This window comes from Bradyrhizobium sp. SZCCHNS2022, from assembly GCF_032377575.1.
GTDB classification, from domain to species: Bacteria; Pseudomonadota; Alphaproteobacteria; order Rhizobiales; family Xanthobacteraceae; genus Bradyrhizobium; species Bradyrhizobium aeschynomenes.
The window spans coordinates 1079373-1136018 of record NZ_JAUHHZ010000001.1; the positions used below are offsets into that span (position 1 = coordinate 1079373).

General features: G+C 65.9%; 51 protein-coding genes and 1 tRNA gene (2 of these 52 running past the window's edge). 27 read left to right on the plus strand and 25 right to left on the minus strand.

Annotated features, from left to right (window positions below; genetic code table 11):
* The 7 genes from QXZ94_RS04760 to QXZ94_RS04790 all read right to left on the minus strand — a co-directional run.
* Positions 1-277, minus strand: partial view of an amidase gene (locus QXZ94_RS04760; protein ID WP_315719460.1) — the 5' portion only. It extends 1145 nt beyond the left edge of the window; only the first 277 of its 1422 coding nucleotides appear in the window; its start codon is at positions 275-277; its stop codon lies beyond the left edge, outside the window.
* 66 nt (positions 278-343) lie between these two features.
* Positions 344-1507: a M20 aminoacylase family protein gene (locus QXZ94_RS04765; protein ID WP_315719461.1), complete on the minus strand. Its 1164-nt coding sequence runs from the start codon at positions 1505-1507 to the stop codon at positions 344-346.
* Positions 1508-1743: 236 nt separating this feature from the next.
* Complete coding sequence (locus QXZ94_RS04770; protein WP_315719462.1) at positions 1744-3249, minus strand: M81 family metallopeptidase; 1506 nt, start codon at positions 3247-3249, stop codon at positions 1744-1746.
* 297 nt (positions 3250-3546) lie between these two features.
* Positions 3547-5193, minus strand: coding sequence for an ABC transporter ATP-binding protein (locus tag QXZ94_RS04775; RefSeq protein ID WP_315719463.1), 1647 nt, complete (start codon positions 5191-5193; stop codon positions 3547-3549).
* A 112-nt stretch (positions 5194-5305) separates the two neighbouring features.
* Positions 5306-6196: an ABC transporter permease gene (locus QXZ94_RS04780; protein ID WP_315719464.1), complete on the minus strand. Its 891-nt coding sequence runs from the start codon at positions 6194-6196 to the stop codon at positions 5306-5308.
* A gap of 13 nt (positions 6197-6209) precedes the next feature.
* A complete protein-coding gene (locus QXZ94_RS04785; RefSeq protein WP_172113867.1) occupies positions 6210-7151 on the minus strand; it encodes an ABC transporter permease in 942 nt (313 codons plus the stop codon).
* Positions 7152-7562: 411 nt separating this feature from the next.
* Positions 7563-8693, minus strand: coding sequence for a M20/M25/M40 family metallo-hydrolase (locus tag QXZ94_RS04790; RefSeq protein ID WP_315719465.1), 1131 nt, complete (start codon positions 8691-8693; stop codon positions 7563-7565).
* Between the two features lie 267 nt (positions 8694-8960).
* Between QXZ94_RS04790 and QXZ94_RS04795 the strand changes: the two genes are divergently transcribed.
* Positions 8961-10574 (plus strand): ABC transporter substrate-binding protein, encoded by a 1614-nt coding sequence (locus QXZ94_RS04795; RefSeq protein ID WP_315719466.1) that lies wholly within the window; start codon positions 8961-8963, stop codon positions 10572-10574.
* 411 nt (positions 10575-10985) lie between these two features.
* A complete protein-coding gene (locus QXZ94_RS04800) occupies positions 10986-12599 on the plus strand; it encodes an ABC transporter substrate-binding protein (protein WP_315719467.1) in 1614 nt (537 codons plus the stop codon).
* 127 nt (positions 12600-12726) lie between these two features.
* Here QXZ94_RS04800 and QXZ94_RS04805 read toward each other — a convergent pair whose 3' ends face one another.
* On the minus strand, positions 12727-12867 hold the full coding sequence (locus tag QXZ94_RS04805; protein ID WP_315719468.1) for a hypothetical protein: 141 nt from the start codon (positions 12865-12867) through the stop codon (positions 12727-12729).
* A 251-nt stretch (positions 12868-13118) separates the two neighbouring features.
* Between QXZ94_RS04805 and QXZ94_RS04810 the strand changes: the two genes are divergently transcribed.
* The 3 genes from QXZ94_RS04810 (at position 13119) to QXZ94_RS04820 (ending at position 21073) form a co-directional block, all read left to right on the plus strand.
* Complete coding sequence (locus QXZ94_RS04810; RefSeq protein WP_315719469.1) at positions 13119-14729, plus strand: ABC transporter substrate-binding protein; 1611 nt, start codon at positions 13119-13121, stop codon at positions 14727-14729.
* A gap of 223 nt (positions 14730-14952) precedes the next feature.
* Positions 14953-18087 carry an autotransporter domain-containing protein gene (locus QXZ94_RS04815; protein WP_315719470.1) on the plus strand — a complete coding sequence of 1045 codons (3135 nt, stop codon included), beginning with the start codon at positions 14953-14955 and terminating at the stop codon, positions 18085-18087.
* 379 nt (positions 18088-18466) lie between these two features.
* A complete protein-coding gene (locus QXZ94_RS04820) occupies positions 18467-21073 on the plus strand; it encodes an autotransporter domain-containing protein (protein ID WP_315719471.1) in 2607 nt (868 codons plus the stop codon).
* Positions 21074-21092: 19 nt separating this feature from the next.
* On the opposite strand, the gene QXZ94_RS04825 is transcribed toward QXZ94_RS04820, so the two are convergent.
* Positions 21093-22496, minus strand: coding sequence for a methyl-accepting chemotaxis protein (locus tag QXZ94_RS04825; protein WP_315719472.1), 1404 nt, complete (start codon positions 22494-22496; stop codon positions 21093-21095).
* Between the two features lie 182 nt (positions 22497-22678).
* Between QXZ94_RS04825 and QXZ94_RS04830 the strand changes: the two genes are divergently transcribed.
* From QXZ94_RS04830 to QXZ94_RS04840, 3 genes are read left to right on the plus strand one after another with little or no spacing between them, the layout of a single operon-like run.
* Complete coding sequence (locus QXZ94_RS04830; protein ID WP_315719474.1) at positions 22679-23014, plus strand: metalloregulator ArsR/SmtB family transcription factor; 336 nt, start codon at positions 22679-22681, stop codon at positions 23012-23014.
* Entirely contained in the window at positions 23007-23492 is a 486-nt protein-coding gene (locus QXZ94_RS04835; protein ID WP_315719475.1) for an SRPBCC family protein, read from the plus strand. Before QXZ94_RS04830 ends, QXZ94_RS04835 begins: the two co-directional genes overlap by 8 nt.
* Before the next feature lie 42 nt (positions 23493-23534).
* Entirely contained in the window at positions 23535-24194 is a 660-nt protein-coding gene (locus QXZ94_RS04840; RefSeq protein ID WP_315719476.1) for a glutathione S-transferase family protein, read from the plus strand.
* A 20-nt stretch (positions 24195-24214) separates the two neighbouring features.
* On the opposite strand, the gene QXZ94_RS04845 is transcribed toward QXZ94_RS04840, so the two are convergent.
* Positions 24215-24301: transfer RNA gene (locus QXZ94_RS04845), tRNA-Leu, on the minus strand.
* Positions 24302-24614: 313 nt separating this feature from the next.
* On the opposite strand from QXZ94_RS04845, the gene QXZ94_RS04850 reads away from it, so the two are divergent.
* Positions 24615-25073, plus strand: a complete 459-nt coding sequence (locus QXZ94_RS04850; protein ID WP_315719477.1) for a hypothetical protein — start codon at positions 24615-24617, stop codon at positions 25071-25073.
* A 10-nt stretch (positions 25074-25083) separates the two neighbouring features.
* Here the strand turns inward: QXZ94_RS04850 and QXZ94_RS04855 are convergent, their stop codons facing one another.
* Entirely contained in the window at positions 25084-26283 is a 1200-nt protein-coding gene (locus QXZ94_RS04855) for an FAD-dependent monooxygenase (RefSeq protein ID WP_315719478.1), read from the minus strand.
* Positions 26284-26293: 10 nt separating this feature from the next.
* A complete protein-coding gene (locus tag QXZ94_RS04860) occupies positions 26294-26536 on the minus strand; it encodes a zinc-finger domain-containing protein (protein WP_006611181.1) in 243 nt (80 codons plus the stop codon).
* Positions 26537-26852: 316 nt separating this feature from the next.
* Here QXZ94_RS04860 and QXZ94_RS04865 point away from each other — a divergent pair, with 316 nt between their 5' ends.
* Both QXZ94_RS04865 and QXZ94_RS04870 read left to right on the plus strand, forming a co-directional pair.
* On the plus strand, positions 26853-27995 hold the full coding sequence (locus QXZ94_RS04865; protein ID WP_315726100.1) for a hypothetical protein: 1143 nt from the start codon (positions 26853-26855) through the stop codon (positions 27993-27995).
* A gap of 46 nt (positions 27996-28041) precedes the next feature.
* Positions 28042-28791, plus strand: a complete 750-nt coding sequence (locus QXZ94_RS04870) for an alpha/beta hydrolase (RefSeq protein ID WP_315719479.1) — start codon at positions 28042-28044, stop codon at positions 28789-28791.
* 109 nt (positions 28792-28900) lie between these two features.
* Here the strand turns inward: QXZ94_RS04870 and QXZ94_RS04875 are convergent, their stop codons facing one another.
* Positions 28901-30313 carry a hypothetical protein gene (locus tag QXZ94_RS04875; RefSeq protein WP_315719480.1) on the minus strand — a complete coding sequence of 471 codons (1413 nt, stop codon included), beginning with the start codon at positions 30311-30313 and terminating at the stop codon, positions 28901-28903.
* A 373-nt stretch (positions 30314-30686) separates the two neighbouring features.
* Between QXZ94_RS04875 and cysE the strand changes: the two genes are divergently transcribed.
* Together cysE and QXZ94_RS04885 are read left to right on the plus strand one after the other, a co-directional pair.
* Positions 30687-31514 (plus strand): serine O-acetyltransferase, encoded by an 828-nt coding sequence (gene cysE / locus QXZ94_RS04880; RefSeq protein ID WP_315719481.1) that lies wholly within the window; start codon positions 30687-30689, stop codon positions 31512-31514.
* A 263-nt stretch (positions 31515-31777) separates the two neighbouring features.
* On the plus strand, positions 31778-31990 hold the full coding sequence (locus QXZ94_RS04885; protein ID WP_006611186.1) for a DUF3126 family protein: 213 nt from the start codon (positions 31778-31780) through the stop codon (positions 31988-31990).
* Positions 31991-32405: 415 nt separating this feature from the next.
* On the opposite strand, the gene QXZ94_RS04890 is transcribed toward QXZ94_RS04885, so the two are convergent.
* The gene (locus QXZ94_RS04890; protein ID WP_315719482.1) at positions 32406-33104 is read right to left on the minus strand and encodes a hypothetical protein; all 699 of its coding nucleotides are present in this window, start codon (positions 33102-33104) and stop codon (positions 32406-32408) included.
* Between the two features lie 194 nt (positions 33105-33298).
* Between QXZ94_RS04890 and QXZ94_RS04895 the strand changes: the two genes are divergently transcribed.
* Both QXZ94_RS04895 and QXZ94_RS04900 read left to right on the plus strand, forming a co-directional pair.
* Complete coding sequence (locus tag QXZ94_RS04895; RefSeq protein ID WP_172115419.1) at positions 33299-33628, plus strand: DUF6949 family protein; 330 nt, start codon at positions 33299-33301, stop codon at positions 33626-33628.
* Positions 33629-33714: 86 nt separating this feature from the next.
* Positions 33715-34245 (plus strand): gamma carbonic anhydrase family protein, encoded by a 531-nt coding sequence (locus tag QXZ94_RS04900; RefSeq protein ID WP_315719483.1) that lies wholly within the window; start codon positions 33715-33717, stop codon positions 34243-34245.
* A gap of 50 nt (positions 34246-34295) precedes the next feature.
* Here QXZ94_RS04900 and QXZ94_RS04905 read toward each other — a convergent pair whose 3' ends face one another.
* Both QXZ94_RS04905 and QXZ94_RS04910 read right to left on the minus strand, forming a co-directional pair.
* Positions 34296-34463: a hypothetical protein gene (locus QXZ94_RS04905; protein ID WP_315719484.1), complete on the minus strand. Its 168-nt coding sequence runs from the start codon at positions 34461-34463 to the stop codon at positions 34296-34298.
* Positions 34460-34747: a hypothetical protein gene (locus tag QXZ94_RS04910; RefSeq protein WP_315719485.1), complete on the minus strand. Its 288-nt coding sequence runs from the start codon at positions 34745-34747 to the stop codon at positions 34460-34462. Before QXZ94_RS04910 ends, QXZ94_RS04905 begins: the two co-directional genes overlap by 4 nt.
* A gap of 75 nt (positions 34748-34822) precedes the next feature.
* Between QXZ94_RS04910 and QXZ94_RS04915 the strand changes: the two genes are divergently transcribed.
* From QXZ94_RS04915 to QXZ94_RS04925, 3 genes are all read left to right on the plus strand, one after another.
* Entirely contained in the window at positions 34823-35374 is a 552-nt protein-coding gene (locus QXZ94_RS04915; protein WP_315719486.1) for a hypothetical protein, read from the plus strand.
* 162 nt (positions 35375-35536) lie between these two features.
* The gene (locus QXZ94_RS04920) at positions 35537-35839 is read left to right on the plus strand and encodes a hypothetical protein (protein ID WP_315719487.1); all 303 of its coding nucleotides are present in this window, start codon (positions 35537-35539) and stop codon (positions 35837-35839) included.
* Positions 35840-35973: 134 nt separating this feature from the next.
* Positions 35974-36114, plus strand: a complete 141-nt coding sequence (locus tag QXZ94_RS04925) for a hypothetical protein (RefSeq protein WP_172115385.1) — start codon at positions 35974-35976, stop codon at positions 36112-36114.
* A gap of 162 nt (positions 36115-36276) precedes the next feature.
* Here QXZ94_RS04925 and QXZ94_RS04930 read toward each other — a convergent pair whose 3' ends face one another.
* The 6 genes from QXZ94_RS04930 to QXZ94_RS04955 form a co-directional block, all read right to left on the minus strand.
* Complete coding sequence (locus tag QXZ94_RS04930; protein WP_409998728.1) at positions 36277-37164, minus strand: dienelactone hydrolase family protein; 888 nt, start codon at positions 37162-37164, stop codon at positions 36277-36279.
* A 330-nt stretch (positions 37165-37494) separates the two neighbouring features.
* Entirely contained in the window at positions 37495-38013 is a 519-nt protein-coding gene (locus tag QXZ94_RS04935) for a hypothetical protein (RefSeq protein WP_315719488.1), read from the minus strand.
* 253 nt (positions 38014-38266) lie between these two features.
* A complete protein-coding gene (locus QXZ94_RS04940; protein WP_246739381.1) occupies positions 38267-38689 on the minus strand; it encodes a hypothetical protein in 423 nt (140 codons plus the stop codon).
* Positions 38690-38913: 224 nt separating this feature from the next.
* Entirely contained in the window at positions 38914-39540 is a 627-nt protein-coding gene (locus QXZ94_RS04945) for a transglutaminase-like cysteine peptidase (protein ID WP_315719489.1), read from the minus strand.
* A gap of 331 nt (positions 39541-39871) precedes the next feature.
* The gene (locus QXZ94_RS04950) at positions 39872-40486 is read right to left on the minus strand and encodes a PilZ domain-containing protein (RefSeq protein ID WP_172107890.1); all 615 of its coding nucleotides are present in this window, start codon (positions 40484-40486) and stop codon (positions 39872-39874) included.
* 284 nt (positions 40487-40770) lie between these two features.
* Entirely contained in the window at positions 40771-41328 is a 558-nt protein-coding gene (locus QXZ94_RS04955) for a PAS domain-containing protein (protein WP_172130913.1), read from the minus strand.
* Between the two features lie 529 nt (positions 41329-41857).
* Between QXZ94_RS04955 and QXZ94_RS04960 the strand changes: the two genes are divergently transcribed.
* The gene (locus tag QXZ94_RS04960; protein ID WP_315726104.1) at positions 41858-42652 is read left to right on the plus strand and encodes a rhomboid family intramembrane serine protease; all 795 of its coding nucleotides are present in this window, start codon (positions 41858-41860) and stop codon (positions 42650-42652) included.
* Between the two features lie 273 nt (positions 42653-42925).
* Positions 42926-43354, plus strand: coding sequence for a CBS domain-containing protein (locus QXZ94_RS04965; protein ID WP_172107895.1), 429 nt, complete (start codon positions 42926-42928; stop codon positions 43352-43354).
* Here QXZ94_RS04965 and QXZ94_RS04970 read toward each other — a convergent pair.
* Positions 43341-44357 carry a patatin-like phospholipase family protein gene (locus QXZ94_RS04970; RefSeq protein WP_315719490.1) on the minus strand — a complete coding sequence of 339 codons (1017 nt, stop codon included), beginning with the start codon at positions 44355-44357 and terminating at the stop codon, positions 43341-43343. The two genes, QXZ94_RS04965 and QXZ94_RS04970, sit on opposite strands and share 14 nt — an antisense overlap.
* Positions 44358-44614: 257 nt before the next feature.
* Between QXZ94_RS04970 and QXZ94_RS04975 the strand changes: the two genes are divergently transcribed.
* The 5 genes from QXZ94_RS04975 to QXZ94_RS04995 all read left to right on the plus strand — a co-directional run bounded on the left by QXZ94_RS04975 (position 44615) and on the right by QXZ94_RS04995 (position 51222).
* On the plus strand, positions 44615-45694 hold the full coding sequence (locus QXZ94_RS04975) for a hypothetical protein (protein ID WP_376698579.1): 1080 nt from the start codon (positions 44615-44617) through the stop codon (positions 45692-45694).
* A 64-nt stretch (positions 45695-45758) separates the two neighbouring features.
* On the plus strand, positions 45759-45929 hold the full coding sequence (locus tag QXZ94_RS04980) for an RNA polymerase sigma factor region1.1 domain-containing protein (protein ID WP_315719491.1): 171 nt from the start codon (positions 45759-45761) through the stop codon (positions 45927-45929).
* 241 nt (positions 45930-46170) lie between these two features.
* Positions 46171-46371, plus strand: coding sequence for a hypothetical protein (locus QXZ94_RS04985; RefSeq protein ID WP_315719492.1), 201 nt, complete (start codon positions 46171-46173; stop codon positions 46369-46371).
* A 43-nt stretch (positions 46372-46414) separates the two neighbouring features.
* Positions 46415-48052 (plus strand): IS1182 family transposase, encoded by a 1638-nt coding sequence (locus QXZ94_RS04990; RefSeq protein WP_315719493.1) that lies wholly within the window; start codon positions 46415-46417, stop codon positions 48050-48052.
* Between the two features lie 653 nt (positions 48053-48705).
* A complete protein-coding gene (locus QXZ94_RS04995; RefSeq protein WP_315719494.1) occupies positions 48706-51222 on the plus strand; it encodes a putative bifunctional diguanylate cyclase/phosphodiesterase in 2517 nt (838 codons plus the stop codon).
* 289 nt (positions 51223-51511) lie between these two features.
* Here the strand turns inward: QXZ94_RS04995 and QXZ94_RS05000 are convergent, their stop codons facing one another.
* Positions 51512-52075 carry a nitroreductase gene (locus QXZ94_RS05000; protein WP_315719495.1) on the minus strand — a complete coding sequence of 188 codons (564 nt, stop codon included), beginning with the start codon at positions 52073-52075 and terminating at the stop codon, positions 51512-51514.
* A 284-nt stretch (positions 52076-52359) separates the two neighbouring features.
* On the opposite strand from QXZ94_RS05000, the gene QXZ94_RS05005 reads away from it, so the two are divergent.
* Positions 52360-53262, plus strand: coding sequence for a hypothetical protein (locus tag QXZ94_RS05005; protein ID WP_315719496.1), 903 nt, complete (start codon positions 52360-52362; stop codon positions 53260-53262).
* Between the two features lie 130 nt (positions 53263-53392).
* Here QXZ94_RS05005 and thrS read toward each other — a convergent pair whose 3' ends face one another.
* Positions 53393-55459: a threonine--tRNA ligase gene (thrS, locus tag QXZ94_RS05010; protein ID WP_315719497.1), complete on the minus strand. Its 2067-nt coding sequence runs from the start codon at positions 55457-55459 to the stop codon at positions 53393-53395.
* A gap of 256 nt (positions 55460-55715) precedes the next feature.
* Here thrS and QXZ94_RS05015 point away from each other — a divergent pair, with 256 nt between their 5' ends.
* A protein-coding gene (locus QXZ94_RS05015) for a hypothetical protein (protein ID WP_315719498.1) crosses the window boundary here: on the plus strand, positions 55716-56646 show its 5' portion. The gene runs 437 nt beyond the window's last position; only the first 931 of its 1368 coding nucleotides appear in the window; it begins with the start codon at positions 55716-55718; its stop codon lies beyond the right edge, outside the window.

The following is a 56646-nucleotide window of genomic DNA, read 5'->3' on the forward strand; positions in this document are numbered from 1 at the left end:
TGGCGATGTTGTCCTTCACCGTCGCCGGCACGCCGTCGAGCACGCCGGCCGGCTCGTCATTGGCCCAGCGGTCCGTCGACGCCTTGGCCGCGGCCCGCGCGGCGTCGACATCGAGCAGATACAGCGCCTTGATCTCGGGCTCCCAGGCCGCGACATGCGCCAGCACGTCGTCCATCACCTCGGATGGCGAGAACTGGCGCGCGCGATAGCCGGCGATCAGGTCGACGGCGGAGAGATCGTGCAGCGAGGTGACGTCGTCCGAAACAGGCTTGTGCATGCTGGTCCTCCGTCGCCGAACTTCGTCTCAAACACCGCCCCGCTCATTGACCCAGGTCAGGCGGCGCTAGGCCGCCGCCAGACGGGTCTCGATGATCCGGGCGAACATGCTGGCGCCGATCGGCAGGATCTTGTCGTCGAGCACGTAGCCGGGATTGTGCACCGGCACCGAGCCGTCATGGCCGACCCAGAAATAGGCGCCCGGGATGGTCTGCAGCATGTCGGCAAAGTCCTCGCTGCCCATCTTCGGCGTCGAGCGCGTCAGCACCTTGGACGGCTCCACGACGGTGCGCGCGACCTCCTCGACGACCTTCGACTGTTCCTCCTGGTTCACCAGGACGCTGAACGTGTCGCGGATGTCGACGTCGATCTCGCAGTTGAACGCGGCCGCCATGCCGGCGCAGATCGCGCGCATGCGCTCGCGCACCAGCGCGCGGACATTGTCGGAGAAGGCGCGGACGGTGCCGCACAGCCAGGCATCGCCCGGAATGACGTTGTAGGCCGAGCCGGCATGGATCTGGGTGATCGAGACCACGGCGGCCTGCAGCGGCTCGACGTTGCGGCTCACGATGGTCTGGATCGCCTGGGCGACGCTGGTCGCGATCACCACCGCGTCCTTGGAGCGCTCGGGCATCGCGCCATGGGCGCCATAGCCGGAGATGCGGATATCGAAGAAATCGGCGCCGGCCATCGCCGGGCCGGGGAGGATCGCGATCTCGCCATGCGCGAGGTCCGGCGCGTTGTGCAGGCCGTAGAGCTCGTCGCAGGGGAATTTCTGGAACAGGCCGTCCTTGATCATCGCCCGCGCGCCGCCGAGGCCTTCCTCGGCCGGCTGGAAGATGAAGTGCACGGTGCCGTCGAAATTGCGCGTCTCGGCGAGATAGCGCGCGGTGCCGAGCAGCATCGTGGTGTGGCCGTCATGGCCGCAGCCGTGGAAGCGGCCGGGAATGGTCGAGCGCCAGGGGAGGTTGGTGTTCTCCTCCATCGGCAGCGCGTCCATGTCGGCGCGCAGGCCGATGGTCTTGGTGCCGGCGCCCTTGCCCTTGAGCACGCCGATCACCCCGGTGCCACCGAGGCCGCGATGCACCTCGATGCCCCATTGCGCGAGCTTCTCGGCGACGATGCCGGAGGTGCGGGTCTCCTCGAAGCCGATCTCGGGATGCGCGTGCAGGTCGCGGCGGATGGCGGTGAGTTCGTCGGCGTAACCTTGGATGCGATCGATCGTGGGCATGGGTGTGTTTCCAATTGAACGGAAGAGTGTGGGTTAGGAGATGACCTGAAGAGGCTTGTCGATCACCGCGTTTGCGGCCCATCCTTCGAGACGCCCGCCAAGGGGCGGGCTCCTCAGGATGAGGATGTGGGTGTAGCGAGACGTGTTCATATAGCGAAACTTCCGCTCCTCACGGTGAGGAGCGCCGTCTTCGGCGCGTCTCGAACCATGAGGCCCCGGCAGGTTCGACAAACTACTCATCCCTTCACCTCAAACGCCGGACCGTTGGGCTTGAGGCGGATGCCCGGACGCAGCCGCGCCCAGGGCAGGGTGGAGGGATCGGCGGGCATCGCGCCAGGGGCGGCGCAGATCAGGAGCTGCTCGGCGATCGGCTCGAAATCGGCGCGGAAATGCACCGAGCTCTTGTTGACCAGGATCGCCTGCTCGGTCGGCTCGATGCCGACGAAACGGTACATCTCCTGGTCGGCGAGCTGCGATTTGTGCGAGGCCACGACCACGCGAACGTCGCCGATGCGCAAGCAGGCGGAGGGTCCCATCTCCATCTTGCGGCCGCCATAGAACGGGCCGGGCGCGATGAAGCGGCCGTCGGAGATCTTTTCGACGATGAAGCTCTCCTCGAACGGCGCATCGCCGGGAATGCCGCTCTTGCCGCCCAGCGACAGCGTGATGGTCTTGCCTTCGCCGGCCGCATGCGCGGCGAGCGCCGCCTGCGGATCGTAGATCATGCCGATCGCCGCGCGGCTTGCGCGGTTGCGCACCAGCGCGCGGAGCATGCCGGTGGTATCGGAATCGCCGCCGGCGCCGGGATTGTCCTGGGTATCTGCGATCACGATCGGGCGCGTCGCACTCTTCGCCAGCGTCATCGCGTGCTGCACGCCCTCGTCCGGTGTGTAGATGCGGCCGTCGAAATCATTCTCGTGACCCATGACGATCGCCGCGATCGCATCTGCCGCGGTGTCCGCATCGGCCTGCGTGCGGCCGTACGCGAACACGCTGGGGCCGCAATGCACGAAGTCGGCCGCGGGGAAGCCGGGCGCGAAGGACAGCGTCGGCACGGCGTCGCTCTGCAACGCCGCGAGCTTCTCGTAGATGCCCTTGGTGGGCTGGTCGTTGGTGCACTGCCAGCTGATCGGGATCAGGAACGGCAGCTGCCGGAAGGCTTTCGCCAGAGGTTGTTTCGTGCGCAGCAGCAGCGCGAGATGCTCGGCGCAGGCGCGGCCGGTGTCGGCCATGTCGGTGTGCGGATATTTGCGATAGGCGATCAGCGCGTCGGCATGCGCCATCATCTCCGGCGTGACGTTGGCGTGCAGATCGAGGCTCGCGACCAGCGGCACATCGGGGCCGATCGCCTTGCGCACCCGCGCGAGGATCTCGCCCTCGCCGTCGTCGACATGCTCGGGCACCATCGCGCCGTGCAGGTCGAGATAGACGCCGTCGAGCGGCAGGGCCGCCTTGATCCGGTCGACCATCACGGTCGTGATGCGCTCGAACGCGTCCCTGGTGACGTGCGCCGACGGGCTTGCCGCGCAGGCGATGCTGGGGACGATGTTCCAGCCATTGGCTTCCGCGACCGCGATGAACCCCGACTGGCCGGCATTGATGCCCCGCATCGTCGTCATCACGCTCGCGGCGTCGGCGATGGAGGCGCGACCGCCGCCATGCATGAAGTCGTCGTAATCCGCTTTCGTCGGTGCGAAGGTGTTGGTCTCGTGCAGGAAGCCGCCAATCGCGACGCGCGTCATTACTTCGCCTCAGGTCGTGAGATGGAGTGGCGACGTTAGACTGTGCGTTGCGGCCCGCGCAAGCGAAGGAGCGATGCCGTTTTGCATGCGGGCCACGATGACGGCGGGCCGGTCCGAAGAGCTATCTCCGCGCGTCATTCCGGGGCATCGCGCAGCGATGAGCCCGGAATCCATGACCACGAGCAGGTGTTGCGAAGCACGCGCGTCGACCAGCCGACATTCCCACACCCGCCTGTGGGTATGGATTCCGGGGCTCGTGCTGCGCACGCCCCGGAATGACGGTGGTTGGTGGCGCCGCTACGCCACCGCCTCCGACACCGGGCGGAAGTTGGCAAAGTCCCAGTTCCGCCCGGGGGCGGCCTCGAGCAGGGACTTGGTGTAGGCTTCCTTCGGATGCGTCAGGATCTCGCCGGCCGGACCCTGTTCGACGATGCGGCCCTTCTGCATCACGACGACCTCGTCGCAGATCTGCGCGGCGACGCGCAGATCGTGCGTGATGAACAGGATGGCGATGCCGAGCCGGCGCTGGATCTCGTCGAGCAGCTCCAGCACCTGGGCCTGTACCGAAACGTCCAACGCGGATACGGCTTCGTCGGCCACCAGCACGTCCGGATCGAGCGCGAGCGCACGCGCGATCGCGATGCGCTGACGCTGGCCGCCGGAGAACTGGTGCGGATAGCGCGAGATCGCGTCCGCCGGCAGGCCGACCAGCTCGAGCAGCTCGCGCGCCCGCGCCATCGCCTTGTCGTGCGAGGTGCCGTAGTTGATCGGCCCTTCGGCGATGCTCTCGCCGACGGTGAGGCGCGGATTGAGCGAGCGGTAGGGGTCCTGGAACACGATCTGGATGCGCTTGCGGTGCGGCTGCAGCAGCCGCCGCGTCAGGATCGAGATCTCGTGGCCGGCGAGGCGGACGCCGCCGGAGGTCGGATCGATCAGGCGCACGATGCAGCGCGCCACCGTGGATTTGCCCGAGCCGCTCTCCCCGACGATGCCGAGCGTGCGGCCTTTTCGCAGCGTGATCGTGACGTTCTGCGCGGCGACGACCTCGCGCGCTTTGCCCAGGAAGGAGCGCTCGCGATAGACCTTGCCGAGATCGTTGGTCTCCAGCACCACCGGCTCGGTGCTGTCCGGGCGCGGCGGCCGCGGAATGAGGCTCGGCACCGAGGACAGCAGGTTGCGCGTGTAGTCCATTTCGGGCGCGCGCAGGATCTTGTCGAGCGCGCCGGTCTCGACCAGGCGGCCCTGGCGCATGACCGCGACGCGGTCGGCGATCTCGGCGACGACGCCCATGTCGTGGGTAATGAAGAGCACCGCGGTGCCGTGATCGCGCTGCAGCTCGCGGATCAAGGACAGGATCTGCTTCTGCGTGGTGACGTCGAGCGCGGTGGTCGGCTCGTCGGCGATCAGCAGCTTGGGCTCGAGCACCAGCGCCATCGCGATCATGATGCGCTGGCGCTGGCCGCCGGAGAGGCGGTGCGGGTAGGAGCCGAAAATGCGCTCGACGTCGGGCAGGTGGACCTGCTCCATCATGTCGAGAATGCGCTTGCGCCGCGCCCGCGCATCGAGCGACGTATGTGCGCGCAACACCTCGTCGATCTGGCGGCCGACCGGCACGACCGGATTGAGCGCGGTCATCGGCTCCTGAAAGATCATCGCCATCTTGGTGGCGCGCAGTTCGCGCAGACGGCGATCGGTCGCGCTGAGCAGCTCTTCGCCGACCAGCTTGACGCTGCCGCCGACCGGGTGGAGCGCGTTCTTCGGCAAGAGGCCCATGGTGGTCAGCGAGGTCACCGATTTGCCGGAGCCGCTCTCGCCGACGACGCAGAGCGTCTCGCCTTTTTCGACCTTGATCGAAACGCCGTCGATGATGCGCGGGCCCTTCGGGTTCTTCGTCTTGCCGACGGTGACGACGAGGTTGTCGATGTCGAGGATGGTGTCGGTCATGCGTTCATTTCTCCACCGTCATGGCGAGGAGCGTCAGCGACGAAGCAATCCAGAGCTCCGGGTGCGGCCCCTGGATCGCGTCGCTTCGCTCGCGATGACGAAAAAACCATTTTCACTTGCCGGCCTCGCGCTGCTTCATGCGCGGGTCGAGCGCGTCGCGGGCGGCGTCGCCGATCAGGTTGATCGAGAGGATGGCGATCGACAGCAGCAGGCCCGGCCAGAAGATCAGCGAGGGCTTGATCTGGAAGTAGGAGCGGCCCTCGGCCATGATGTTGCCCCAGGTCGGCGTCTCCGGGCTGATGCCGGCGCCGAGGAACGACAGGATCGCCTCGGTGAGAATCGCGGCAGCGCAGATGTAGGTGCCCTGGACGATCAGTGGCGCGATCGTGTTCGGCATCAGATGCCGCCACATGATCTTGGGCATCGATGTGCCCAAGGAAATGGCGGCCTCGACATAGGGCTCCTCGCGTGCGGTGAGCACGACCGAGCGGACGAGGCGCGCGACGCGCGGGATCTCGACGATGGTGATCGCGATCATGACGGTGCCGACGCTGGCGCCGGAGAGCGAGACCACGGCGATGGCGAGCAGGATGCTCGGGATCGCCATCAGGCCGTCCATCACCCGCATCAGGATGGCGTCGACCCAGCGGAAGAAGCCGGAGACGAGGCCGATCACGAGCCCGATCGCGATCGAGATGATCGCTGCGCCGACGCCGACCAGGAGCGAGATGCGGCCGCCATAGATGGTGCGCGACAACAGGTCGCGGCCGTAGGCGTCGGTGCCGAGCAGGAACTGCGCGCTCGACGGCTTGAGCCGCTGAGCCGGCGCCAGCAGCACCGGATCATGGGGCGCCAGCAGCGGCGCCAGGATCGAGACGATCACGATCAGCGACAGGCACACCGTGGCGACGGCGATGATCGGGGTCGATGTCAGGAAGCCGAACCGAGGGCCCAGTCGCGTGGTGACCGGGATCGACGGCTCAGGAGTGGTGACGATTGCCATCGGAGCTAAGGCCTCAGTAGCGGATGCGGGGATCGAGAAGCGTGTAGGCGAGGTCGATCAGCAGATTGACCGCGAGATAGATGAAGGAGGTCAGCAGGATCATGCCCTGGATGACCGGATAGTCGCGCGCCAGCACGGCATCGACCGTGAGACGCCCGATGCCGGGCAGGTTGAACACGCTCTCGGTGACGACGACTCCGGAGATCAGCAGCGCGAAGCCCGAGCCGATGACGGTGATCACCGGGACCGCGGCGTTGCGCAGCGCGTGGCGAAGCAGCACCGCGATCTCGCTGACGCCCTTGGCGCGGGCGGTGCGCACGAAGTCCTCGCCGAGCACGTCGAGCATGGCGGCACGAGTCATGCGCGCGATCAGCGCGACATAGATGAAGGACAGCGCGCAAGTCGGCAGGATGATGCGTTCGAAGAACGGTCCGAAGCCGACGCTGAGACTCTTGAAGCCCTGCACCGGGACCCAGCGCAGGTTGATGGCAAACACCTGGATCAGGATGTAGCCGATCACGAACACCGGCACCGAGAAGCCGAGCACCGAGAGTGCCATCACGAAGCGGTCGATCCAGGTGCCGTGCTTCCACGCGGCGATGACGCCGAGCGGCACGGCCACGAGGATCGACAGGATGATGGTCGACAGCGCCACCGAGATCGACGGCTCGATGCGCTGCCCGATCATCTGCAGCACCGGCACCTTCGAGATCAATGACACGCCGAGATCGCCGTGCAGCAGCTGATTGATCCATGTGAAGAACTGGATGTAGAGCGGCTCGTTCAAGCCGAGCGTGGTGCGGATGCGCTCGAGCTGCTCGGGCGTGGCGTTGTCGCCGGCGAGAATCGCGGCGGGATCGCCTGGCGTCAGCCGCAGCAGCAGGAAGACGAACAGCGCCACCACGCCCATCACCGGGATGGCAGCGAGAATGCGGCGGAGCAGATAACCGATCATCTTGAAAGAACCGTTGTCATGGTGCGGGAGTGTCGTGCCTGATGTCGCGAGTGATTGTGCATGTCACCGATGGTCATCGCTTTCAAGATCTCCGGTGTTCGCTCGTCTGCTCGTGTGCGCGGATGACACGATCGTCGTCGGCCGCGCGAACCATCGCATTTGCGAACAATGTCGCGACCCTTTGCGGCGAACTTTCGCGCGAAAACTTTGCAAGCCGCATGCCATCATGCGCGCGCTGCGGAGCGATTGTCCACTTGCTCTGTTGGTCCCGGAAAATGAAACCGTGCTGCTGCGCAGCAGGCGACGCGTAGCCCGGGAGAGCGAAGCGACCTCGGGGGCTCTCGCACAGCGGCGAGGACCCGGCATGTCGCTGCGCTCATGCAGGTTACGAGATCCTGCCCCGAGGCGATCCTATGCCAGCGTCGCGAGCAGGCCGGCCATCAGGCGGCCGCGCTCGGCGAGGCTGTCGATCTCGATGTATTCGTTCAAGGTGTGCATGTCGGCTCCGCGGACGCCCAATCCATCGAGGGTCGGAATGCCCAGCGCGCCGGTGAAATTGCCGTCGGAGCCGCCGCCTGCCGATCCGTGGGGCAGGGACATGCCCAGCTGCTCGGCGATGCCGCGCGCCTTGTCGTAGAGCGCCATGGTTCCGGAATCCGGCTCCCAGACCGGTCGCGTCACGCCGCGCGTCACCTTGAAGGCGACGTCGTCGGTGGTGCCGGACAGCGCCAGCATGCGCTCGACGCCGCGGTCGAGATCGGCCTGCCGCTTCGCCATGCTGAGCGCCTCGCCGGTGCAGGTCGTCGCCACGCAATTGACCCATTGGCCGCCATGCACGATCCCGACCGAGAAGGTGCAATCCTCCGTCGTCATGGCGTCGATGGCCACGATCTGCCGCGCCATTTCCCGGATCGCGGAACGGCCGGCGCCGAGCCGCGCGCCGGCATGGCTGGGACGCCCGGTGGCTTCGAGATTGAAGCGCGCGATCGCATAGCGGCCGGTGACCACGCCATTGTCGGGGCGGCCCGGCTCGGGCACCAGCACGTATGTGTTGCGCTTCGCCTCGGCTTCGATGATGTCGCGGGTCGAGGGCGTGCCGACCTCCTCGTCCGGCGTGAACAGCACGGTGACGGGCAGCGGCGTCGTGACACTCGCCTTGATCAGCTGCCGGATGGCCTCCAGCGAGAGATAGTTGCCGCCCTTCATGTCGCAGATGCCGGGTCCATGACATCGGTTGCCGTCACGCCGCCACGGCAGCTTGGCCAGCGTCCCGACCGGATGAACGGTATCCATGTGGCCGGCGATGAGGATGCCCGGCTCGCCTTGCCGGGGATGCGGAAAGCGCGCGCGCACGCACCCGGCGAAGCCGTGCTGCCCGGAGATGCGCTCGATCGTCGCACCCAGGATCGCCATGTCCCGTGCGGCGAGATCGAGCATCCGCTCGACGGCGGCCGTGTCCCAGGTCGGACTCTCGCATTCCACCCAGCCGCGCAAGCCCTGCAGCATGGCTTCGGTATCAAAGGGAAGATGGGCTGGATTCATCTGAGTTCTCTTCACGGCGTTGTCGCAATCTCATCACACGAGACGGAGTCGGGCGACTTGTAAAGCGAAAGCTGTACGAGCGTTAACGGCATTGTCAGCTGCAGCGGGCATGCGCTGAATGCGGATTGACGCGACAGACGACCTCTGCAAGTGTCGAAAGCTCACGACTTACAGCGTGTTAGTTCGCACAAGGAATGATCTTCACGCACAACGAATGATCTGAATCTGATCAGTTTCAGGTCAAATCATCCTCCAGGAGACTTCGTAATGTTCCACATCCCGCGCTGGAAACGTCTGACGCTCGCTGCGAGCCTCGCCGTTTCCATGCTTTCGCTCTCGACGGCGCTGAGCACCCAGGCCATCGCTGCCGGCAAGAAGACGATCACGGCGGTGATGCATTCTGATCTGCGCGTGATCGACCCCGGCTTCACCACCGCCTACATCACCCGTGATCATGGCTACATGGTTTACGACACGCTGCTTGCGACCGATTCGAATTTCAAGGTCCAGCCGCAGATGGCGGACTGGAAGGTGTCGGACGACAAGCTGACCTACACCTTCACCCTGCGCGACGGCCTGAAGTGGCACGACGGCGCGCCGGTGACGGCCGAGGACTGCGTGGCCTCGCTGAAGCGCTGGGGCCGCAATGACGGCATGGGCCAGAAGCTGATGGACTTCACGGCGAGCCTCGAGGCGCCGGACGCCAAGACCATCGTTCTCAAGTTGAAGGAGCCCTATGGGCTCGTCCTGGAGTCGATTGCCAAGCCGTCGTCGCTGGTGCCCTTCATGATGCCGAAGCGTCTCGCCGAGACGCCGCAGGGCCAGCAGATCGCCGAGCAGATCGGCTCGGGTCCGTTCAAATTCGTCAAGGCGGAATTCCAGCCGGGCGTGAAGGCGGTGTATGAGAAGAACACCGACTACGTGCCGCGCAAGGAGCCGGCGAGCTGGACCTCCGGCGGCAAGGTGGTGAAGGTCGACCGCGTCGAGTGGATCACGATGCCGGATGCCCAGACCGCGGTGAACGCGCTGCAGTCCGGCGACATCGACTTCATGGAGAACCTGCCCTACGACATGTTGCCGGTGGTGGAGGCGAACCCCGAGCTCAAGATCGACGTGCTCAACAAGTTCGGCTACCAGACCCTGGGCCGCATGAACTTCCTGAACCCGCCCTTCGACAACGTGAAGGTGCGCCGCGCGGCGTTCCTCGCGCTGAACCAGAAGGACGTGCTCGACGCGCTCGTCGGCAATCCGAAGTACCAGAAGGTCTGCGGCGCGGTGTTCGTGTGCGGCACGCCGCTGGAGACCGACGTCGGGGCCGAGACCCTGATCAAGGGCAACGGCATGGCCGAAGCGAAGAAGGCGCTCGCCGAATCCGGCTATGACGGCACGCCGATCGCAATCATGGCCCCGGGCGACGTAACCACCCTGAAGGCCCAGCCCGTCGTGGCGGCGCAACTGCTGCGCGAGGCCGGCTTCAAGGTCGACCTGCAGGCAACGGATTGGCAGACGGTGGTCACCCGCCGCGCCAGCCAGAAGCCTGTGAAGGAGGGCGGCTGGAACATGTTCTTCACCAACTGGGTCGGCGCCGACGTCGCCAATCCCGTCGCGAACGTGTCGGTCGGCGGCCGTGGCACCAAGGGCGGCTGGTTCGGCTGGGCCGAAGACGCCGAGATCGAGAAGCTGCGCGATGCATATGCGCGCTCGTCCTCTCCGGAGGAGCAGAAGAAGATTGCCGCCGAGATCCAGAAGCAGAACTACGAGAAGGTGATCTACATTCCGCTCGGCCAGTACCTCAACGCCAGCGGTTGGCGCAAATCGCTGAGCGGCGTGCTCGACGGCCCGGCCACCCCGGTCTTCTGGAATGTCGACAAGAGCGAGTAGGTCGCTCACTCTCCTGCAAACGACCATGCGGCGGAGGCAACTCCGCCGCATTTTCTATGCGATCGTTCGGGTGGACGAAGTAACCGCGCCGCGGGGCGGCAGCGTGCCCGCCGTCGATCGGCATATTCCGCGCGGCAGGACGGCGGGTGCTGCGTCCTTCTGATCTCGCCCGTAGAAATAGCAACTCTGCGCCTTCGCTCACCTTGCGGGAGCGAAGCTGGTAACCGGATGCACGGCTGCTGCGCGGGCGGCAGCAAAGCCGATTGACGGGCGCGAGAACTGTTGCAACTCTTCGCGCGCGGAATGAACGCTGGGCGCAGACCCGTGGAAATGATGGTGCGACGCCCAGCGGTCGCCGTGTCTCGATCACGTCGAGGCCGTCGTTCACCCCGTCACGTCAAGAGAGATCGCATGTCACCTCATTCGCGTCGGGCCCGTTCCGCGCTCGCGTCATGGCTTGTTGCGTCCGCCGTCTTGTTAGCGCCGGGGCTCGCGCCCGAAGGACTTGCCGCCGGCAAGAAGACCATCGCCGCAGTGATGCATTCGGATCTGCGTGTCATCGATCCCGGCTTCACCACGGCCTACATCACCCGCGACCACGGCTACATGGTCTACGACACGCTGGTCGCCACCGATTCCAATTTCAAGATCCAGCCGCAGATGGCGGACTGGAAGGTGTCGGACGACAGACTGACCTACACCTTCACCCTGCGCGACGGCCTGAAGTGGCATGACGGCGCACCGGTGACGGCCGAGGACTGCGTCGCCTCGCTGAAGCGCTGGGGCCGCAATGACGGCATGGGCCAGAAGTTGATGGACTTCACGGCGAGCCTCGAGGCGCCGGACGCCAAGACCATCGTTCTCAAGTTGAAGGAGCCCTATGGGCTCGTGCTGGAATCAATCGGCAAGCCGTCCTCCTACGTGCCGTTCATGATACCCAAGCGCCTTGCCGAGACGCCGCAGGGCCAGCAGATCGCGGAGCAGATCGGCTCGGGTCCGTTCAAATTCGTCAAGGCGGAGTTCCAGCCGGGCGTGAAGGCGGTCTACGAGAAGAACACCGACTACGTCCCCCGCAAGGAGCCGGCGAGCTGGACGGCGGGCGGCAAGGTGGTGAAGGTCGATCGCGTCGAGTGGATCACGATGCCAGACGCCCAGACCGCAGCGAACGCGTTGCAGTCCGGCGACATCGACTTCATGGAGGCGCCGCCCTACGAGCTGCTCTCGGTGCTGGAAGCCAACCCCGAGCTCAAGACCGAGGTGCTCAACAAGTTCGGCTATCAGACGCTCGGCCGCATGAATTTCCTGAACCCGCCGTTCGACAACGTGAAGGTGCGCCGCGCGGCGTTCCTCGCGCTGAACCAGAAGGACGTGCTCGACGCGCTCGTCGGCAATCCGAAGTACCAGAAGGTCTGCGGCGCGGTGTTCGTGTGCGGCACGCCGCTGGAGACCGACGTCGGGGCCGAGACCCTGATCAAGGGCAACGGCATGGCCGAAGCGAAGAAGGCGCTCGCCGAATCCGGCTATGACGGCACGCCGATCGCGATCATGGCGCCCGGCGACGTGATCGCGCTCAAGGCGCAGCCCGTCGTGGCCGCCCAGCTCTTGCGTGAGGCCGGCTTCAAGGTCGACCTGCAGGCGACCGACTGGCAGACCGTGGTGACGCGGCGCGCCAGCCAGAAGCCTGTCAAGGAGGGCGGCTGGAACATGTTCTTCACCAACTGGGTCGGCGCCGACGTCGCCAATCCCGTGGCGAACGTGTCGGTCGGCGGCCGTGGCACCAAGGGCGGCTGGTTCGGCTGGGCCGAGGACGCCGATATCGAGAAGCTGCGTGACGCCTATGCACGCGCATCGTCGCCCGAGGAGCAGAAGAAGATCGCGACCGAGATCCAGAAGCTGAACTATGAGCGCGTGATCTATGTGCCGCTCGGCCAGTATCTGCAGCCGAGCGTGTGGCGCAAGACGTTGACCGGCGTGCTCGACGGCCCGGCCACGCCGATCTTCTGGAACATCGAGAAGAAGGACTAAGTCGCCGGCCGGTGGCGATCACGACCGGCAGTCGAATGCACAGCGCGGCGAGGGGGACCCGCCGCGCTGTTTTTGCGAGCTGTTTGCGTCCGAGCTCTTCGCCGTCAATGGCTGGAGCAAACGGCGCTCAGCAGTGCGTGTCACGAACGGCTTCCAACCCATCCACCATCAGCGGCGGCGTGAGTTGATCCCGCGACGGCTTGTTGCTGGTGGGCATCGGTGCGGCAGGGCGGCGATTGCCCTGAGGCTCGGTGGTTTCGATCGGCATCGTCATGCTCCTGGTCGCGCTCTCAACGGAGCAGCCGGTGCAGAGTTCCAGCTGGCGGGACACTATCGGCTCACTGCCAGCCCGTGCCGGCTTTGCTGCGCGCCCATGCGGCCAAGACAATTGACGAGCGGTGGAACTGCTGCAAGTCTCTGCGGGCGTTGCCTAAGCGTCTGCGGACGCGATGCAAGCGCTCGCCGCGCCTTGGTCGGTGTCAGGGCCGCCTGATGAAAGCTCACGTCAAGAGAGATCGCATGCCACATCCTTCGCGCCGGACGTCATCCGCGCTCGTGTCCTGTCTCGTCGCTGCGGCCCTTGCCGTCTCGGCGGGAATGACGACCAAAGCCTTCGCTGCCGGCAAGAAGACGATCACGGCGGTGATGCACTCTGATCTCCGCGTGATCGATCCGGTGTTCACGCCGGCCTACATCACCCGCGACCATGGCTACATGGTGTACGACACCCTGCTCGGAACCGACGCCAACTTCCAGGTCCAGCCGCAGATGGCGGATTGGAAGGTGTCGGACGACAAGCTGACCTACACCTTTACCCTGCGCGACGGCCTGAAATGGCACGACGGTGCTGATGTCACCGCCGAGGACTGCGTGGCCTCGCTGAAGCGCTGGAGCCGCAACGACAGCATGGGCCAGAAGCTGATGGAGGCGACAGCTTCGCTCGAGGCGACGGATGCCAAGACCATCACGCTCAAGCTGAAGGAGGCGTACGGCCTCGTGCTCGACTCGATCGGCAAGCCGTCGTCCTACGTGCCGTTCATGATGCCGAAGCGTCTGGCCGAGACGCCGGCGAACCAGCAGATCTCCGAGCAGATCGGCTCCGGCCCGTTCAAGTTCGTCAAGGCCGAGTTTCAGCCCGGCGTGAAGGCGGTCTACGAGAAGAACACCGACTACGTGCCGCGCAAGGAGCCGCCGAGCTGGACCGCCGGCGGCAAGGTCGTGAAGGTCGATCGCGTCGAATGGATCGCGATGCCGGACGCCCAGACAGCGGTGAATGCGCTGCAGTCCGGCGATGTCGATTTCATGGAGTTTCCGCCGCTCGATCTTGAGCCGCTGCTCGCCGCCAATCCCGATATCAAGATGAACGTACTGAACAAGTTCGGCTATCAGACGCTCGGCCGGATGAACTTCCTGTTTCCGCCGTTCGACAATGTGAAGATTCGCCGGGCGGCGTTCCTGGCGTTGAACCAGAAGGACGTGCTCGACGCGCTGGTCGGCAATTCGAAGTACTACAAGATCTGCGGCGCCGTGTTCGGCTGCGGCACCCCGCTGGAAGCCGACGTCGGCTCGGAGACGCTGGTCAAGGGCAACGGCATGGAGCAGGCCAAGAAGCTGCTCGCCGAGGCGGGCTATGACGGCACGCCGGTGGTGATTCTCGCCCCCGGCGACGCCATCACCTTGAAGGCGCAGCCGGTGATCGCCGCGCAGCTGCTGCGCGCGGCCGGATTCAAGGTCGATCTGCAGACGACGGACTGGCAGACCGTGGTGACCCGGCGCGCCAGCCAGAAGCCGCCGAAGGAGGGCGGCTGGAACATGTTCTTCACCAACTCGGTGATCGCCGATTCCGGCAACCCGATCGGCAGCACCTTCGTCGGCGCGCGCGGCCAGAAGAGCCCGTTCGGCTGGCCCGACGATCCGAAGATGGAGGAGCTCCGCGATGCCTTCGCCAAGGCCACCACGCCCGAGGATCGAAAGCGGATCGCCGCCGAGATTCAGCAGGAGGTCTATGAGCAGGTGATCTACGTGCCGCTCGGCCAATGGTTCATGCCGAGCGCTTGGCGCAAGTCGATCAGCGGCGTGCTGGAGGGGCAGGCGGTGCCGGTGTTCTGGAACGTCGACAAGAGCGAGTGACGTCTGCCGTAGCCTCGTAGCCGCAGTAGCATGTAGCCCGGATGTCGCTGTCGCCTTCGCGCTCGCGCGCGCCGGCTGTCGCTCATCCGGCTACGACCACGGGCTACGCGCGACGCGACGATTTCTCCGGAGAACTACGCGCTAAAGTTGTAACGTATAGTTAACACTTGATTAGATCGAGTTGTCCTAGATTCGCGCTCCATCAGCGGAGCGCATGGACCAGATGGCGCGTTTCTTCAGATCGCATTGCGGTCACGGCCTGACGGCAACATCCATCATTCTCGGAACGGTCCTGGCGCAGACGACGCCTGTCCGTGCCGTCGACTGGACCGGCCTGCTGTCGACCGACTGGTTCAACGCCGGCAACTGGACGGGCACCGTTCCAGACAACACGACCAGCACGAGGATCGACACCATCACGCCCAACCCGACATTGGTCGGGGCGCCCGGCGCGCAGGCGACCGATCTGAGGGTCGGCGTATCAGCAACCGGCGCGTTGATGGTCCAGAGCGGCGGCACCATCAACAATACCCTCGGCGTCATCGGCGACAATGTGGGCTCGATTGGCAGCGCGACGGTGGATGGCGCCGGTTCAAGCTGGATCAATAGCGCCGATCTGCTTGTCGGGAACGCCGGCAATGGCACACTGATCATTCGCAATGGCGGCGCCGTGAGCAATGACTACGGTTATGTCGGCCTTGATAACGGTGCGACCGGCGTCGTGACCGTGGATGGCGTCCATTCGACCTGGACCAACACCTCCGATTTGCTCGTCGGCTCCACCGGGAACGGTACGCTGGCTATCCGCAATGGCGGCGCAGTGACGAATGAGTACGGCTTTGTCGGCAATGATAGCGGCGCGACCGGCGTCGTCACCGTGGATGGCGTCGGCTCGACCTGGACCAACCGATCGGAGCTGTATGTCGGCTCAGCCGGCAACGGATCCCTGAAGATCCAAAACGGCGGCACAGTCACCAGCGGCATGAGCGTTTTCGCCATCAATCCCGGCTCCACCGGCGCCGTGACGGTGAACGGCGCCGGCTCGGGCTGGACGACTGCCGGCGATTTGTATGTCGGCAGCGGCGGGAGTGCGACGCTGGCTATCCTGAATGGCGGCGGCGTCAGCATTGGCGGCAACAGCTATCTCGGGGTCGCATCGGGCTCAGTCGGCACCGCAACCGTGGACGGCGCCGGCTCGCACTGGATCAGCAGCGGCAATCTCGGCATCGGCAGCCAAGGCAGCGGCACGGTGACCATCCGCAACGGCGCTGCTGTGAGCAACGTCTTCGGCTCCCTCGCCATCCAGCCCGGCTCGACCGGTACCGTGACGGTGGATGGGACCGGCTCGACCTGGACCAACAGCGCGGATCTCCATGTCGGCTATGGCGGCATCGGAGCGTTGACTGTCAGCAATGGCGCCAGCGTCTCGGCCTCGACCATGTTCCTCGCCTACCAGCCCGGCTCGGTCGGCAAGCTGAGTATCGGCGCAGCCGTCGGCCAGGCGGCCACAGCGCCTGGAACGCTCAGCGCAGCCTCGGTCGATCTGGGGAGCGGCAATGGCGAGATCGTGTTCAACCACACGGGCACGAACTACACTTTCGCCCCCGTCATCACCGGCAGCGGCGCAGGGCCGCGAACGGTGCGCGTCGAGGCCGGCAAGACGATCCTGACCGCGGCCAGCACCTACACGGGACCGACCATCATCAATGGCGGCACGCTGTCGGTGAACGGTTCGATCGCCGCTTCTGCCGTCACGGTGAACGCCGGCGGCACGCTCGGCGGCAACGGCACCGTCGGCAACACCATGATCAATGGCGGCACACTGGCGCCCGGCAATTCGATCGGCGTGCTGACCGTGAACGGCAGTCTATCGTTCACCGCGGCGTCGTCCTACATGCTCGAGATATCGCCTGCCAGCGCCGACCGCGTCAACGTGTCGGGAACGGCGACGTTGTCCGGCGCCAAGGTGAATGCGTCGTTTGCGGCCGGAAGCTATGTGGCCAAGCGGTACACCATCGTCAATGCCAGTGGCGGAATCAGCGGCACATTCGGGCCGGTGGTGAACAGCAATCTGCCGTCGGGGTTCAAGTCGAGCTTGAGCTACGACGCCAACAACGCCTATCTCGATCTGGCGCTGGCCTTCATCGCTCCGCCCAGCGCCGGCCTCAACATCAATCAAGCCAACGTCGGCAACGCGCTGGTCAACTCCTTCAACCGCAACGGCGGCATTCCGCTGGTCTATGGCGGGCTGACCGCGCCGGGGCTGACGCAGGCCTCCGGCGAGATAGCCACCGCGGTGCAGCCGACCATGGTGCGCGCGATCACGCAATTCACGACCGCGATGACCGATGCTGCGGCCGTCGATCGCCGCCGCGATGAGACCAGTGCGCTTGGTCCAGCCGATGACGCCGATCTCGCGAACGCTTATGCCAGCGTCCCGCTCCGCGGCACGGTCGGTGACACATTCAGCTCGAATGCGAGGGCCGCGCTGCGTGAGCCGCCATTCAAATCGCGCTGGCGCATGTGGGCCTCGGGCTTCGGCGGTGGCCAAGCCCGCGACGGCAACGCGGTCGTTGGATCCAGCACCGCCACCAGCCGCATGTTTGGCGCGGCGGCGGGGGCCGACTACTCGCTGTCGCCGGCAACGGTCGCCGGCTTTGCGCTGGCGGGCGGCGGCACCAATTTCAACGTGGCCGCCGGTGGCGGGGGACGTACCGATATGTTTCAGGCCGGCGCCTACATCAGGCACGTTACAGGCCCGGCCTATGTCAGCGCAGCCGCAGCCTATGGCTGGCATGACGTCACGACGGATCGAACGGTCACCATCTCGGGCGTCGATCAGTTGCGCGCGCGGTTCTGGGCGAGCAGTCTTGCGGCGCGTCTCGAAGGCGGCAGCCGCTTTGCTCCGTCCTGGCTAGGCGGCCTTGGTCTGACGCCCTATGCCGCCGCGCAGGTGACGGCCACGCGTCTCCCCGGCTATGCCGAAACCGTCACCACCGGCGCCAACAGTTTCGCACTGTCCTACCTTGCGAAGTCCGTGACCGCGCCGCGCACCGAACTCGGCGTGCGCAGCGACACGTCCTTCGCCGTAAATGATGCGCTGCTGACATTGCGCGGCCGCACCGCCTGGGCGCACGACTTCAATCCCTTCAGTTCGGCCTCGGCCAGCTTCGAGTCCTTGCCCGGCGCAAGCTTCGTGGTGAACGGCGCGACCGCGGCGCGTGATGTGGCATTGACGACGGTCTCGGCCGAAGTGAACTGGCGAAATGGTGTCGCGCTCGCCGCGACGTTCGAAGGCGAGTTTTCCGCCGTCACCCGAGCCTACAATGGCAGGAGCGTCGCGCGTTACAGGTGGTGAGCCGAACCGTGCCGGCGTTCGACAGGCATTGTTGATCCTCCGGGCAAGTGGGGGGTCGCAAGCTCAACTCTGACCACTCGCCACCTATGGGATCTACGGGCGACTACGATCTGTTCGCGTCGTTGCGAGCAAGTGCCGTGTCGCTGTAACACGAACATCTCGACGAGACCGGGTGCGCGCGGTGCCCATCATCGAACGCTTTGCTACTCATCCGTGCAACTACGCGGAAAAGTTGTAACTTATAGTTCATACTTGATTAGATCAGTTATCTTAGATTCGCGCTCCATCAGTGGAGCGTATGGACCATATGGCGCGTTTCTCCCGATTGCCTGTCGCACAAGGCCTGGCGGCAACATCCATCGCGTTGGGAACGGTCCTGGTGCAGGCCACGCCAGCCCTTGCCGTCGACTGGACCGGTCTCACGTCGACCGACTGGTTCAACGCCGGCAACTGGTCCGGTGGTGTTCCAACCAGCGCGACCAGCGCGACGATCGACACGGCCGGCCACGCGGCGGTGATCGGGACGGCCGGCGCGCAGGCCACGGCCGTGAAGGTCGGCGATGCCAACGCCGGCGCGTTGACCATCCAGGATGGCGGCACCTTGAGCGCTACGCAAGGCACGATCGGCGGCCAGGCCGGCGCAACCGGGGCGGTGACCGTCGATGGCGCCGGGTCGACCTGGAGCACCAGCGGATCACTGGACATCGGAAGCCATGGTACGGGCACGCTGAGCATCCGCAACGGCGCCGCGGTGACCGTCGGCGATACTGTCTGGATCGGCAACTGGCCCGGGGGAATCGGCGGAGTGACGATCGACGGCGCCGGCTCCACCTTCATCATCAAGAATCTGTATGTCGGCTGGGACGGCCAGGCCACCCTGACCATCAGCAACGGCGCAAAACTGATCAGCGCCACGGTTGGATCGAGCCTTGCTTCCACCGGGGTCAGCGCCATCACGGTGGATGGCATCGGATCGAGTTGGACCGATGGCGCCAACATCTTCATTGGTGACAGGGGTGTCGGCACGCTCACCATTCGCAACGGCGCCACGGTGTCGGGGCCGAACCTGATCCTCGGCCACTACGCCAGCGGTAACAGCACGCTCAATATCGGCGCCGGCCTCGGCGAGGCGGCCACAGCGCCCGGGACGCTCAGCGTGGCCTCGGTCCAGCTCGGTGTCGGCACCAGCCAGATCGTGTTCAACCATACCGGCACGAACTACACTTTCGCCCCAATCATCATCGGCAGCGGGGCAGGGACGCGATCGGTGCGCGTCGAGGCCGGCACCACGATCCTGACCGCCGCCAGCTCCTATACCGGACCAACACTGATCGATGGCGGCACGCTGTCGGTGAACGGTTCGATCGCCAATTCGGCGGTTACCGTGAATGCCGGCGGCACGCTCGGCGGCAACGGCACCGTCGGCAGCACCATGATCAACGGCGGCGCACTCGCCCCCGGCAATTCAGTCGGCCTGTTGACCGTGAACGGCAGTCTGACGTTCACTGCGGCCGCGTCCTACATGGTCGAGATATCCCCGGCCGGTGCTGACCGCGTCAACGTTTCGGGAACGGCGACGCTGGCGGGCGCCACGGTCAGTGTGTCGTCTGCGGCCGGGGGCTACGTCGCCAAGCAATACACCATCGTCAATGCCGGCGGGGGCATCACCGGCACCTTCGGCTCGGTGGTGAACAGCGGTCTGCCATCGGGATTCAAGTCGAGCCTGAGCTACGACGCCAACAACGTCTATCTCGATCTCGCGCTGGCCTATACGGCTCCGTCCAACGCCGGCTTCACCATCAATCAGACCAACGTCGCCAACGCGCTGGTCAACGCCTTCAATAGCCATGGCGGCATTCCGCTGGTCTATGGCGGGCTGACCGCGCCGGCGCTGACGCAGGCCTCCGGCGAGATTGCCACCGCGGTGCGGCCGACCATGGTGCGCGCGCTCACGCAGTTCACGACCGCGATGACTGATGTTGCCGCCGCCGACCGCAGCCGCAACCAGACGACCGCAAGGGACCTGGCCGATGCCACCGGTCTCGCGAGCGCCTATGCCAGCGTCCCGCTCCGTGGCACGGTCGGTGAAACATTCGGCCTGAAAGCCCAAGCTGCGCCGCATGCACCGCCATTCGAGGCGCGTTGGCGAACCTGGGCCGCAGGCTTCGGCGGTGGCCAGACCACCGACGGCAATGGGCCGGTTGGATCCAGCACCGCCACCAGCCGCATGTTTGGCGCCGCGGCGGGGGCCGACCACTGGCTGTCGCCATCGACCGTCGCCGGCTTTGCGCTGGCGGGCGGCGCCACCAGTTTCAACGTGGCCGCCGGCGGCACCGGGCGCAGCGACATGTTCCAGGCCGGCGCATACATCAAGCACATGGCGGGCCCGGCCTATGTCGGCGTGGCCGCCGCCTATGGCTGGCATGACGTCACGACCGATCGCACGCTCACCATCTCGGGCATTGACCAGCTGCGCGCGCGCTTCCGCGCCAGCAGTTTCGCCAGCCGTCTCGAAGGCGGCAGCCGCTTCGATACGCCCTGGTTCGGCGGCCTCGACCTGACGCCCTATGCGGCCGCACAGGTGACGATCACGCGCCTTCCCGGCTACGCGGAGGCCGTCACCGCCGGCGCCAACAGTTTCGCGCTGTCCTATCTGGCAAGCACCATCACGTCGCCGCGGACCGAACTCGGCGTGCGCAGTGGCAAATCCTTTGCCGTGAACGATGCTTTGCTCACCTTGCGTGGTCGCGCCGCATGGGCGCGTGACTTCAACCCTGATACTGCCGCGTGGGCCAGCTTCCTGGCGTTGCCCGGAGCAAGCTTCGTGGTGAACGGCGCGGCCGGAGCGCGTGATATGGCACTGACGACGGTCTCTGCCGAGATGAACTGGCGGAAGGGCATCGCGCTCGCCGCGACGTTCGAAGGCGAGTTTTCCGCCGTGACCCGCTCCTATGCCGGCAAGAGCGTTGCGAGCTACCGGTGGTGAACGGAGCGGCGTTGCGCGGTTAATCCTTGATCTGATCGAGTGCCGCCAGCACCTCGCTCGAGGCCACCTCGACCTTGCTGATCTCGCCCAGCGCTTCGTCGATGCGCCCCGCGCTGAACAAGCGGGCGGCCTCCTTGCCGTGGCGGTGCACCGCCTCGTGGGGGCGTTCGAGGTGGCGGAACGCGGCATCGCCGGCGAGGCGCTGACCGCCTTCGCCATAGTACCATTTGCCGAGCCGGCAATTGTGATGGTCTGATAGCTCGTCGGCACGGAGTTGCAGCCGCCCCACCGACATGTCGACCAGCCGCTTCTTCCAGATCACGTGGTCGGCCTTGGCGAGCCGCACCACCTGATTGTCAAGCGTGAGCTTGGCGATCTCGCCCAGCATTTTGCCGACCTTGGCGTCGGTCTTGCCCATGGTGTCCGCGAGCGACATCACCTCGTTGGCGTTGGCGGTCGCAAGATCTGCGATGATGGTGATGCCCTGCGCGACCTCGTCGGTCGCCGCGCTCTGCTCAGCGAGAATGCCCGAGATCTCGTCCATCTTGGCGCTGACCGTGGCGGTGCGCGCGCCGGCCTGGTCGATGGTCTGCGCCAGGTTGGTCATCTCGGTCATGCCGATCTCGACCGCCTTGGCGCCGCCCGCCATGGCCTCGACGATGCCGCTCATCTCCGCCTGCAGCCGCTCGATGCGGCCCTTGATGTCCTCGGTCGCCTTGGTCGTCTGCTGCGACAGGTTCTTCACCTCCGCGGCGACGACGGCGAAGCCCTTGCCGAACTCGCCGGCGCGTGCCGCCTCGATGGTGGCGTTCAGCGCCAGCAGGTTGGTCTGGTTGGCGATCGCGTCGATGGTGCCGACGATGGAGCCGATCTCCGCCGAGGCCGCGCTGAGGTCGGCGATCTTGGCCGAGGTGTCGCGCACGGAGCTCGCGATGCCGTTCATGGTCTGCAGCGTGCCGCGTACCGCGGTGACGCTGTCCTCGACGGCGCGTCGCGTCGCCGCTGCCTCGCCCGCCGCAGCGGTCGACGTTGCGCTGATGGTCTGCACCGACGCCTGCATCTCGACCGAGGCCGAGGCGAGACCCTGGCAGCGCTCCGATTGACTGTTCGACGCGCCGATCAGGCGCGCCGCGCTGATCGAGGCTTCGTTGCTGTTGATGCAGAGGTCGACGATGGAATCGAGATCCTGCGACGCACGCGTTGCGAGCGCGTTGCCGAGGCGGTGAATCGCCTCGATCAGCTGCGGCTTGAGCTTCGCGCGTAGCGCGGCGGCGTCGACATCGGCCATGTCGCGGTTGAGCCGGCCGGCGGCCCAATCGTCGAGGCATCGTGCCAGTGCATCCTGGAACGTCTCGTTTGCGGCGTCGTCGAACGCAGGCGAGGCGTCCAGGTGATCAGTCTTCCGGCTGCGGAATCCCAGCATCGTGTCTCTCGATTCGTAGCGGGCTGCCCCGCGCGTCCGGCGTCACCACGGCGGTGTGGCGGCGGCCCGCGATCAACTTGCTCGCGGTTTGGTTAATGGCGGGTTTCCTGCTGCAACTGGCGGTCGCAGACACTGCCCCGAAACCTCTTGACGACTCCGTCAATGCCAACTTACGGTAAGTCATGGCTTACGAAACGGCACTCGCGGTCCTGGGGGATCCGACGCGGCGGCAGGTGTTCGAGCGCCTGCGCGGCGGGCCATGTCCCGTGCATGCGATTGCCGAGGGGATGACGGTGTCGCGGCCGGCGGTGTCGCAGCACCTCAAGGTGCTGAAGGACGCAGGCCTGGTCGAAGAGCGCCGCGAGGGCGTGCGGCGCATCTACTCGCTGCGCCGGGAGGGCTTGGCCGAGCTGCGCGGCTGGCTCGACAGTTTCTGGGATGACGCGCTGCTTGCTTTCAAGGTCGAAGCCGAGCGCACGCATCGGCAGACCAAGGGGACGAGGGACGGGAATGAGTGAGCGCGGCGTGATTGCCCCGGTCGACAAGCGGGTCCAGGTCAGGGCGCCCCTCGATCATGCCTTTGCGGTGTTCACCGGCGGGCTGACGCGGTGGTGGCCGCACACGCATGGGGTCGGCCGCAAGCCGATTGCGAAGGTGCTGCTGGAGCCCAAGCTGGGCGGCCGGTGGCTCGAGATTGCCGAGGACGGGACGCAGACGGTGGTCGCGACCGTTACCCTCTGGGAGCCGCCGCATCGTTTCGTGATGCTTTGGCAGATCAATGCGCAGTGGAAGCCGGATGCGGCGATGCGCTCGGAGGTCGACGTGCGATTCTTCGCCGAAGGTGCCGAGACGACGCGCATCGAGCTGTTGCACCACAAGTTCGAGACCATGGGTGAAGAAGCCGGCGCATCCATGCGCCGCGACGTCGACGGCGGCTGGCCGGGCCTGCTGCAGCGCTACGTCGCCGAGGCTGAGCTCCACTCATCATCGTCGTGAACGATCATCGTGAACGAGTCATCGTCAGCGGGGGAGAAACGCATGTCCGAGTTCGTCGTCCATTCGGTGCCGGGGAGCCCGTTCGGCCGCAGCGTGCTGGCCACGCTGGAGGAGAAGGGCGCGCCGTATCAGCTGGCCGCGCTGGCGCCGGGCGACTCGAGATCTTCCACCCATCTCGAACGGCATCCGTTCGGCCGCGTGCCGGCGCTGTCGCATGATGGATTCGTGCTCTACGAGACCCAGGCGATCCTGCGTTACCTCGACCGCGTGTTGCCGGAGCCGCCGCTGACGCCGGATGACGTGCGGCAGGCGGCGCGGATGGACCAGGTGATGAACATCAGCGACTGGTACCTGTTTCAGGGCGTCTGCAACGTCATCATATTCCAGCGCATCGTCGGGCCGCGGTTCTTTGGCACGTCGACCGACGAAGCCGCGATCGCCCGGGCGATGCCGCAGGCGAGAACGGTCATTGCGGAGCTGTCCCGGCTGCTCGGGGAGCAGCCGTTCATGGCAGGCGGCCAGCTGTCGCTTGCCGACCTCCAGGCCGGTCCGCAGGCGAGTTTCCTGTCGCTCACGCCGGAATGGGCGGAGCTGACATCTGGCCTGCCGAACCTCGTCGCCTGGATCGAGCGCCTGGAGGCACGGCCAAGCTTCACATCGACCACGATGGCAGAGCTGATGGTGCGCGCGCAGGCGGCGTAGGCGCGCCCGCGTGCTGACGCTGGTGCGGACGGTGGGGCTCGAACCCACACGACGTTGCCATCGAGGGATTTTAAGTCCCTTGCGTCTACCGATTCCGCCACGTCCGCTTTTGGAGTCAAAGACCTAGCGCATGATCCTTCGATACGGAACGAGCTTGTGCGAGGTTCTTCGGTTGACCCTCTGCTTAGGCCAGCAAGGTTGCCTTGGTAAAGCCTCAATCCGGCCGTCACCAGCTGCTTTGAGAGTGCGTCCGAGCTGAAGTGACCCGACAGATCGACTCCGACAGATGCAAGGACTGGACGAGGCGGCCGTTGTAAGGCACGGACTGGCCACGCGAAAACGATTCATGGACGGCGCGCGCGCTCAGCCCGCGCCTGCGATCGAGACGATGTTTTAAGACGGCTGACCTATCGAGGCTGCATGACCACGCTTTGCCATCGCCCGACCTTCCGACGCCTCGCGCTCGCCGCAGGGCTCTGCGCCCTCGGCCCGCTGCTCGCGGGCTGCGCGGGCATGAGCGACAGCATGTCGACCGCATTCGCCGATCCAGCCAAATACGAGCTCTACGACTGCAAGCAGCTCGAAGCCGAGCGCAAGGCGCTCGCCGCACGCACCGCCGAGCTGCAGGGGCTGATGACCAAGGCCGAGACCGGGACCGGCGGCGCGCTGGTGGCCGAGGTCGCCTATCGCAACGACTATGTCGCCGTCCGCGGCCAGTCGCAGTTCGCCGAGGAGGCCTGGCGGCGCAACAAATGCGTGGAGACGCCGCCGGCGCCCGTCGCTGCCAAGGGCGGCAAGCCGGTCAAGCCCGGGCGCAACGCACGGCCGATGGCCTCCGGCGGGCCGTCGACCTTGCCGCGGGACGGTTCGGTCTACTGACCCTCGCGCCTCACAATCGCCAGTCGTAGATCCAGTCCTGCCGGGCCGACAGGCGCTGCGGGCCAAGCGCCTTGATGCCGATGTCGCGGGCCAGCGCCAGCGGCCCGCTCAAGTGGTAGATGCGGCCCTGGCTGCGCGCGGTGCGTTGCACCCGGCGGACGCGGGGCCGGCGCAGCCTGGCATACTGCTTCAGCGCGCCTTCGACGGCGGCGAGCCCGTCGGGCCGGGCCTCGCTCAGGCATTTCGCCAGCACCGCCGCGTCCTCGATCGCCATGCCCGCGCCCTGCGCTGCGAACGGCAGCATCGCGTGCGCGGCATCACCCAGCAGGGCGACGTTGCCTTGCGTCCATTCGATGCCCTCGGGCACCGCGAACAGGGCCCATTTGCGCCAGCCATCGACGGCGTTCAGCAACAGCCGCGCCGCTGCCGGCCAGCGCGGCGGGCCGAAGGCGGCCTTCAGCTCGTTGGCATCGCCCTCGGTGCTCCAGCCCGGCCGGTTCCAGGTCCCCGGCACCACGGCGACGACATTGACCTGACGGCCGGCGGAGATCGGATAGGCGACGAGATGCGCATCAGGTCCCATCCACAACTGCACCCGCGCGCTGGTGTAGTCGCGCGGCAATTGCCGGGCGTCGAGCGTGCCGCGCCAGGCGATCAGTCCGGAGAACTCGGCGCGCGCTTGCGGGAAGAGATGATGGCGCACCGCCGACCACACGCCGTCGGCGCCGATCAGCGCCAGCGCCACATCCTGGCGGCGCTCATTGCCGCGGCGATGCACCACGGTGAGGCCCTTGGCGTGAGCGGCGACGTCCTCGAACTGGCAGCCGAGCTGCAGCTCGATGTCCGGATGCGCCATCGCCTCGGCCGCCAATGCCGCCTGCAGATCGGCGCGGTGGATCACCCAATAGGGCGCGCCGGCCGCCTCGCTCGCAGCCGCCCCCAATGGCAGCCGCGCGATCTCGCCGCCAGCGCGCGCGCTCATGATGGAGACCGCCTCCGGCACCACCGCGCGCGCGGTAAGCCGCGGCTTGAGCCCGAGATCGATCAGGACGCGGCTGGCATTGGGCGACAGCTGCAAGCCGGCGCCGACCTCTTCCAGTCGCTCGGCCTTCTCCAGCACGACGACGCGAAAGCCCTTCGTCGCCAGCGCGAGCGCCGCGGTCAGGCCGCCGATCCCGGCTCCCGCAACATGGACGGTCCGCAGTGCCACGACAGGCCGATCAGGCGACGTCCTTCAGCACGCATTCCGGCGGCCGTGCCTCGCCCGCGGCAAGGTCCGGCGCGTAGCGGTACAGCGTCGAGCAGTACGGGCAGATGATCTCTTTGTCGTTGCCGAGATCGAGGAAGACGTGCGGATGGTCGAACGGCGGATTGGCGCCCACGCACATGAACTCATGCGAGCCGATCTCGATCACCGGAACACCGGCGTCGTTGTGGAAATGCGGGACGATGTTATCGGCCATCGGTATCACCTCGAGTGGCAAGAAGAGCAGATCGGATCAGAGCGACATTCAGCACGGGAAGCGGCCGACGTGACAGCAACGAGGCACCTTGCCGTCACGAGAACGGCGGCGCACCATGCTGAGCCATAAGGCCAATTCCTCGGGTTGGGAACCTCGTCGGGCGCGACGCACGCCGATATTTTTACGCGTGTGGATTCGACACAAAGCCGCCCGCGCCGAGAAGCCCTTCTTTCGTCGGGGCCGTTGTGTCCCGGGCGGGATATCCTATGTCTTGGGACGGCTCGATGCGCGAAAACGTGAAGGCGGCGTGATCTCGATGCGAATCAAATGGAGGCTCAGCCTGGCCGCGGCCGGCCTTGCCGTCAGCGCCGCAATCGGCGCTGCGCTGTGGCCCCATGCCTGGCACGCCGGCACCGTGATCGCGGCCGCCGATGATCCGGCCCGGCTGTCGGAGCTGCAGGTCGCCGCCGTGCTGCGGACCGATCCGGCGCGGATCGCCCGTGACATCGACGAGGCGCTCGCCGCCGGTGATCCGGAGCTCGCCGAGAGCTTCATTGCGCTGGCGCGCGAGCACCAGGTCGCGCTGGATGCCACGCAGGTGCAGCGGGTGAGCGATGCCGCGGCCGCCGAGAAGGCGCCGGCGAGCGTGGCGAAGCGCTTTGCCACCGGTCTCGTCACCGGCCAGGCCGACGACGTCGCGAGCCTGTCCGGCACCGTCGCTGGCGACCTGTTCGTGTTCGGCGACATTCGCGACGCCGTGCGTGAAGGCAAGCATCTGGTGATGGGCGAGGAGACCGATCGTCTCGTGCTCGGCCTCGCCGCCGCCGGGCTCGCCGTCACCGCGGCAACTTATGTGTCGGCGGGCGGCGCCGCGCCGGTGCGGGCTGGGCTGACCCTGGTCAAGGATGCCCGCAAGGTCGGCCGGCTCGGCGAGGGGCTTGCGGCCTGGGCCGGACGCTCGGCGCGCGAGGTCGTCGATGCGCCGATGCTGCAGCAGGCGGTCGCAACCGGCTCGGTGTTGCGGCCGGGCGAAACCGCGACCGCGATCCGCGCCGCGTTCCGGGCCGAGAAGGCCGGCGCATTGGTGCGCCTGGGCAAGGACGTCGGCCGCATCACCGAGAAGGCCGGCACGCGCGGCGCGCTCGATTCGCTCAAGCTCGCCGAGGGGCCGAAGGACATTGCCCGCGCCGCACGGCTCGCTGAAGCCAAAGGCGGCCAGACCCGCGCGATTCTCAAGCTGCTCGGCCGCGGCGCGCTGCTGCTCACCGCCGGCGCGTTCAATCTGGCGCTCTGGCTGTTCAGCGCCCTGATGAGCCTGCTCGGGTTCGTCGCATCGCTCAAATCCATGACAGAGCGTGCGACGCAGGGCGTGATCGATCGCGGCAAGCGGCGCCGTCTGCGACGCATGCAGGCCGCGGCCGCCAGCACCGATCTGGCCGCGGCGACGCCCTGCGGCTAGACTTCGTCGCATCGTCGTCACTCCAGAATTTCCGGGACTCCTGCTCATGCCGAGCTTTTCCAACGGCGCCGTCGACATTGCCTTCATCGACGAAGGCGAGGGCGATCCGATCGTGCTCGTCCACGGCTTCGCCTCGACCAAGAATGTCAACTGGATCTACCCGGGCTGGGTGACCGAGCTGCGCAAGGCCGGCCGCCGGGTCATCGCGCTCGACAATCGCGGCCATGGCGAGTCGGCCAAGCCGTACGATCCGGCGCAATATGCGCTTCCCGAGATGGCGAGCGACGTCACCGCGCTGATGGACCATCTGGGCCTCGCGAGCGCCGATGTGATGGGCTACTCGCTCGGTGGCCGCATCGCGGCTCATATCGCGCTGACCACGCCGGAGCGCTTGCGCTCGGCGATCTTCGGCGGCATCGGCATGGCGATGATCGAGGGCGGCGGTCCCGGCGAGAACGTCGCGGCTGCGCTCGAGGCGCCGTCGATCGATGACGTCACCGATCCCGTCGGCAAGACGTTTCGCGCCTTCGCGGACCAGACCCGCTCGGATCGTCTCGCGCTCGCGGCCTGCATGCGGGGCTCGCGTGGCCTGCTGTCGCGCGAGGAGGTCGGCCGCATCGCGGTGCCGGTGCTGGTCGCGGTCGGTACGACGGACGAGGTGTCGGGCTCCGGCCCCGCACTCGGTGCGCTGATTCCTGGCGCCGAGGTGCTCGACATTCCCAACCGCGACCACATGCGTGCCGTTGGCGACAAGGTCTACAAGGCAGGCGTAATCGATTTCCTCGCCAGGCGGTGACCGCGTAGCCCGGGCGAGCGAAGCGACCCCGGGGTCTCCGACGCAGCTCGTGTGACCCCGCATGTCGCTTTCGCCGACGCCTCGCGGCGCCGGCTGTCGCTCATGCGGGCTACGGGAGAGCCTCCGCCGTTCCGTCGGTTCGCTCGCCACTCAGCCAGCGGGCGACGGCGATCAGCACCGCAAACGTCGCGATCCACACCAGCCGCGCGCCGTAGCGGTCGTGCGGGCCGGAGATGACGCCGCAAATGACGGCGTTGCCGAGCAGAGCGAGCGTCACCGTCGTTGCGAGCAGAGCGACGTCGTCGCGCCGTCGGCGCCAGATCGCATGCGCGGCGATCGCCGCAGCCGCGAGCATCGAGCCGAGCGCGACCGGCACGTGCAGCCAGTTCACGACCGCGAAATTGATCTCCCAATGCTGCTGATGCGCCGCGCGCATCTGACGGACCTGCGCCGGGATGTAGCGCTCGATGATGCCGTAGGTGTGCGGCACCCAGCCGCTGGTGCCTTCACCGGTCGCCACATGCATGAGCTGCTCGGCGGTGGCGACCGCCGCCGCCTTGGCCTGCCACAGCGGATAGGCGGCCAGCGATCGCTTGACGATGAAGCCCATCTCCTCGTTCATGCCCTCGAAGCGGCCGAGCTTGTTGAACATGCTGTTGCCCCACAGGAAGTCGTCGGCCGTGGGCGGCAGCTCGTTGCGATAGGGGCAGAGCTTGAGCTTTTCGCGCCCGCAATGATCCTTCAGATATTGCGCGACGATGCCGTCCTGCAGCATGCGGCCGAAGGCGACGCCGGTGCCGCCCGGTGTCCACGCCAGCTGGCCGGACAGGGCGAAGTTCGCGGCGAGCAGCATCGCGGCGCCTGCGACGATGGTCAGGCTGGCCTGGACCAGGCCCGAGAGTGCGATCTGCCGACGCAGCCATGGATAGGCCATCCAGCCCGCGCAGCACAGGCCGAACAGGACGCCGAGCGTGGCGCTGTGGGTGGCCGAGGCGAAGGCGACGAAGCCGAACAGCGCGATTGTCTCCATTGCGGAGATCCGGCGCGCCTGCGTCACCAGGATGAACAGCGCCAGCACCGACAGGCCGGCGAAGATGTCGGTCAGCAGCATGCTGGCGAGCCAGGGCAGGGCAGTGGTCAGGATCAGCAGCAGGCCCATCCACAGCAGGCGCAGCGGCTGGTTGAGCCCGAGCACGCGCAAGGTCAGTTGCAGGATCCACAGGGTTGCCAGCGCCTGCAGGCCGAGATTGAGCCAGAAGCTGGAGCCCTCGCCCCAATGCAGATAGAGGCCGAACACCGTGGAGCGGCTCGGCACCAGATAGCCTTCGTACCAGCGCGCGAGATAGCCGCCAGTGTCCCACTGCAGCAGCGGATAGCCGTTCCACAGCGCCGGCGCGACCAGGAAGAGCGGGATGACGATGACGGGGAGCCAGGCCGATCCGGCCTCGGCTGCGCGTTCGTCCAGGATCTGAGTGTTACTGATGCCTGCGTCCCCCGGTTCGGAGCACCATGGCCAAAACATGGTCAGGGCCATATTTACCAATAGACGCAGGCTGATGGATGGTAAAGCGGCCCCGTGATCGCGCGGGGGACGGTCCGGTTTCTGTTCCCGGGTGGTTCCTTTTTGCCTCAGAGCGGGTTTTCCGAGGGGGGTGCAGGTTTGTTTCCCCATGGGTGCAGCCTTGATTTCCGGTTCCCGCTGACCACCTTGAGCCGACGCCGCGCCCGAGCGGGAACGCGGCTTAGACCTGCGCGTAACGGAAATGTCTCAATCCCGTGCTCTCTGGGAGAGAGGCTGGCTGGAACAGAACGATGACCGAGCGCGGGCGCGCGGAGGACATCAATCCACGCGCCGTGCTATATTGCCTGCCCACTGAACTCCGCGAGACGCAGCCATGGCCATGCATCAGACCCATCCCCAGAGCGGAAAGCTGGCGACGCTCGACCCGATCTGGGACCGGATCCGTCACGAAGCCGAAGAGATCGTCCGGCGCGAGCCCGAGCTTGCCACGTTCATCTATTCGACGGTGCTGCATCACAGCCGGCTGGAAGATTCGGTCGTGCATCGCGTCGCCGACCGTCTCGATCATTCCGCGCTGTCCGGCGACCTGATCCGCCAGACCTTCGATGATGCGCTGCGCGACGAGCCGGATCTCGGCCACGCCTTCCGCGCCGATCTCGTCGCCGTCTACGACCGCGATCCCGCGACCTCGCGCTTCATCGATCCCTTGCTGTACTTCAAGGGTTTCCACGCGCTGCAGACCCATCGACTCGCGAACTGGCTGTATCGCAAGAGCCGCAAGGACTTTGCCTTCTACCTGCAGAGCCGCTCCTCCGCCGTGTTCCAGACCGACATCAATCCGGCGGCGCGCATCGGCCGCGGCATCTTCCTCGATCACGCCACCGGCTTCGTCTGCGGCGAGACGGCGATCATCGAGGACAACGTCTCGATCCTGCACGGCGTGACGCTCGGCGGCACCGGCAAGGAGAACGAGGACCGTCATCCGAAGATTCGCCACGGCGTGCTGATCGGCGCCGGCGCCAAGGTGCTCGGCAATATCGAGGTCGGTCACTGCGCGCGCATCGCGGCGGGATCGGTGGTCGTCAAGCCGGTACCTAACAACGTTACCGTCGCCGGCGTGCCGGCGAAGATCGTCGGCGAGGCGGGTTGCGCCGAGCCGTCGCGCACCATGGACCAGATGATCAACGCAATCGGCATCTGAGCCGCGACGCGCGCAATCTCCGAGTCAAGAGCTTTTCAATCACTGGATTTCGTGCGAACACATCGGCGGTCTGTGGATCTGACGATCCGCCATTGCCGCGGCGGACTGAATGTGAGATCCACGTCGTCCCTTTCAGGTCCGTTCGATGACGCCGGCGTCCGTGCCGGGATCGACGGGATGAACTAACAAGCTTCGAGGTCACGGGCGTGCGCTGCGTCACGTCCCTGGACAACAAGCAAACCCGCTTTGATTGGAGATCACCCGTGGACGTTCAGGAAGTCAGGAAGCTCGACGCGTATCTGAAGCGCGTGTTCGGCAATCCCAAGATCCGCGTCGTGCCGCGGCCGAAGAAGGAGGACTCCGCCGAGGTCTATATCGGCGAGGAGTTCATCGGCGTTCTGTTCGTCGACGACGAGGACGACGATCGCTCGTTCCAGTTCCAGATGGCGATCCTGGAAGACGACCTGGTCGAGTAGGTAAGTAGCCCAGCATTTGCGCAATCGGCATTGGGCGCCGCGCAAGTACAACTGGAGGCGCGGTGCCAGTGAATGCGCCTTCTCCCCTTGTTGTGGGAGAGGGCCATGCCGGGCGATCAGCATGCTCGCTTGGGGGAGGGGTCTCTCTCCGCGAGTGATGTTCGTCGAGAGATACCCCTCACCCAAGCGCGTTTGCGGCTCTGTCCTCCATGCCTTCCTCTCGCAAGGGGAGAGGGCGCATTCACGAGCACTGCGCCAACGTGTCGGCGTCATCTGCCGACGCTCACGTGCCGTGCTCATGAGCTGAATGGTGAGTAACAAGCGTCGCCCGCATGAGCGAAGCGACATGCGGGTTCACACGCGCCGTGTCGGAGGACCCGGATGTCGCTGCGCTCATCCGGGCCACCATCAACGACTACTTCACCGCATGCATCTGCGCCGTCAGCCGCTCCATCGCGGCCGCGACGTCCTGCCATTGCGACAGCCAGCTGCGCGGGAAGCGAAACACGAGGTCCGCGCCGTCGATGCGGCGCTCGCTGAGGCACATGCCGGGCGTGGACGCATCGCGGGTGCAGCGCGCCACCAATGCGGGCTGCTCGGCTGCGAACAGGTCCTCGACATCGTAGGGCGTGCCGGCGCGGAAGCCGCGCATCGTCAATCCGTCCTGCACCGAGACCGGCGCAGGGTTCAGATAGCGCGGATAGATCGTCTTCAGCCGCGCCTCCGGCGAAAGCGCATCGTGATGCGCCGAGATCGAGACGAAGATGCGGTCGATCGGATGCGGTGCCTGATCGATCTGATCGGCGCTGACATGGTGTGGCGCCTCGGGCGGGGTCAGCGAGGGATAGTCAAAGCCGAGATCGACCCGTTCCTGCGGGCCAGTATGGCGCTGGATCTTCACCCTGATGGCCGCCGCCGGTACGTTGAAGATGGTGCCGCCGATGCTCACCGGCAGGCGCTCCGGTCCCTTGAAGGTGCCGGCTCGCCACGTCGGCCATAGCAGGTAGGCTACGACCGCCACGGCAGCGGCCGCCAGCATGCAGCCGATCATGATCGGCACGGCATGGCCATGTCCGTTCGAAGGGCGGGCACTGCGGACCGAAAACATCGTCATGGCGGGCAGGGGATCTCTGGGCCGAATCACTGCGACTATGCCACGTCGATACGCTTTTCTGCAGGATCTTACCGGCACAGCGCTGCGCTTTTGCCGCAGGCTCGATTAACCCTTTCTTAAGGATAATGTGGCGGGCGCCTCGGGATTTTGCCAAACCAGCATCGGGCAGTTCTGCAAGTGTGTGGGTGCGTACGATGTCGGCAGAGGCGTTCAATTCGCTGTTCTCGCTCCTGATCGGTTTCGCCTTGGCCGGCGCTCTGGCCAGCGGCTATCAGGCCTACGCCGAGCGTCCGCCCGGGTTCGAGCTGTTGCAGGAGGGCGTGACGCCGCGCCGTTTTGCGGCCGTGCCGTTCCTGGTGTTCGCCGCCCCCTTCATCATCATGCGCAACACGCTGCGCGGCGCCCGGATCGAGCGCCGCCGCTTCGAGTTCGTGATGCTGGCCACCGTGATCGCCGGCTTCTGGAGCATGATGTCCGGCACGTTCGTCGTGATGACGCTGCGCGCCGCCGGCGTGCTGACCTGAGTTCCACATCCGGGCCGTGCTGCTGCCCGGTTGCTTGAAATTATTCGGCGGGCTGTGCCAAGGTCACCTGCGAACGGGAGACCTCGATGGCCATCTACGAACTCGACGGGCGGGGGCCCGAGCTGCCTGCGGACGGCAACTACTATATCGCCGACAATGCGACCGTGATCGGCCGTGTGAAGCTCGCCAGGGAGGTCACCGTCTGGTTCGGCGCGGTCATTCGCGGCGACAATGACTGGATCGAGATTGGCGAAGGCTCCAACGTCCAGGACAATGCCACCTGTCACGTCGATCCCGGCTTCCCGCTGCGTGTCGGTCGCAACGTCACGGTCGGCCACAACGTGATCCTGCACGGCTGCACCGTCGAGGACGACGCGCTGATCGGCATGGGCTCGATCGTCATGAACGGCGCGCACATCCGCCGCGGCAGCGTCGTCGGCGCCGGCGCCATCGTCACCGAAGGCAAGGACTTTCCGGAGTATTCGCTGATCGTCGGCGCGCCCGCCCGTGTCGTGCGCACGCTCGAGCCGGCGCAGGTCGAGCGCATGGGCATCGCGGCCAAGGCCTACGTCGCCAAGGGACCGCGCTATACCAAGGGGCTGAAGAAAATCGGCTGAGGCGCCCGAGCGCGCGAGCGGCTGGTCACGCCGATGTCACGTGCCCGATGTCACGTGCCCTCGGACTCGCCGGCCTCGCGCGCACTGGCGATCCGCTCGTGGCCGCTCGCCCACAACGCATGCTGTTCGCTGCCGTCCTGATAGGGATTGGCCTCGGCCGGAATGTTGTCGCGCGCCGCGCGCTCGCCCTGCTCGAACGGATCGGGGTCGGTGCTCATGCTGACGTCTTGCTCCTCTTTCTCGGCCTGGTCTTGACCCTGGTCCTCGGCTTGGCGCCATCGCTTGGCGTGCCCGGGCCATCGCCGTTCTCAACTGCACTCCTGCGCAGTGCGTCCTTCAAGTCGGCCGGCACACCGTGCTTTTCGAGCAGGTCCATGAACGCCTCGTCGGCGAGATCCTGCAGGCTCAGCATCTGATCGCGGCCGAGCTGCTTGAGCTTGTCGAACGTGTCCTGGTCGAAGGCGATCAGTTTGCGCACGAACCCTTGGTCTCCTCGGCTCATCAATCCTCTCCGCTCCCCATTCGTTCCGGAACACGCTCTCGCCGGTCGGGTTGAGATGTAAAGGGAGAGCATTCGATGGCCAGATTTTCAGTCGGCACATTGATCGTGATTGCCGGGCTCGGCACCGCGACCGCCGTGTTCGCGCAAGGCGGCGGAGGCGGTGCTGGCGGAGCAGGCGGCGGCGCTGCAGGTGGTGGCGCCGCGACCAGCGGCACCGGGAGCGGAGCGACCGGCGGCAGCGTCGGCGCTTCCAATGCAGGCAGCGCTGCGGGAGCAGCGGGCACCGGCGCGGGCAGCACGAGCGGTCTTTCCACGGGAAATGCCGCCGGCCTGGGCAACGCGCAGGTCGATCCGAACGGCGTCGGCAATGGCGCGCGCCTGTCGCAACCGGGCACGCCGGGTGCCAACGGCACCAATAGTCTCGGGACGGCGCAATCGACCGGCTCGGGCGTCGGCGGCTCCGGGTCCGGCAATGCGGGCACGACCACCGGCACCGGGCGCGGCGCCGCCGGCGGCACTGCTGCGACCGGACCGAACCGGGCCGGCGATGCGACGGAGGACGCCGAGATTCAGCGGGAGAACCGGACCGTCGATCGGAAGGTCAAGAGCATCTGCAGAGGTTGCTGAGTATTGCCGTGGTCCGGCGATGTGATGCGCAGACATCAGATCGCGCAGAAGTGAGCGCATCTGCCCGCGAGCTGTTCCAAATCAGGCTTTAAGAGTTGGCGTTGCAATGACGGACATCATTGCAGCGGCTCAACCTGGCCTGCGGAATTTGGAGACGGATCGATGCGCGAGAAGATCATGGGATTGCTGGTGGGCGGCGCTGTCGCGCTGATGGTGCTTCCCGGCTCGGCTTCGGCGCGCGGGCCGGGCGGCTTTCATGGCGGCGGATTCCATCATGGCGGATTCCATCATGGCTTCGGTCCGGGCTTCGCGCTCGGTTTTGGCTTCGGCTATCCCGCCTACTACGGCGGCTATCCGTACTACTACCCCTACACTTATGAGGATCTCGGCGGCTGCTATGTCGTCAAGAAACGCGTGCGGACAGCGCACGGCTGGCGCCTTCGTCCGATCGAAGTCTGCGAATGAACGGGTGAACCCGCGGGCGGGGTGCTGCGTTGCCAGTCACTTCGCCTTAACGATATCTCGTCACGATTTCTTGCCGGTGCGATGAACGCCGGCAATGGAGAAAGAGCTGGCGCAACGCTTGCAGGGATCCAGGCATGATGAATTCACTCACATCCCCTGAACTCACCTTCCTCTTCATGGGCATCGTCGTCAGTCTCGGTGCCGCGCTGGTCTGGATGGCCTGGGAGCTCGAGCAGGGCGCCCGCCAACCGGCAAGAGTGCGCCGGCGGCGCTGATCCCCGGCGCATCCTCGTCGTCCGGGACGCTGCCGATACCCCGGATGAGCGAAGCGATATCCGGGCTCGCATGACGTGCGACGATGAACCCGGATGCCGCTTCGCGCATCCGGGCTTCGCTCGATGCTTCGTGCCTTCCACGCGGTGGGAAAATGTGCGTCGTCAGCTCAGTACGCCATACCCCCTGAACCATGCCTGCATCTGCGCCCAGGCGTCCTCGGCGGCGTCCTTGCGATAGCTCGGGCGGTAGTCGGCATGAAAGCCGTGCGGCGCGCCGGGATAGATCTTGAACTCGGCGGTCTTCTTGTTCTCCGCGAGCGCGGTCTTCATCGCCTCGACGCTGGTGACGGGAATGCCGGTGTCGGCCTCGCCGTAGAGTCCGAGCACCGGGGCCTTCATCTCCGGCGCAAGCTGCGTCGGGCTCTTCGGCCAGACCGGATTGGGCGGATCGGTCAGCGGGCCGTAGAATGCCACGCCGGCCTTCAGCCCGCCATTGTGTGCCGCGTATTCCCACACATTGCGGCCGCCGCGGCAGAAGCCGACGATGCCGAGACGCGAGGTGTCGCCGCCCTGCGACTTGGCCCAGGCCACCGTTGCATCGAGATCCGACAGCAGCTCCGCGTCGGGCTTGGCGTTGACGATCGGCAGCAGATCCTTGATCTCGGCCATTTTGGTGAGGTCCGCCCCCTTGCGGAAGTAGTAGTCGGGGGCGACGGCGAACGCGCCGAGCTTGGCGAGGCGCCGCGTCACGTCCTTGATGTATTGATGCAGGCCGAATATCTCCATCGCCACCAGCACGACGGGCGGATTGCTGGCGCTGGCGGGCCTGGCGAAATAGGCCGGCATCTCGCCGTCGGCGACCTTCACCTTGGCATCGCCGGCATTGAGGCCGCTCGTGTCGGTGGTGATGACCTCGGCCCGGACGGGGCCGGCGGCGAGCGTGTAGCCGGCCGTCACGGCGGCGGACGCGGTCATGAAGCCGCGGCGTGAGAACGGGGCGACTTTGGTCAATCCGATGACATCGGATGTCGGTTCAGCTTCGACGGACATGCGGGCTCCTCCCGAACGGTGAGGCGCGCATTGAGCAGAGAAGTGGCGCTCAAAAGCAAGTCACCAGCCGGAGAGCGCTAAGGTCCGGCAACGCGGGTCCGTGAAGATGCTGCGATCGGGGACAACTACAAAGAACAAGGCCGTCGGCGCAGTATGGCGCCAACGACCTTGCCAGCCCCGGATATTGAAATTGGCCCTGCGCCATCCTGAAATTGGCTCGCCATCCGGTGACCTCAAGATGGCCCGATTCCGCAGCCTGCTGTGTGAAGCACTTCACAAGGCCCCGGGAAAATTCGGCAGGATTCGTACAGGCAGGATAGGTGGGTCGAATTAGCTGCGGTTGCGGCGATGTCGATGACCGTTGCGGCTCGCATGGGCGCGCGAACGGATGCTGCGATTGCGCGGCGGCGGCGCGGCCTGCTCGGAGGATTGCGTGCTGGCGAAGGACTGGCGCAGGCCATCGATGGAGTCCTTCAGGGTCGAGACCTGATCGGACAGCCGTTTGGTGTCGGCCTGCTGGGCGGCGAGCAGGCGGCGCATGCTCTGCAACTGCTCCTGCATCATCTGCAGCTGATCGATCGATTCCTGCTGGGTGGCTTCCAGGCCCTTGGTCTTTTCCACCAACTGCTCGGAGGCCTGCACCGTCCTGGCCTGCAACTGCCGCGTCACCGCCCCGCGCTCGGCCTCGCCCGGTGATCCACCATAGGCGCGCCACAGCATGATGCCGCCGATGCCGGCGACCAGCACCAGGAGAGTTGCCGCTGCCAGCGCGATCGGCTGTGAGCTCTTGACGGCGCCGACGTTGGACTTTTCGACATAGCGTCTGGTGTCGCGCGTCACCGGGTTCATCACGAAACCACCTTGAATCGGAAAAAAGCTTCGGAAGCCGCTCGAAAATGCAGCGGCGGAAAAGTCATATCGTCGGGACGGGGCCCCGCGCAGACAACGCAAGACCTCCGCGCCCGGGTCCCGGCCGCAAGACTCTATTAGCAAATCGGACAAAAGAGAGGCGTGCAAGGCCGAAAACTGCGGTTCGGCAGGCGACGGTGTGACGGTATTATCGGACCTTGAGCGGCGGCCCTGAGCCAGAGGCGTCAGGGACTTATTGGGTCGCGTTGCAGTTCCGGCAGATGTTGAGCTTCTGCTTGAGGCGCGCCTCGTCGGCGAGGTCGGCTGCCTGTTCCTCCTCCCAGCTCATCCGGCCGCGAGCGCCGGAGCTGGACTGCGAGGACATCACGTCCACACGTTGGTCGCCGCGGCGCTTGCCGCCCTTGCGCGCGGGGCCGCCGATATCGGGCTCCATCACCATCTCGGTGTCGGACTCGGAGGTGGCGACGCGTCCGTCCCAATCGGCCGCCGCAGCCGTCTGCGGTCCCGCCATGGCGGGGGCGGCAGCCATCGCCGGGGTCGCCGCCGGCGGATTGGCCGAGGCCATCGGACCCGAGCAGCCGGTGCCCGACATGCAGCAATTCGCCAGGGTCAGGGCCGCGGCCAGAAGCGTCGCGCTTCGCAGGATCATCATCATGCCGACAACCTAAACCCGACGGTCGAGGGAAAACAAGGTTGGCCGGCAACCGCCGCGCCTTGCCTGCGGGGTATCGTCAAAGCAAGGCCAAAAAAAGTTGCGGCCAGCCCTTGGGGGAGAGCTGGCCGCGCGCGAACCGGTCTGGGACGGGGAGGGGTGGGGATGTGACCGGGTCGCGTAACTCGAATGTCTCTGGCTCTAGGTTCAGCGCTCTCGGGCGCTCCTTAGCGCTCTCGGGCGCTGGCGGTGGCCACTGCCGGGCGGGCGTCGCCGAGCGAGACCCAGACGTTCGGGTCGCTCTGCGACTGCCGCTTGACGAAGCGGTAGCCGGTGTCGGTCCAGGCGACGACGCTCTCGTTCTGATTGTCGAGCACGTATTCGCCCTTGTCGGTCTTCACGGTGAGGACGGCATGTCCTTCACCCTTCTTGTCGCGCACCACCGTGATCAGCAGCGCCTCGCGGGGCCAGCCGGCATCGATCAGCAGCTTGCGCTTCAACAGCACGTAATCCTCGCAGTCGCCATAGCCGTCCGACGGCAGCGACCATTTCTCGACCACGCCCCAATGGTCCATGTCGGTGATCGGCTTGACGTTCTCATTGACCCAGCGATTGACCTTTATCAGGTCCCGCCACGCCGTCTGGGACAGCACGATGTCGCGGGGCTGCGACGCGCCGCCGCGGCATTCCACAGGGGTCTCGGTGCAGAACTCGATCCAGCCGATCGGGGCCCGCGTGGTGTCGCCGAGGCTCGCATAGAGCACCCGGTCATCACCGGCATGCGCCATCGTCCCCATCGCCATCAGGAAGGCGACCACCGCCAACCCTTTTGCCTGTCCCGTCCGCTTGACCATTTTGGCCCCCGTTTTGTTGGGACCATGTGTCTCACAAAGATTTTTCGCTGCCGCTAAATCGCCACGATGGATTTGACGAAAACCCAATTCAAACAAGACGATAATTCGAAGATCTGTTGAATCGAATTTGCCTAAAATTTGAATCGATCGCGCTTGATTCAAATGCCGTGCATTAAGACGCAAAACGCTGCCGTTGCAGCTTGGCCGGCGCTTTTCGGACGGCGAATTAACTGCGCTGAGCACCGCGTGCGATGGCCGAACGCCACACGGCGCCCGCGGTGGCGGACGCCGTGCACTCCGTGAAGTTGCGGGATTTGCAGGACTTGCGGCTTTACCGCGCGGTAACGCTCTCTTCGAGCGTTTCGGCGAGCTGCGCGTGCATGAACTCGATGGCGAAGCCGCCTTCGAGATTTCGCACCACGCGCGCCTGCACGCGGCCGAGCATGACCAGGGATTTCAGTGGCGGCTTGCTTTCCGCCGCGATGGCCGCGCCCGACAGCGACATGTCGATGATGCGGCACGTCATCTTGGTGCCGTCCTCGAGCGTGAGCACCGCGATCGGGTTGCGCGGAATGATACGGTCGTGGCGGCGATCCTCCGGCAAATTGAGGATGTCGCGGTTGGCGAGCCAGGTCAGCTGTGCGGCGAGCTTGTCGCGCTTGCGCGCGGTGGCGCCGATCGTCATCGCGAAGCCGTTGTCGATGATGCGGGTGATCTTGCCCTCGACGCGGCCGATATGGTCGAGATAGGCGATCACGCGGTCGCCGACATTGCCGATGCCCGGTGCCAGCAGCGCAAGGCCGCCGGGCGACATGTTGATCACCTGGCACGGAAACTCACGCCGGTCGGGCAGCATGTAGCGGCCGAGCAGGTGGACCTTGACCCGCTGGAAACGGCGGCGCTCCTCGGCGGCCGGAAGGGATTGTTTTTTGTTCGGCAACGCCATGTTTCGCCACTCAAAGCCGGTTCTTAGCTGACCGGCGGATCCAGCAACGAAACTAAATGCTGCACGGTTAATTCAGCGTTATCGCAGCACCGCGGGCGTTCATGTTGTTCGCGGCTTTGTGGGCAGTTCCGGCCGATACGACCGCAATGGCGTTGCCCGCATCAGCGCGGCGACATGCCGGTTCAAGAGAGCTCGTCGTGAGAGTCCGGACGATCTTGTGGCCATCGTGAAGCGCCGTTTCGGCGAACCGGCATGTCGCTGCGCTGATACGGGCTAGAGGAGCTTCAGCGGAGGCCCTCATACACCATCAGGCCGCGGGCCAGCGCCAGCTTGCGCAGCGTGCGCGGCACGATCGGCTCGACGGGAGGATGGATGTAGCGCCAGGAGACCATCTCGAGCGGCCCGAGCGCACCTTGCGGCGCCTCGAACGGGGCGAGCAGGCCGGTGAGGCTGATCGGCTCGTGCGCGCGTGGGGCGAACGGCAGCAGCAGCAGTTCGAAATGGGCCGTGGTGCGATCCGGCGCCAGCGCCGTCACGCCGGCGATCGCCGGCAGCGTCTCCTCGCAGACCACCGTCGCGATCTCCTCGATCTCGCGGCGGCTCTGGTGCGTGAACTGCGCCGGAAAGCTCTTGTCCTTGACGTCGCCGCCGAGCAGGGCGCACAGCCGCGTGCCGGCCATGCGGAACGGAAAGCCGCTGTCGGCATCGCAGGACAGGACGAAGATGTCGCCGAGCAGCTCGCGCACGGCCGACGGCTCGAAGTCGCAGCGCTCCGGCGCCTTGGCGTGGCCGCGCCTGTCGTTCCAATAGGCGAAGAGCTCGCGATTGGACGGATGTTTCATCTGGATGACCCCTCGCGCCCTCGACGTTGTCAGGACATCGCTGTCCCGCTTTCGTCCAGGCGCCTCCCTGGTTGTTTGTGCAGGAGGGGCTGTGCAGCGTCCATGCCGATGGTGCGATCGTGCCGGCTTTCTCCTCGGCTTCCGCGCGTTAAGGTTAAATTAACGATGTGCTTGGCTTCGGCCGCGGGATCGTTAAGAAAGCGTTCATCCGATCGCGGCCGGAAGGTGGAAGGTCCGCCGCGAAACGGTGAGGTACACGAGGCGTCGAACACAACAAGTCCGGTCGCCGCGACGGGGAGGGGTGGGGACAGCACCCCGGGCTCTCCGGACGCGCAAAAAGACCGGCGGATCTTGCGAGGGAGGGCTTTCTCAGGGCTCTCCCTCTTTTCTTTTCAGATCCCGCTCGTTCGAGGCCCGGGCAGGCCGGGCCTCCAGGCCGCACATCAACTCTGCATGTGTGCGCTTGCGCAATTCCGCCAAAGCCGCCTATCTGACGGATCTGTTCCTCTCGTCGAAGGCGTGCGTTCCCTTGGATTCCCCGTCAGACCTCACGCAAGATCCGCCGCTTCGGGACACGCGGGAGCCGATGCTGAACCTGCCGGGCGCGCTGACCGCCTATATCGTGCTGATCGCCGTGATCCATCTGCGCGTGCTGCTGCCCGAGGAATGGGACGCGGCGATCATCAACCTGTTCGCCTTTGTGCCGAAACGATACGACCAGACCCTGCTGGATGGCCCGTTCCCGGGCGGCACACCCGCCAAGATCTGGACCTTCGTCAGCTACTCGCTGCTGCACGCCAATCTGACGCATATCGGCTTCAACGTGCTGTGGCTGCTGCCGTTCGGCAGCGCGCTGGCGCGCCGCTTCGGCGCGCTCAGGTTCTATCTGTTCATGGCAGCCACGGCCGCAGCCGGTGCGCTCGCGCATCTGCTCACCCATGAGCATGCGCTGGCGCCGATGATCGGTGCCTCGGCCTCGGTGTCGGGCGCGATGGCCGCGGCGATGCGCTTTGCCTTCGTTCGCGGCGGCTTCCTGTCGTTCAGCCGCGGCGATGCCGAGGCGGCGGCAAGAGTGCCGGCCCTGTCGCTGTCGCGTGCGCTGCGCAATCCGCGGGTGCTCGGCTTCCTTGCGGTGTGGTTCGGCGTCAACATCCTGTTCGGCGCCTTCGACCTCACACCCGGCGCCGAGGGGGCCGATGTCGCCTGGCAGGCGCATATCGGCGGTTTCGTCGCCGGCCTCATCCTGTTTGCGCTGTTCGATCCGGTCCCGCATGTGCGCGACGATGCTGCACCTGCGTTGCCGTCGGAGCCGATCGACGGTTAGTTGCCGCATTCCTGCGCTTGCGAGCGCGGGCGAATTCATTCATCATTTGCGTCCGATGCAACCGGGGCACGACTCCGGGCAAATAGGGCAGGCCTTTTTCCTGGCCATCCGCCGGTCTGCCGAGCGCAGTGCAACCCAAGCGTGACGGGCGCATTGCCAGACTGCGATCGAGTCTCGTGACTCGACGATCAGCGTGACTGAAGACGACTGCATGCATCGGCCGCAAGGACGCCTCGCTCAAGAAGGCGCATCGGCCTCTCAAGGAGATGAGCAATGACAGTACGTGCGATCCTCGACACCAAGGGCCACAAGGTCGAGAGCGTCGAAGCCCAGACCACACTCGCCGAAGCCGCCAAGCTGCTGGCCGATCGCAAGATCGGCGCGGTGCTGGTGATGTCGGGCACGCGGATGGAGGGCATTCTCTCCGAACGCGACATCGTCCGCTCGCTCGGCGAGCGGGGCGCCACGGCGCTCACCGAGCCGGTGTCCAGCGTCATGACCCGCCGCGTCGTCAGCTGCAAGCCGGCCGACACTGTGGCCTCGATCATGGAGATGATGACCAACGGCAAGTTCCGCCATCTGCCGGTGATCGAAGGCGGCGTGGTGGTCGGCCTGATCTCGATCGGCGACGTCGTGAAGTGGCGCGTCCAGGAATACGAGACCGAGCAGGAAGCGCTGCGTCAGTACATCAAGACGGCGTAGCCCCGCCGCCGGCCGGCGCCGCCGCGCCGATTGCGTCCTGGATCGAATCCAGCGCACGTTCGGCGGCCCTGGCGCCGAACGCGATGAGATCGGCTGCACGGTGAAAATCGAACCAGCCGATCTGGCCGACGCGCGGCGAGATCAGAAGATCGGGCGGATCGCCGGCGAGCCGGGCGCGGGTGATGCGGTCCTGCATGATGTTGAAGGCGTCGACCATGACCGAGGAGATCCCGGGCCGGCCGCCGCCGCCGAAGAACTGCCGTTTCACCGCGCGCTCCGGCGAGAACAGCTTGCCGAAGCGACGCTTGGCCGGCGCGCTCTCCATCACCGTTTCCGGCACCTCGACCGGCTGGCCATGCGAGTAGATCGTCGTCGAATGCGTGAACACGTCGCTCGACAGGTTGGCGGCGATCACGATCTCGGCGCCGAGCGCGCGTGCGGCCGACACCGGCACCGGATTGACCATGGCGCCGTCGACCAGCCAGCGGTCGCCGATCAGCACCGGCGCGAAGATGCCGGGCAGGGCGTAGGAGGCGCGCATGGCATCGACCAGGCTGCCATGGGTCAGCCAGATCTCGTGTCCGGTTCGGATCTCGGTCGCGACGGTCGCGACCTTCATCGGCAGCTCCTCGATCGCGACGCGGCCGAGCGAGGCCTCCAGCTGGGCCGCAAGCTTCTCGCCGCCGATCAGGCCGGAGCCGTTGAGACGGATGTCGAGATAGCCGAGCACGTTGCGCATCTGCAGGCTGCGCGCCCATTCCTCCAACGTGTCGAGCTGGCCTGCCGCATAGGCGCCGCCCACCACCGCGCCGATCGAGGTGCCGACCACGACGTCCGGCACGATGCCGTGCGCCATCAGGGTCCGGATCACGCCGATATGGGCAAAGCCGCGCGCCGCACCGCCGCCGAGTGCAAGCCCGATGACCGGCTTGCGGATCGTGCCGAGACCGACATTGGCGTTTTCGCCTCCGCCCTGGCGGCGTCCCTTCAAGATATCCAGCACTTGTCGTCTCCACGCTTACGCAACTTTGTGCAACGAGTCGGCAACGGACTCATGACGCCGTCGAGCGTACCAGAAGCATCCTTCATGCCGGTTCACGGGAGCACCCGATGCCGTCGATTTGAAGGGGCAGAGCGGTTCGCTCGAGGCTGCGCCCGTGCCACCGCGCAGGCCTGCGGCCAAGCCGCGCGGCCGCGTCCGGTTCCCCTGGCACAGCGCAGTACAGGCTTGAATTCGCCGCGTTTTCGGTCAAAAGCAGGATGATGACGAGAGGTCGCGGATCCCAGGGTTTCCGGCGCAGCGGGCAGCTATGGCTTGTGCTCGCTTTGTCGTGCCCGTTCGCCGGACTCCTCGCACCGCCCGCCGCAGCCCAGCTGTTCAGCGATCGTCCGCCGCCGGTTCCGCCCGCTTCGGTGCCGGATCCCGGCGCCGCCGTCAGCCTGGCGCCGCCCTCCGGCCCTGCGGCAGGTCCCATCCTGCCCCCTGCGCCGCAGGCCTTGCCTGGACCGCCGGTGGCCGCGATTCCCCCCGGAGCACCCGCCGCCATCCCGCCGGTCGCCGCTCCTCCTGCGGCGGCGCCCAATCAGGGCGTGCTGTCGCTGTCGGCGCGCTACGGCAAGGATCTGCCGGGTATCAATGGCGGGCTGGTCTGGCGCGTCTTCTCCGACCGGCCCGACGAGACCGGCGCCTTCAAGATGCTGCGTGAGGATCGCGGCGCCACGCCGAACATCGTGCTGCCGCCCGGCAACTACGTCGTTCACGTCGCGCTTGGACTCGTCAGCGCGGTCAGGACCGTGAGCCTGAAGACGGAGACCGATCGCGAATCCTTCCTGCTGCCGGCTGGCGGCCTGCGCCTCGAGGGCAGGGTCGGCACCAGCAAGATCCCGCAGAACCAGATCTCGTTCGCGATCTACAAGGGCAGCCAGTTCGACGGCCGCGAGCGTGCGCCGCTGGTGCCGAACGTCGCCGCCGGCGACATGCTGATGCTGCCGGAGGGGACCTACTACATCGTCTCCAACTATGGCGACGCCAATTCGGTGGTGCGCTCCGACATCCGTGTCCAGGCCAGCAAGCTCACCGACGTCACCGTCACCCACCGCGCCGCGGTCATCACCTTGAAGCTCGTCTCCGACAAGGGCGGCGAGGCACTGGCCAACACCGCCTGGTCCGTCATCAACCCCGGCGGCGACGTGATCAAGGAATCGGTCGGCGCCTTCCCCAAGGTCGTGCTCTCCGAAGGCGACTACCGCGCCATCGCCAAGAACGAAGGCAAGGTGTTCGAACGCTCCTTCAGCGTGGTCAACGGCGTCGACGGCGAGGTCGAGGTGCTGGCGCGGTAAGACGTGCGCACGCGACACCGACTCTTCCCGCTATCTATGAGAGCCAATCTCCGGGGAGAGCTGTATGCAGATGTCCGACATCATCCGCCATGCCATCGAGATCGGTGAACGCAAGGGCTGGATCACGTTCGATGAGCTCAACGCGCTTTGCCCGGGAAGCACGGTCGAACCCGAGGACATTGAGCGGCTCATGGAGGCGCTCAGCGACGCGGGCATTCGTCTGGAGGAGGAGTGATGCGAGCGCAGAGTTTTTGTAGGATCGCGTCCCACCACCGCTGTCGTCCCGGCGAACGCCGGGACCCATACCGCGGATGCTGTCGGGGGACGTAGCTGTCAGCGGCCCGCATCACCGCAGCCGGTGGCTGGGTCCCGGCTCGAGGCAGGGCTATCGCATATGGTCAATCTGAGTGTGTCGCGAAACCGTCTCCACATCGTCATGCCCGGGCTCCGTCCCGGGCATCCACGTCGTTCTCAGCATGCTGGACGACGTGGATGGCCGGGACAAGCCCGGCCATGACGACGCGGAGGGAGAGGGGCGCAAAACATTGACGCCATATGCGATAGCCCTGCGGCTCGAGGCCGGCACGACAGAAGTGATTGTCGAAGCAGTGGTGCGCGACACGACTGCCCAACTCGTGACGCCTTTGCCCGTCGGGTTACTTTGTCGCAGTTATTAGTCCTTGCGTCGTCGAGGCTGGGCAAGAATCTCGGGCGTTTTGCGTGGCGGGATGTACGATTCGGCCTATGACGAATCGCCCGTTCAAGAGCGGTGAGAGCCGCGAGCAAGCCAGCCTGTTTCCACCGCGGATCGAGGATTACGTATCTGCGGACAATCCGGTTCGTGCGATCGATAGCTATGTCGACGCGCTCGACCTTGCCAAGCTCGGGTTTCGGCACGCCAACCAGCGTGCGGCGGGAGCGGGGCAACCGCCCTACGATCCGTCCGACCTGCTGAAGCTGTACCTGTATGGCTACATCAACCAGATCCGGTCATCGCGACGGCTGGAGCGTGAAGCCTGCCGCAATCTGGAGCTGATCTGGCTGCTGAAGTCTCTCAAGCCGGGCTACCGGACGATCGCCAATTTCCGCAAGGAGAACTGGGCGGCCCTGAAGGCCGCGAACCGCAGTTTCGTGCTGCTGCTTCGCGAGCTCGATCTGATCGGCGGGACGCTGGTCGCGGTCGACGGCGCGCTGTTCCACGGCAATGCCAGCAAGGACAGCATCTTCACGCGCGGGAAGCTCGCCAAGCAGATCGCCAAGCTCGATGAGGAGATCGAGGCGTACGGCAAGTCCCTCGACACCAACGATGCAGCGGAAGCCAAGCGGCCTGACGACGGCAAGGATGGCCATGGCGGCGGCGATGTCGGGGACAGGATCAAGGAACTGATGGCGCGGCGTGAGCGCGCCCAGTCCGATCTGGAGAACCTGGACAAGAACGACAAGGGACAGGTGTCGAAGACCGACCCCGATGCGCGGCTGCTGAGCAAGGGCGATCAGACGATTGCAGGCTACAACGTCCAGAGCGTCGTCGACGACAAGAACAAGCTGATCGTCGCCAGCGAGGTCGTCAATCGCAGCGATGTCCGACACCTGCATATGATGGCGATAGCGGCCAAGGAGAACCTCGAGGTCTCTTCGCTGCAGATATTGGCCGATGTCGGCTATTACAACAGCGAGGATATCAAGGCTTGCGAGGATGATGCCATCACCGCCTATGTCCCGCTGCATCACGGCAACGGCAAGAAGCACACCCGCTTCACCCGAAGTGACTTCAGCTACGATTCCTCGACCGATACCTACCGATGTCCCGCAGGCCAGGCGCTGCATCCCACGAAGAAGCTCTGGAAGAATACGAGCGGCAGAATGGAACGCCGTTACCTGGGCTCAGTGCCGACCTGCAGCGTCTGCCCCCTCAAGACGTCTTGCCTCTCCGCGAAGGCCAAAAGCCGCAACGTCTCTCGGTGGGAGCACGAAGAGGTGCTGGATCGTCACCGCCAGAGGATGGCAAGCGAACAGGCCCGCAAACTGATGCGCCGCCGCTCAGCTCTCGTCGAACATCCGTTCGGCACACTCAAGTGCCGCGCCGGCTATCAGCATTTCCTCGTCCGCAGCTTCGACAAGGTTCGCGGGGAATGGAGCCTCATGGCGCTCTCCTACAACTTTAGCCGCGTCCTCAACATTCTCGGCTTGAACGACTTCCTCGCCCGCATCACCGCGTGGGCTATTGCAGCTCAACACGCCACCTCTGCCGAGGCCAACGGCGCATGGGAGGCGATTCCGCTTCCCTTGATCCGAAACTGGACGATGATACGGCTATGGCTCGAAGTCGCACCGCGCCGAGCCCTCCTAGCCTCTTAATTTGGATTCTTGCCCAGCCTCGTCGGGCAAATCAGAACGATCTTTCCGCGCATCCCGTCCCGGGATGAGGGGCGTATCGCGGTCGTCACGGCACGCGGGGCGGGGAGCGGTGGGCGTGGTGGATTGCAGCGCGGGGTTGCTCGCGCCGACGAACAATTCGCTGCGCACGGTCAAGTCGCGCGGTCCTGATATCCCGACGCTGATATCAACTCACGTTGAGGCTTTGCCTTGCGTTGAGGATGGTGGCCAGAAAGCCCGGCGCACCAGGGAGAACGCGAAGCAGCCGTTAAAGCCATCGCGCAGGGAGGGCCGGATTTCCGGCTGAACCTGTGGTACCTGCCGCCTGCATTTTTTTGAGCAGGCGGGCCACGGGCCTCAGTCGAGGTCCGGCCTTCCCTGCGCCCTCACGCTGATCGAGGGTCTCGCAAGGTGCATCACCCGGGCGGATCTCCGCCGCGGGATCGCCTCTTCGCATCCCATCATCGCGGCTGATCGTATGGGCGCAGGATGTCACGCGCCGGCGACCGCAAGATGCGAGGCGACTGTCATAGTCTCTAATGCGCAATAACCATGGAACGACTTTGAACTGTCATATTCGCTGCCTGCCGCTGCACGGCCAATCTGGATTTACAGCCCATTAAAGACAGATCTGCATGGAGTACCGCTACAAGCAGCTGGCGATTGAGTACGATGCGATGAGTGCCGCGAAGAAGAAGACGTCCGGGGCGGTCAGCAATGATCTGTTCGAGGACATTCCGGTGCTCAAGCGCAAATGGCACGCGGCATTGAAGCCCGGCCAGAGCCTGCCTCAGTATGAAGACGTGATGCTGGGAAGCCTCGGCCGCCTTGCCGACCATGTCGCGCTGTTGCGCGAGGAGGACGACCGTCTCGAAATCACCCGCAGCGGCCGCTATGTCCAGCAATGGCTTCAGAATGACGGCTGGGATATTCCGGTCGAATCCGTCTCGCCGGACTGCGCGACGGTGCTGACGGAAGCGGCGATCTGCGCGGTGACGAATTGCAAGCCGCATCTGTCGACCGCGTACTGCGTGCGCGACGGCATGGTGCGCACCTACGACGTGCTGGCGCTCCCGACCAGCTCGCGCTGGGGCAGGACGCTGGTCGGCACCTACATTAACGAGCGCGCCGGGCAGTACAATCTGCTCGATTCGATTTTCTCCACCACCGAGGACGGCGTCGTCTCGCTCGCCACCATCCGCGACAGTGCCGGCGTGCCCTGCGACTTCCAGGTCGTCCATCACAATCAGTCCGCGGCGAGCCTCCTCAAGCTCTCGGCGGCCGAGCTGCAATGGCGGCGGCTGAGGCAGGGCGGGACGATGCTCGGCACGGCCGACGTGCTGGCGCGATTGTTCGCCATCGTCGCGCACAGCGGCCGCGATCAGTTCGAGCTCGATTGCGACGATCGCAATCTGCGCCTCGGCGTGCATGCGTTCGGCGACATCGTGTCTCTCACTGTCTCCGACGTCACCGCGCTAAAGCGCCGCGAGGCGTCGTTCCGCCTGTTGTTCGATGCCAATCCGCTGCCGATGGGCATCTTCGACACGGAGACGGGGCGCATCATGAAGGTCAACGCCGCCGCCGCCGAGCACTATGGCTACGACCGCGACCGGCTGCTCGGCATGACGATCTGGGATCTCTGGCCCGAAAGCGACATGGCCGATCTGGACGAGGCGATGGCGCGGCTGACGGCGCGGGACGATTTCCATCGCGAATGGCGGCACTACACGGCGGACCGCTCGCTGATCGACGTGCTGGCCTATGGCCGGCGGATCTCCTACGAGGGACGCGACGGCTTCCTCGTCGCCATCGTCGACATCACCGAACGCCGCAAGGTCGAGGCCCGGATCGCGCACATGGCTCACCATGACGGCCTGACCAACCTGCCCAATCGCGAATTGTATCAGGAGCGGCTCAGGCAGGTGCTGCAGCCCAGCGCGTCCGGCAACAGATCGATTGCCGTGCTCTGCGTCGATCTCGACCTGTTCAAGAACGTCAACGACTCGCTCGGCCATCCCATGGGGGACCGGTTGTTGCAGGCGGTGGCCGACCGGCTCAGGGAGCGGGTGCGGGGCGGCGACATGGCGGCGCGGCTCGGGGGCGACGAATTCGCCGTCATCCTCGCCGACACGCCGTTGCCCAACGAGGCCAGCGATTTCGCGGCCAAGCTGATCCAGGCGCTGAGTGCGCCCTACGAGATCGACGGCCATGAGCTCGTGATCGGCGCTTCGATCGGAATCGCGCTTTCGCCGTCCGACGGCTCGACCAGCGAAGAGCTGATGAAGAATGCCGACATGGCGCTCTACCGCGCCAAGGAGGAGGGCGGCGGCGTGCACCGCTTCTTCGAGAAGGAGATGGATCTCCGGGCGCAGAGGCGCCGCGACATGGAGCATGACCTTCGTCACGCCTTCGCGCAGGGTGATTTCGAGCTGCACTATCAGCCGCTGGTCGAGGTCGCGACCGGCACCATTTCCGGTTTCGAATGCCTGCTGCGCTGGCGCCATCCGGAGAAGGGCATGATCTCGCCGGCAGAGTTCATTCCCGTCGCAGAGGACATCGGCCTGATCGTGCCGCTGGGGGAATGGGTGCTGCGCGAGGCCTGTCATGAGGCCGGGCGATGGCCCGATGGCATCAAGGTCGCGGTGAATCTCTCGGCCGTCCAGTTCCGCAGCCGCAACCTGGTGCAGGTCGTGGTCCAGGCGCTGGCGCAATCGTCGCTGCCGCCGGAGCGGCTGGAGCTGGAGATCACCGAGTCGATCCTGCTCGCCGAGACCGAGGCGAATCTGGCGACGCTGCATCAGCTGCGCGGGCTCGGCATCCGCATCTCGATGGATGATTTCGGCACCGGCTATTCCAGCCTCAGCTATCTCCGTAGCTTCCCGTTCGACAAGATCAAGATCGACCGCTCCTTCGTGAAGGACCTCGCGCAGCGCTCCGACTGCCTCGCCATCGTCCGCGCCATTTCCGGCCTCGGCAAGAGCCTCAACATCACCACCACGGCCGAGGGCGTCGAGACCACGGACCAGCTCGACTGGCTGCGCGCCGAAGGCTGCAACCAGGTCCAGGGCTTCCTGTTCAGCGCCGCGCGGCCGGCGTCGGAGATCGCGGGCCTGCTGGCCCGGTTCGGCGCCAGAGCGTCGAAGGCGGCGTGATGAGGAGACATGATGAGGAGACTTGGCGAATAGGGGGCAATTGGAGGGCATGGAGAATGCAAGGGCCTGCCTCGCTCTTTCCACCCGTCATTCCGGGGCATCGCGAAGCGATGAGCCCGGAATCCATAACCACGACGGGTCATGAGGTGCGAGCTGCCCATGGCCTCTGTCTTCGCCACATCACCGCTTTGGAATATGGATTCCGGGCTCTCGCTTCGCGATGCCCCGGAATGACGGGTAGAGGGAGCGGGGCCTGCTCCCTGCTATTTGCTGCTCTCTATTCGTCCGATCAGAACCGCGTCACGATATCCGCCAGCGCCGGGCGCGGGCGGTCCTCGCTCGGCTTGGTCGGCCTGCCGATATGAATGAGCCCCGCGAGCTTCTCCTCCGGCTTCAGCCCGAGCCCGTCCATCACCTCGCGATCGAACATGAACCAGCCGGACAGCCAGCAGCCGCCATAGCCGAGCGCGGTCGCCGCGGTCAGGACGTTCATCGCGCTGGCGCCGGCGGAGAGCTCCTGCTCATAGGCCGGCACCTTGGGATGCGCCCGGGTGAAGCTGACGAGGCCGATCACCAGCGGTGCCTCCATGAAGCGGTTCTTCTCCACCTCGAGCTCGGCCGCGGTCGCCTGCGGGTTCTTCTTGGCGAAGACGGCTGCGATGACCTCGCCGGCGCGAAGGCGGCCGTCGCCCTCGAACACGATGAAGCGCCAGGGCGCGAGCTTGCCGTGATCGGGCACGCGGGCGCCGATGGTCAGGATGGTGTCGAGCTCGGCAGGGGTAGGGCCGGGACCGCTCATCTCGCGCGGCTTGACGGAACGGCGGGTCTTCAGGAGTTCAATCGCGTCGGGCACGTCGTGAAATCTCGTTCGTTGCACGTAGGAGAGATAGCATGGGCCTCCGCCTGCAACGAGGCTGCGGCACGGCGTTTTGATCGGTTCTACCGCCGCCGATCCTACAGCCTTTGCGGGTTTCGACGAAGATTTCGCGTGGGACGAGGCGAGCGGGGCACTTTCGATGCGGCTATCTGTCCAATGCACGATAATTGCAGCGAATTGTCGAACCTTGGGCGGGCCGGTAAAAACATAGTGCCAGAGATCCGCGGGGAGTTGTCTGACGTGCAAGATCTGACGCGCCGATGACCGCACTGATACCTTCACCCGATGCCGTCGCGCAGCTGCGCGGGATGCCCGGATTCGCGCGGGCGATGCGGGCCTCGACGGCTTCGGCGATCAGGCTGTATCGGGGCGATCGCATCCTCAATGCGCTGCTGAGCGACCGGGCGCGGGCCCTGTTTCCGCATGTCGCGCTGTATCTGCATTTCGCCGAGCAGCGCGACGGCCAGCTCGGTCTCACCGTCGGCGCCATGAAGGAGATGTGCGCCAGGCTCGACCTGTGCAGCGGCGGTCGCTGCGAGGCCATGCTGGCCTTGATGCGCGCGACCGGGCTGGTGGCGTCGGCTCCCAATCTGGACCGCCGGCGGCGGCCGCTGGTCCCGACCGACCGGCTGATCGCACTGCATCGCGAGCGCTGGGGTGTGCAGTTCGACGCCATGAGCGCGGTGCTGCCGGCCGCCGTGGCCTATCGGGCATCGTTGAACGATCCGGCTTTCGTGAAGACCTTCGTGCTCGAGCTTGGCCGTCGCTTCATCGCCGGCCTCCGCATCCTCGACGGCGCGCCGGAGCTCGAGCCGTTTGCCGAACGCACCGCCGGCATGGTGATCCTGTTCAGCCTGGCGCAAGGTGCCGGGCCGGACCAGCCATTCCCGCCAGACGCCCCCGTGCCGTTCTCCATCAACGGTCTGGCCACCCGTTTTTCGGTGTCGCGCAAGCACGTGCTGACGTTGCTGCGAGATGCCGAGGAGAAGGGCCTGCTGATCCGCGGCACCGACGCCATCACCATTCTGCCGCTGGGGCGCGAGGCGATCGAGCGGATGCTCGCGACGATGTTTCTCTACATGGCCGAATGCGCCGACGTGGCGCTGCAGGCGGCGAGAAGGGAAGGGAGCACGGTTGGTACGGTGGCCAGCCTGTCAGCCTAGCCGCATCGCCCGGATGAACTCACGTCCGAGCCCGTCAGGGCTGGGCCGGGACCGACATCCGGGCTCCTTCTCGCGGTTGTGGCGAACCCGCATGTCGCTACGCTCATGCGGGCTACCGGGCGGTCCCAGCTCAGGCGGCTTCCCGCTGCCTGCGTCGCACGTCCGGCGGAGTCGCCTCGTCGACCAGGGCCGCGATCGCATCCGCGGTCGGCATCACCGTCTGGCCGTCGCGGCCGAGCCTTCGGACGGAGACCGAATGCGTCTCGGCCTCCTTCTTGCCGACGACGAGCAAAGCCGGGATCTTCTGCAGCGAGTGCTCGCGGACCTTGTAGTTGATCTTCTCGTTGCGAAGATCGATCTCGCACCGCAAGCCCGCGCGGCGCAGCGCCGCCAGCACCTGCTTGGCGTATTCATCGCCTTCCGAGGTGATGGTGGTGACGACGACCTGCGTCGGCGCCAGCCACAGCGGGAAGCTGCCGGCATAGTGCTCGATCAGGATGCCGATGAAGCGCTCCATCGAGCCGCAGATCGCGCGATGCACCATGACCGGCGCCTTCTTGGCGCCGTCGGCGTCGATGTAGAACGCCCCGAACCGTTCCGGCAGGTTGAAGTCGACCTGCGTGGTGCCGCATTGCCAGTCGCGGCCGATGGCGTCGCGCAGGACGTATTCGAACTTCGGCCCGTAGAACGCGCCTTCGCCCGGATTGATCTCGGTGCGGATGTGGTTGTTCTGCGCCTTAATCTCGTTCAGCACGGTCGCCATCACGCGCTCGGCGTGATCCCACATCTCGTCGGTGCCGACGCGCTTCTCAGGTCGGGTCGACAGCTTCACGGTCAGCTCGCCCTCGAAGCCGAAGTCGGAGTAGGTCGACAGGATCAGGTCGTTGATCTTCAGGCACTCGTCGGCCAGCTGGTCCTCGGTGCAGAACACATGGGCATCGTCCTGGGTGAAGCCGCGCACGCGCATCAGGCCGTGCATGGCGCCGGAGGCCTCATAGCGGTGCACGACGCCGAACTCGGCGAGCCGCAGCGGCAGGTCGCGGTAGCTCTTCAGGCCATGCTTGAAGATCTGCACGTGGCCGGGACAGTTCATCGGCTTCAGCGCGAACCAGCGCTTGTCCTCGGCCTCGTCGCCGGCGGACTGCGCCGCGAACATGTTCTCGCGGTACCAGTTCCAGTGGCCCGAGGTCTCCCACAGCGACTTGTCGAGGATCTGCGGCGCATTCACCTCGTCATAGTCGCCGGCGAGACGCCGGCGCATATAGGCGATCAGCGCCTGGAAGATGCTCCAGCCCTTGGGGTGCCAGAACACGACGCCCGGACCTTCCTCCTGGAAATGGAACAAATCGAGCTCGCGGCCGAGCTTGCGGTGGTCGCGCTTCTCGGCCTCCTCGATCTGCTTGAGGTAGGCGTCGAGCTGCTCCTGCCTGGCGAAGGCGGTGCCGTAGATGCGGGTCAGCATCGGATTGTTGCTGTCGCCGCGCCAATACGCGCCCGCCACCTTCATCAGCTTGAAGGCGTTTCCAATTTTGCCCGTCGAGGTCATGTGCGGGCCGCGGCACAGGTCGAACCAGTCGCCCTGATAGTAGATCTTGATCGGCTCGCTGCCCGGAATGGCGTCGACCAGCTCGACCTTGAACGCCTCGCCCTTGTCGCGGAACACCTGCTTGGTCTTCTCGCGGTCCCACACCTCCTTGGTGAACGGTTTGTCGCGGCCGATGATCTCGCGCATCTTCTTCTCGATCGCGGCGAAGTCTTCGGGGGTGAACGGCTCGTTGCGGAAGAAGTCGTAATAGAAGCCGTTCTCGATCACCGGGCCGATCGTGACCTGGGTGCCGGGCCACAGCGACTGCACGGCTTCGGCGAGCACGTGCGCGCAATCGTGCCGGATCAATTCCAGTGCGCGCGGGTCGTCGCGGTCGACGAGCTCGAGCTTCGCGTCATCATTGATGGAATCGTTGAGGTCGACGACGTCGCCGTTCAGCGCCATCGCGACCGTGCGCTTGGCGAGCGAGGGCGAGATGCCCTTGGCGATGTCGAAGCCGGTGGTGCCCTTGGGATATTCGCGCTTGGCGCCGTCGGGGAAGCTGATGGTGATCTTCTCGACCGGGGCGGCGGGCTTCAGATTGCTGAGGCTGTACTGGAAGCCGGCCTTGGACTGGTCGGATTTCGAGTCGGGGGATTTCGAGTCAGGCATTGTCTCTCTCCTGTAGCTCACTCCTGCGAACGAGCGCAGGTAAGCGGGAGCAAGGGGTATAGCAGGGGATTTCCAGGCTGCAACCGGGCAACAGGCAGGAAAAACCGGCGGATCGGTGCCGGCGCGGACGCGGCGGAGATTGCCGCGGCGTGCCGGTATGATACAACTTCAAGTGTTCGGGGCGTGGGGACGCGTGGCGATGTTGTCTGCAGGGGAGGCGCCGCTCTCCGTTTTTGTCGGGCGCTGCGGCATTCGGATGGCAGCCGTCCTGCTCGCGCTGGGGCTGACCATCGCGCCGTCGCCGGCCGCGGTGGCGCCGAAGGGCAAGCCGGCCGTGTTGCCCAAAGCTGCGCTCCAGCAGAAGCCAAATCTGCCACAGAGGGCTGCAGTGCAGGCCAGGCCCGCCGCTCCGCTCACGGGAACAGAGCTCAAGCCGGCCAAGCGTCCCGTCAAATCGCCGCGGCTGGCGGACAATTCGGCCCCGATCGCCTTCGCCCTCGTCAAGGGTGCGCCCGATTCCTGCGGTCCGGGCTGCGACAGCTGGATCGCGGCCGAAGGCAAGATCGATGGCGGCGCGGCCACGCGCCTGCGCAAATTCATCAAGCAGATCGGCGACCGCAAGCTGCCGATCTACTTCAATTCGCCGGGCGGCAATCTCGAGCAGGCGCTCGCGATGGGCAACCTTCTGCGCGAGAAGAAGGCCGTGGTTCGCGTCGGGCGCACCACCTTGAGCGAATGCGGCTTCGAGCCTCAGGAGGGAGAGGCCTGCACCAGGCTCAAGCAGGCCGGCCGCGAGCTGCACGGCGAGGTCTGGACCCGCGGCGCGATCTGCAACTCGGCGTGTCCCTACATCATCCTCGGCGCGCCCAACCGCGAGCTTGCCCCGGACGTCACGCTGGCGGTGCATTCTCCACGCGTCATCCTCAACTTCACCGGTGGGGTGCCGACCCGCGAGGTACGGGCGCAGGCAATGCAGCGGGCGATGGAGCGCTCCGACAAGATGGTGCTCGACTACATCACCCGGCTCGGCGCCGATCCAACTCTGCTCACGGTGGCGCGGTCGGTGCCGTTCGAGGGCATGCGCATCCTGACGCGCGAAGAAATCGCGCGCTTCGCGCTCGATCGCCGCGAACGCGTCGAGAGTCCCTGGATGTTCGAGGCCGCCAGTCGCGGCATCGCCTACAAGA

Excerpts from the sequence above, each read along its gene's own strand:
- QXZ94_RS04770 (WP_315719462.1), bottom strand. The coding sequence starts at position 3,249 with ATGACGCGCGTCGCGATTGGCGGCTTCCTGCACGAGACCAACACCTTC.
- QXZ94_RS04965 (WP_172107895.1), top strand. The coding sequence starts at position 42,926 with ATGACAGTACGTGCGATCCTCGACACCAAGGGCCACAAGGTCGAGAGC.
- QXZ94_RS04895 (WP_172115419.1), top strand. The coding sequence starts at position 33,299 with ATGTCGGCAGAGGCGTTCAATTCGCTGTTCTCGCTCCTGATCGGTTTC.
- thrS (WP_315719497.1), bottom strand. The coding sequence starts at position 55,459 with ATGCCTGACTCGAAATCCCCCGACTCGAAATCCGACCAGTCCAAGGCC.
- QXZ94_RS04945 (WP_315719489.1), bottom strand. The coding sequence starts at position 39,540 with ATGGTCAAGCGGACGGGACAGGCAAAAGGGTTGGCGGTGGTCGCCTTC.
- QXZ94_RS04930 (WP_409998728.1), bottom strand. The coding sequence starts at position 37,164 with ATGTCCGTCGAAGCTGAACCGACATCCGATGTCATCGGATTGACCAAA.
- QXZ94_RS04950 (WP_172107890.1), bottom strand. The coding sequence starts at position 40,486 with ATGGCGTTGCCGAACAAAAAACAATCCCTTCCGGCCGCCGAGGAGCGC.
- QXZ94_RS04830 (WP_315719474.1), top strand. The coding sequence starts at position 22,679 with ATGGCTTACGAAACGGCACTCGCGGTCCTGGGGGATCCGACGCGGCGG.
- QXZ94_RS04905 (WP_315719484.1), bottom strand. The coding sequence starts at position 34,463 with ATGAGCACCGACCCCGATCCGTTCGAGCAGGGCGAGCGCGCGGCGCGC.
- QXZ94_RS04935 (WP_315719488.1), bottom strand. The coding sequence starts at position 38,013 with ATGAACCCGGTGACGCGCGACACCAGACGCTATGTCGAAAAGTCCAAC.
- QXZ94_RS04985 (WP_315719492.1), top strand. The coding sequence starts at position 46,171 with ATGCTGGACGACGTGGATGGCCGGGACAAGCCCGGCCATGACGACGCG.
- QXZ94_RS04915 (WP_315719486.1), top strand. The coding sequence starts at position 34,823 with ATGGCCAGATTTTCAGTCGGCACATTGATCGTGATTGCCGGGCTCGGC.
- QXZ94_RS04910 (WP_315719485.1), bottom strand. The coding sequence starts at position 34,747 with ATGAGCCGAGGAGACCAAGGGTTCGTGCGCAAACTGATCGCCTTCGAC.
- QXZ94_RS04865 (WP_315726100.1), top strand. The coding sequence starts at position 26,853 with ATGCGAATCAAATGGAGGCTCAGCCTGGCCGCGGCCGGCCTTGCCGTC.
- QXZ94_RS04920 (WP_315719487.1), top strand. The coding sequence starts at position 35,537 with ATGCGCGAGAAGATCATGGGATTGCTGGTGGGCGGCGCTGTCGCGCTG.
- QXZ94_RS04810 (WP_315719469.1), top strand. The coding sequence starts at position 13,119 with ATGCCACATCCTTCGCGCCGGACGTCATCCGCGCTCGTGTCCTGTCTC.
- QXZ94_RS04805 (WP_315719468.1), bottom strand. The coding sequence starts at position 12,867 with ATGCCGATCGAAACCACCGAGCCTCAGGGCAATCGCCGCCCTGCCGCA.
- QXZ94_RS04875 (WP_315719480.1), bottom strand. The coding sequence starts at position 30,313 with ATGTTTTGGCCATGGTGCTCCGAACCGGGGGACGCAGGCATCAGTAAC.
- QXZ94_RS04800 (WP_315719467.1), top strand. The coding sequence starts at position 10,986 with ATGTCACCTCATTCGCGTCGGGCCCGTTCCGCGCTCGCGTCATGGCTT.
- cysE (WP_315719481.1), top strand. The coding sequence starts at position 30,687 with ATGGCCATGCATCAGACCCATCCCCAGAGCGGAAAGCTGGCGACGCTC.
- QXZ94_RS04780 (WP_315719464.1), bottom strand. The coding sequence starts at position 6,196 with ATGGCAATCGTCACCACTCCTGAGCCGTCGATCCCGGTCACCACGCGA.
- QXZ94_RS04795 (WP_315719466.1), top strand. The coding sequence starts at position 8,961 with ATGTTCCACATCCCGCGCTGGAAACGTCTGACGCTCGCTGCGAGCCTC.
- QXZ94_RS04840 (WP_315719476.1), top strand. The coding sequence starts at position 23,535 with ATGTCCGAGTTCGTCGTCCATTCGGTGCCGGGGAGCCCGTTCGGCCGC.
- QXZ94_RS04835 (WP_315719475.1), top strand. The coding sequence starts at position 23,007 with ATGAGTGAGCGCGGCGTGATTGCCCCGGTCGACAAGCGGGTCCAGGTC.
- QXZ94_RS04925 (WP_172115385.1), top strand. The coding sequence starts at position 35,974 with ATGATGAATTCACTCACATCCCCTGAACTCACCTTCCTCTTCATGGGC.
- QXZ94_RS04955 (WP_172130913.1), bottom strand. The coding sequence starts at position 41,328 with ATGAAACATCCGTCCAATCGCGAGCTCTTCGCCTATTGGAACGACAGG.
- QXZ94_RS04890 (WP_315719482.1), bottom strand. The coding sequence starts at position 33,104 with ATGACGATGTTTTCGGTCCGCAGTGCCCGCCCTTCGAACGGACATGGC.
- QXZ94_RS04900 (WP_315719483.1), top strand. The coding sequence starts at position 33,715 with ATGGCCATCTACGAACTCGACGGGCGGGGGCCCGAGCTGCCTGCGGAC.
- QXZ94_RS04870 (WP_315719479.1), top strand. The coding sequence starts at position 28,042 with ATGCCGAGCTTTTCCAACGGCGCCGTCGACATTGCCTTCATCGACGAA.
- QXZ94_RS04785 (WP_172113867.1), bottom strand. The coding sequence starts at position 7,151 with ATGATCGGTTATCTGCTCCGCCGCATTCTCGCTGCCATCCCGGTGATG.
- QXZ94_RS05005 (WP_315719496.1), top strand. The coding sequence starts at position 52,360 with ATGACCGCACTGATACCTTCACCCGATGCCGTCGCGCAGCTGCGCGGG.
- QXZ94_RS04765 (WP_315719461.1), bottom strand. The coding sequence starts at position 1,507 with ATGCCCACGATCGATCGCATCCAAGGTTACGCCGACGAACTCACCGCC.
- QXZ94_RS04790 (WP_315719465.1), bottom strand. The coding sequence starts at position 8,693 with ATGAATCCAGCCCATCTTCCCTTTGATACCGAAGCCATGCTGCAGGGC.
- QXZ94_RS04815 (WP_315719470.1), top strand. The coding sequence starts at position 14,953 with ATGGCGCGTTTCTTCAGATCGCATTGCGGTCACGGCCTGACGGCAACA.
- QXZ94_RS04775 (WP_315719463.1), bottom strand. The coding sequence starts at position 5,193 with ATGACCGACACCATCCTCGACATCGACAACCTCGTCGTCACCGTCGGC.
- QXZ94_RS04975 (WP_376698579.1), top strand. The coding sequence starts at position 44,615 with ATGATGACGAGAGGTCGCGGATCCCAGGGTTTCCGGCGCAGCGGGCAG.
- QXZ94_RS04980 (WP_315719491.1), top strand. The coding sequence starts at position 45,759 with ATGCAGATGTCCGACATCATCCGCCATGCCATCGAGATCGGTGAACGC.
- QXZ94_RS04825 (WP_315719472.1), bottom strand. The coding sequence starts at position 22,496 with ATGCTGGGATTCCGCAGCCGGAAGACTGATCACCTGGACGCCTCGCCT.
- QXZ94_RS04940 (WP_246739381.1), bottom strand. The coding sequence starts at position 38,689 with ATGATGATGATCCTGCGAAGCGCGACGCTTCTGGCCGCGGCCCTGACC.
- QXZ94_RS04850 (WP_315719477.1), top strand. The coding sequence starts at position 24,615 with ATGACCACGCTTTGCCATCGCCCGACCTTCCGACGCCTCGCGCTCGCC.
- QXZ94_RS04860 (WP_006611181.1), bottom strand. The coding sequence starts at position 26,536 with ATGGCCGATAACATCGTCCCGCATTTCCACAACGACGCCGGTGTTCCG.
- QXZ94_RS04995 (WP_315719494.1), top strand. The coding sequence starts at position 48,706 with ATGGAGTACCGCTACAAGCAGCTGGCGATTGAGTACGATGCGATGAGT.